This window comes from Streptomyces sp. NPDC006197, from assembly GCF_040613865.1.
Lineage (GTDB): Bacteria > Actinomycetota > Actinomycetes > Streptomycetales > Streptomycetaceae > Streptomyces.
Genome location: NZ_JBEXSZ010000044.1, coordinates 1 through 52,503, shown reverse-complemented (window position 1 = coordinate 52,503; position 52,503 = coordinate 1). Strand labels below are relative to the sequence as shown.

Genomic DNA, 52,503 nt, shown 5'->3' with positions numbered 1-52,503 from the left:
ACCTCAACGGCGTCTTCACGATGTTCAACAACATCAGCACCAGCAACAACATCAACAGCCCCGGCGCCAGCAACAACACCAACCAGAACTTCACGAACACCGTGGGCTGACACCGAGCACGCCCAGCCGGGCCTCCCACACGGGGCCCGGCCACACCCTGCTCCCCTCGCCCAGCCTCAGGGCCTGTCCGCCATGATCCGCCGGACAGGCCCTGACCGCGTCGTGCTCAGGCAACCGCTTGGGAGCGAGGGCGGCCCGCAGACCCGCAGGGCAGCGGGGGGGCTGCTCGGGGGGCGTGGCCCGTGCCGCCCGCGCGAACCTCACGCGCCGGGCGCCCGATGGCAGAGACACCCGCACACCAGATGACGCACCCCCGGTACGCCGCTGTCCCGGGGTACGTGGTCGCGGCAGCGATCATGGCGGCCGACGATGCAGCGCGGCGACCGGAACTCCGGTTCGGGCTCGGCCGTGAGCGTACGGGCCAGCAGGGACACGGTCACCGCGTCGGCGATCTCCGGCGTCACCCACCAGCCGTCGCCCGCGCGATCGCGGTGCGGGCCGTCGTGGCCCACGGCGAGCACACAAACCGATCCGCCCCACACCGGCCGCACCACCTCCGCAACGGCGAACACGGAGCGCCGTGCACCGCAGCGGCTCATCGGGCGGCCCCGGCGTGGATGTTCCGGCGGTCGAGGTCCACCCCGACCGTCGCCAGCCACAGCGCCCGGCGCCGCCTGCGCTGCGCGGCCCGGGTGGGCGGGCGGGGACGGTGCCGACCGGTGGGCGGGAGGGCCAGCATGAGCAGCCAGAGGAGGAGCGGGATCCAGGCCCGGCCCAGTACGCGCGCGATAGGGTTCAGCACGTCATCAACTCCGTTGTCAGTTGGTGGCCATGCCCCGGGAGGTCTAGCCACCTCGCCGGGGTCTTCGTGTCACACGACCCTATAAGGCATGTATAGCTCTGCATAGCTCACCAATGGTTCGCACAGGTCTTCGATGCTTACGTTGGTCGTGTGACCGACCACAGCCAGATCCCCGAGTTCAACCCGCAGGGCCCCCAGCTGGTCTACGTCGCGGTGGCCGACCACATCGCCGCCCGGATCGCGGCCGGAGAGCTGCCCGCAGGCGCCCGGCTGCCCGCCGAACGGGACCTCGCCAAGGAGTACGGCGTCGCCTACCTGACAGTCCGCCGCGCCGCCGGAGTCCTGCGTGAACGAGGCCTGATCCTCACCGTCCACGGCAAGGGCACGTTCGTCGTCGATCCGCTGCCGGAGGACAACCAGGTGTGACGGTCCGGTCCCGCCGGGGAAGGCTCCCCCCATGGATCAGGAACAAGCACGCCGGTGGCTCGCCACCGCCCTGGCCGAAGCCCGCGCCGGGCTCGCCGAGGGCGGGATTCCCATCGGCGCCGCCCTGTACGGCGCCGACGGGACGCTGCTCGGGCGCGGGCACAACCGGCGCGTGCAGGACGGGGACCCGTCGGCGCACGCCGAGACCGATGCCTTCCGGGCCGCCGGGCGGCAGCGCTCGTACCGGGGGACGACGATGGTGACGACCCTGTCCCCGTGCTGGTACTGCTCCGGGCTCGTGCGGCAGTTCGGGATCTCGCGGGTGGTCGTCGGGGAGGCGGAGACCTTCCACGGCGGGCACGACTGGCTCGCCGGGCACGGCGTCGAGGTCGTCGTGCTCGACGACGCCGAATGCGTCGACCTGATGCGGGGATTCATCACCCAGCACCCCGCCCTGTGGAACGAGGACATCGGTGACGAGTGAGGCCGCCCTTCCCACGATCGACCTGCGGCGCGACCCCGCCCCCCAGCTCCCCGCCGTCGACCGCGCCCTCCGCGAGGCCGGGTTCCTGCTGGTCGCCGGGCACGGGGTGGACCCCGGCCTGCGGGCCGCCATCCGCGAGACGGCCCGCGCCTTCTTCCACCTCCCGCCGGCCGCCAAGGAGCCGTACGCGGTGCGGGTCGGCGGGCGCGGGTGGCTCGGGCCGGGCGCGGAGGCCAACGGGTACGCGGAGGGCACGGCGACCCCGCCCGACCTGAAGGAGTCGCTCTCCTTCGCGGCGGAGGAGCCGACCGGGGACCCGGCGGTGGACGCCGAGTGGTTCCTGCCGAACACCTGGCCCGCCGAAGTGCCCGAGCTGCGGCCGCTGGTGGAGGCGTATCTGGCACAGATGAAGGAGCTGTCGGACCGGGTCCTCGACCTGCTCGGCATCGCGCTCGGCGAGGAGCGGGACTTCTTCACCCGGCACACCGGACACCCCACGTTCGGCTTCAACATCAACTGGTATCCGGGGCGGGAGCGGACCGGCGAACCGGAGCCGGGGCAGTTCCGGATCGGCCCGCACACGGACTTCGGCACGGTCACCCTCCTGGACCGGGAGGCGGGCAAGGGCGGGCTCCAGGTGTTCACCGACGCGGGCGGATGGCAGGACGCTCCGTACGATCCGGCCGCGTTCACCGTCAACATCGGCGATCTGATGGCCGGTTGGACCGGGGGCCGGTGGAGGTCGGGACGGCACCGCGTACTGCCGCCGCCGGCTGACGCGCCCGCCGAGGAACTGATGTCGCTGGTGTACTTCTACGAGTGCACGCCCGGTACCACGATCCACGGCATCGAGTCGCATTCCTACCTGCGGGCCCAGCTCGACGCCATCGCCACGGACTGAGAACAGGTCCACAACAGAGTCGAAAAGCCGACCGCTTTCCCAACACACCGTCGATATCCTTGAGTTGACTGTGACGGGGGTGGCGGGGGCGTGGACAGAGAGCTGTACGGCCGCGAGGCGGCCCTGGACGAGGGCGGGCTCGTCGCCCGGCTCGTCGGGCTCACCCGGCAGGGGGCCGCGCGCGTCGCGTACGAGCACGGGGACGACCCGCCCGTGACGGTCTTCACCGGCGGGCGCGGCATGGGGAAGACCGCCCTGCTCAAGGAGGTCCGCAACCGCTACAAGGGGTACACCCCGCTCGCTTTCCTGGACTGCGCCCACGTCGAACCGCCCGCTGACCACGGCCCCGGCTGGACCCCGGTCACCGGCGCCCTCGCCGAGCTGGCCGTGCAGCTGTCGCCGAAGGTGCTGGGCGCCCGGCCCGTGCGCTTCCCCCGGCTCTCGCTCGGCCTGGTCGCGGTCGCCTCGCTCGCCTGGTCCCAGGAGGACGACGAGCGGGCCCGGCGCGACCTCCAGCGCCTCGGGCCGCTCCTCGCGACCGTCGACGCGACCAGGGGCGCCGCCGCCAACTGGGTCGGCAAGGTCCTCGCCAAGCTCGCCGCCACCTTCGCCGAGGCCTCCGCCCCGCTCGCCGGGCTGCTCGCCGAGGCGACCGTGGAGACCGTCCTGGAGGAGGTGTTCGGCCGCCTCCAGCGCACCTCCGAGAGCTGGTACGGCACCTACCGCAACGCCGGCGGGCGCGCCAAGGCCGGCCTCCAGCAGCTCGCGATCGACTTCGAGCAGGGCGGCCGGCGCCGCGGCGAGGCCGAGGCCTTCCTCGTCGGCGCCCTCACCGAGGACCTGCGCCACGCCTACACCGGGCTCCAGCGCGGCGCCCGCATCGGCAGGCCCCTGCTCCTCCTCGACAACGCCCACGAGCCGCTCGGCCGGCAGCTCGTCGAGCCGGTCCTGCGCGCCCGCGCCGCCGAGGGCCGCCGCGACCGGGTCGTCGTCCTCGCCACCTCCCGGGTCCGCGATCACGAGGGCCTGCGGCAGGCCACCCGCACCCGACTGCCGGAGACCGCGCACCGGGCGCCCTGCCCGCGCGGGGCGAGCGTCGGCTCGGGCATCCTCGCCGTCGAGCTGACCCCGCTCTCCCCCGCCCAGACCCGCTCCGCCTTCGACCGCCACGACCCGGCGGGCCGCACCCCCGCCGAGCTCGCCCGTGCCGTCCACCGGCTGACCGGCGGCCGCCCGCTCGGCGTGGCCCTCCTCGGCCGGGCCGCCGGCGAGGCCCCCGCGGAGCTGCGGGCCGGTCTCACCCCGGGCCGGCTGCTCGACCTGACGGTGGAGCTGCGCGAGGACACCGCGCCGGTGCCCGTCGCCCCCACGCTCCTCGCCGAACTCCTGCCGGTGCGCAGACCGGGGCCGTACGCCGTGCTGGCCGCGACCCACGACGAGGAGTCCGCCCGGATGCTCGCCCACGCCCGGCTCCAGGCGGAGTCCCTGGACGGGGACGTGGCGCTGCGGGTCCGCGACCAGCTGCGCGCCGAGGACTGGGGCGAGGGCCCCGGCCACTTCGTCGCCGACCCGCTGCTGCGCGCCCTGCTCCTGTACCGGCTGCGCTTCGAGGACGACGACCATCCGCGGTACGCCGCCTGGCACGCCGTCCACGAGACGCTGTACCGGCACTACGGCCCGGAGCCCGGCCCGTACCGCCTCCACCACGGTCTCGCCCTCGGCCGTACCGAGGAGGCCGTCGCGCACCTGCGGGAGACCTTTCCCGGGCAGGACGTCCTCGGCTGGCTCGGCCGGCTCCGGTTCATCGCCGCCGCCCCGTACCCGCGCGAGCGGAACCGGCCGGGCCCCGACCCGCGCCGGGCGGTCGCCCTCGGCCAGGAACCGCCCGGCGCCCTCCCCGCCGGTCTCGACCCCGACGCCACCGAACTCCACCTGTCCGTACGGCGGCTGCTGCACGCCCTGTGGCTGCTCACCGATCCGCTCGCACTGCCCGACGACGAGGTCGCCGACCGGCTCGCGCACGAGCTGCGCCGGCTCTCCGGCCGCCATCTGACGGGCAGCGGTTCACTCTGGGACGCGGCGAGCCACTGGCCGCGCGACATCCGTGCCTGGCGGGAGCCGTCGCTGCCGCCGGGCCGTGAGAACGGAGTCTGACGCCATGCCCGACCGACTGGCCCTCCGGCTGCGCCGGCGCGTCCGCACCCCCCGCCAGAAGCTCGTCGCCTCGCTCGTCACCGCCGCCGTCGTCCTCGGTCTCGGCGGTTACGGCATCTCCCGGCTGACCACCCCGGAGGACCGTTCCTGCGCCGCCGGCGTGGCCCGCCCGGCCGGCAGCTCCGAGTGCGTCGGCGTCAACGGCGACGGCCACGCCTTCGGCGTGCCGGAACTCGGCGAGGTCGCCGGGGCCATCGGCCGCGAGAACGCCACGCTGAAGGCCGGCGAGTACGCGACCGTCGCCGTGCTCCTGCCGCTGACCTCCACCGACGGCGGCATGCGGGAGAAGGTCCTGCACGAGGTCCAGGGCGCGTACGCCTACCAGTACCGGGCCAACCACGAGTCCAACAGCGAGACTCCGAAGATCCGCCTGGTCCTCGCCAACACCGGCAAGGGCAACGCCCACTGGCGCGAGACCGTCGACCGGCTCGTCGCCATGACGGGCGCCCCCGACCGGCTGCGGGCCGTCTCCGGCGTCGCCACCTCCTCCACCGAGGTACGGGAGTCGGTGGCCGCCCTCACCGCCGCCGGGATCGCCGTCGTCGGCACCACCATCACCGCCGACGACATCGCCAACGGCCCCGGGGCCGGCCACAACCGCTACCCGGGACTCGCCCGCGTCTCCCCCACCAACACCGACGAGGCCAAGGCCCTCTCGCACTTCGGCCGGGTGGACGCCACCAAGGCCTTCCTCGTCCAGGACACCCGGACCGGCGACCACTACACCGACACCCTCAAGGCCGCCTTCACCGCCAACCTCGAGGGCGCCCCGCACGAGCCGGGGCTCTTCACCTCGCCCGCCGACCCCACCGAGGAGGGCACCACAGCCAACACCTTCCGCCAGATCACCCATCTGATCTGCGACACCCGCGCCGAGACCGTCTTCTTCGCGGGCCGCCACACCCAGCTCCGGCAGTTCATCAACGCGCTCGGTTCGCGCGGCTGCACCGACCGCGCCTTCACCGTCCTCACCGGCGACGAGGGCTCCTACCTGGGCGCGGACAAGAAGCTCGACCGCAAGGCGCTGAAGGCGAAGCTGACCGTGCGGTACGCCTCGCTCGCCCACCCGGACGCCTGGCAGCCGGCACCGGGGCGGCGGATTCCGGCGACGGGCGGTTCGGTGGCGGCGTACTCGACGTTCCTGACGGACATCGCCCGCGCCGCGAAGGGGCCGGTGGCGCTCGCGGACGGCCAGGCGATCATCGCGTACGACGCGATGGCGACGGCGGTCCACGCGATCCGCCAGGCCACCCCGGAGGGCGCGGTCTACCCGGCGAAGGAGGACGTGGGGACCCAGTGGCCGCAGGTCAAGGGCTCCCTGCGGGTGGAGGGCGCGAGCGGCTGGATCTGCCTGGACAACTACGGCAACCCGTACAACAAGGCGGTCCCGATCGTGGAACTGACCCAGGACGGCACCCAGCGCTTCGTCCAGACGGCCTGGCCGGAGGGCCACCCCCCGACGGACACGTGCCTGCCGCCGAAGAAGGGGTGAGCTGCCGCGCCCCCCGTGTGCCCAGCCGCGCCCAGGCCCGGTGCTCCTACGGCACCCACTTGGGCCAGGGTGCATCGTCCCGCTCGTACAGCTCCCGCAGATGCCGCCAGCGATCCGGCGACCAGTCCCGCCAGTCCGTAGGGCGACCGTCCAACGCCGCGACGAGCCGCTCGAAGTGGTCATGCCACCCGGCAAGACAGTCCAGCCGGTACTCCCGCGACCCCCGCACCTCGTTCGTGAAACGCAGCACGGTCGACCCGTCGCCCCCGGACCCCGGTTCCAGATGGAACCGGATCCGGCCGTGCGTCGGGCCGACCGTGTACTCGGCCACGTAGTCGGGGTCCCAGGCGGTCACCCGCCCCGAGACCTCGGTGTCGCTGTTGAGCCAGCGGAGGGTGACCCGCCCGCCGAGCCGCGGTTCCAGCGGGTCCGCCTCGCAGAGCCAGGCCGGCAGGCCCTCGGGCGAGGCGACGGCCGCCCAGACCGCCGGCATCGGCTGCGGGAGGTCCACGACGAAGTGCAGCAGATGCCGGTCGCCGTCGTGGGTCTCGCTCCTGCCCCGGGAGATCTCGCTCATGCCTCCAGCGTCACCCCGGGACAGGCCCCGTGCCAGCGCAGGAACGGCTCAGACGCCCGCGTAGGAGTGCTTGCTGCTCACGAAGATGTTGACGCCGTAGTAGTTGAAAAGGAAGCAGCCGAAGGCGATGAGCGCGATGTACGCGGCCTTCCGCCCCTTCCAGCCGGCCGTCGCGCGCGCGTGCAGGTACGCCGCATAACCGACCCAGGTGATGAAGGACCAGACCTCCTTGGCGTCCCAGCCCCAGTAGCGGCCCCACGCGTCACCGGCCCAGATCGCGCCGGCGATGATCGTGAAGGTCCACAGCGGGAAGACGGCCGCGTTGACCCGGTACGAGAACTTGTCGAGCGAGGCCGCGGAGGGCAGCCGCTCCATGACGGAGCGGGCGAAGGCACCCGGGTTCCCGCCGGTCGCGATCTTGTTCTCGTACGAGTCGCGGAAGAGGTACAGCAGGGTCCCGACCGCACCGATGTAGAAGACGGCGCCGCAGAAGATCGCGGTGGAGACGTGGATCCACAGCCAGTACGAGTCGAGCGCCGGGACCAGCTGGTCGCTGGGGGTCTTCAGCCAGGTGGTGGCCATGCCCAGGTCGAGCAGGACCGTGGTGACCAGCGGCAGGCCGATCCAGCGGATGTTCTTCTTGGCGAGGAGGAAGCCGAGGTACGCGCCGACCGCCACCGTGGAGAAGGTGGTGGAGAACTCGTACATGTTGCCCCAGGGGGCCCGCTGCACGGACAGCGCCCGGGCGACCACGCCCGCGGCCTCGACCGCGAAGGCGAGGACGGTGAGCGAGACGGCGATGCGGCCGTACAGGTCGCCCTTGACCGTGCCGCCGGCCGCGCCGGGGCCGTCCGGCACGTCACGGGTGCCGGACGCGGAGCGCGTGACGACCTTCGGCTTGTCGAGGACGGCGGTGCCGCCGGCCTGCTTGACCTGGACGGTCACGGCGGGGGTCGCCTGCTGTGTGAGGGCGGCGGCGGTGCGGCCGACCTTGCTGCGGCTGCCGAACACCCACTCGGCGATGTGGGCGAAGAAGGCCAGGGTGTAGACGGCCATCGAGGAGTAGACGAGCAGGTCGCTCATCTGCGCCAGGCCTTCGTCGGTCGTGGCGGCGAGGATCACTTGTCGGCCTCTCCAGAAGGGGCGGGGTCTTCTGCGGGTTCTTCCGCGGGTTCCGGTACGGGGGGCGCGTCCGTCGTGAGCGCGACCGCGAGGTCGCCCAGCTCCTCCGGCAGCTTGGCGGACTCGCTGCGGCCGAGTCCGGCCATCTCGACGACGGTGACGCCGTCCTCACCGCGCACGGCCCGGACCCAGACCCGGCGGCGCTGGATGAAGAGCGAGCCGGTCAGGCCGGCGATCGCGGCGATCGCGCCCGTGAGGGCGAGGCCGTTGCCGGGCTGCTGCGAGATCTGGAAGCTCGCCCACTCCTTGATGTCCTTCTCGAAGGTGATCGAGCCGGCGCCGTCGGGGAGCGTCATGGTCTCGCCGGGCAGCATGCGCTGGGCGACCCCGGTCCCCTTGTCGATCTTGAACTGCTTCATCTTGGTGGTGTCGAGCTGGTACACGTTCTGCGGCAGACCGGAGTTCACGCGCAGGTCACCGTGGAAGCCGGTGAGCGCCATGACCGGGAAGCCGAGCGCGGGGAACTGCGAGAACATCGTGCCCTTGCCCTCGCCCGCGAAGGTCGGCACGAAGAAGGCCTTGAAGCCGAGCTGCTCCTTCTTGCCGTTCCTGTCGCGGTAGCCGTCCATCACCTTGACGGCGCCGGTCGACGTGATGTTGTTGTCGATCGGCAGCAGCGGCACGGCGCCGTGGAAGACGGTCTTGCCGCGGCCGTCCTTGACGGTGACGACGGGCGCGTACCCGTGGGCGATCAGGTAGACCTTGGAGTCGCCCACCTTCAGCGGCTCGTTGACCCGGATGACCGCCTTCTTGTCCGCGCCGCCCGTCGAGTAGCTGACGGCCGCCTCGAAGGTGCGCGGGGTGCCGCGCTGGGGGCCGCTCTTCTCGTACGTGCCGGTGAAGGAGTCCAGGGTGAAGCTGAACGGCTCCAGCTCGTCGGTGCCGAACTGGGAGCCGGACTTGAAGTCGTCGTACTGGGTGAGCGTGTTGGAGAAGCCGTCGCCCTCGACGATCAGCTTGCCGCCCTCGGACTTGAAGAGCTGGCCCCAGGCGAAGGCGACGAGCATCACGATCAGGGCGACGTGGAAGGCCAGGTTCCCGGCCTCGCGCAGATAGCCCTTCTCGGCGGCGACCGCGTCCCCCGCCGTGTGGGCGCGGAAGCGGCGACCCTTGAGGACGGCGAGCGCGGCCGCGCGGACCTGCTCGGGCTCCGCCTCGGTGCGCCAGGTGGTGTACGCGGGGAGCCGGTCGAGGCGCCGGGGGGCGCCCGGCGGGCGGCTGCGGAGCTGACCGACGAACTGCCAGCTGCGCGGCACGATGCAGCCGATGAGGGAGACGAACAGCAGGATGTAGATCGCGGAGAACCACACCGAGCTGTAGACGTCGAAGAACTGCAGCTTCTCGTACAGCGGGGTGAGGGTGGTGTGGGCCGCCTTGAAGGCCTGCACCTTCAGCTCGTCCGCGCTGGTCTGCGGGATGAGAGAGCCGGGGACGGCGCCCAGGGAGAGCATGAAGAGGAGGATCAGCGCGACCCGCATGGAGGTCAGCTGCCGCCAGAACCAGCGGACCCAGCCGACGACCCCGAGGGTGGGGCCGCCGATGGCGGTGTCCTCCTGGGGGGCGGTCGACAGCTGCGCCCCGGCCGCCTCCTCGGTGGTGCGCCCGGTCTCGCTCGTATCGGTCTTGCTCATGGAACTCAGATCCCCACCGTGAAACCGCTGGACCAGCCCTGCATCGTGGCCACCATGCTGTCCCACGCGCCCGTCAGGAGCAGAACACCGGTGACGATCATCATGCCGCCGCCGATCCGCATGACCCACACATAGTGCTTCTTGACCCAGCCGAACGCGCCGAGCGCCTTGCGGAAGGCGATGGCGGCGAGCACGAACGGGACGCCGAGGCCGAGGCAGTACGCGAAGGCGAGCACCGCCCCGCGGCCGGCGCTGGCCTGCTCCAGGGCGAGGGCGTTGACCGAGGCGAGCGTCGGGCCGATGCACGGGGTCCAGCCGATGCCGAAGAGCGCCCCGAGGAGCGGGGCGCCGATCAGGCCGGCGACGGGCTTCTTGTGGAAGCGGAACTCGCGCTGCGTGAACCAGGGCATCAGGCCCATGAAGAACACGCCCATGAGGATCATGAGTACGCCGAGGACCGTGGTGAGCGTCTCGCGGTACTCCTGGAGCGTCGACCCGAAGTAGCCGAAGAGCGCGCCGCCGGAGACGAACACAGCGGTGAAGCCGAGGACGAAGAGGACGGCACCGGCGGTCATCCGGCCGCGGCGGCTCTCGGCGAGGTCGGTGCCGGTGACGCCGGTCACGTACGAGAGGTAGCCGGGGACGAGCGGCAGCACGCACGGCGAGAAGAAGGAGACGAGGCCGCCGAGGACCGCGAGGGGCAGGGCGAGCAGCAGGGCTCCGCTGGTGACCGTCTCGTTCACGGGCTCACTTCTCCTTGAGGAGGGGCTCGATCATCGACCGGAGCTTCTTCTCGTCGAGCGCCATGAGCGAGCGGGCGGCGATCTTGCCCTCCTTGTCGAGGACGACGGTGGAGGGGATGGACTGGGGGTTGAGCGTGCCCTTGGGGAAGCCGAAGAGGATCAGCTTGCCGTTGGGGTCGTAGAGGCTGGGGTAGGTCACCCCGTAGTCCTCTTCGAAGGTGAGCGCCTGCTGCTTGTTGAAGTCGCGGGTGTTGAGGCCGACGAACTCGACGCCCTGGCCCTTGAGGTCCTTGGCGGCCTTCACGAAGTGCGGGGCCTCGGCGCGGCACGGGCCGCACCAGGAGCCCCAGACGTTGAGGACGACGACCTTGCCCTTGAAGGCGGCGACGTCGAGCCGCTCGCCGTCGAGGGTCTCGCCGGCGATCTCCTTCGGTGCCGTGCGCTCGCCCTTGGCGACGGTGGAGATGCCACCCGTGTCGGTCACGAAGTTGGTGTTGCCACCGCCGCCGGACTTGCCGTTGTTCTCGCCGCCGCAGGCCGAGAGCGCGAGGGCGGCGGCGGACAGCATTCCGACGGCGGTCAGGGCGCGCCGGGTGCGTCGGGGGGCACGGCTAAGGCTCATGTGAAAAGTTTCGCATGGGCGTTTGGGGGATCTTGGGCACCCCCCTACGTGCCCGTAAAGCCCCTTGTCAAGATCGCCTAAGCGGTCGGGGTGGGAGGCGGGGTCGAAGGGGTCGGCCGGAGGAAGGCGTTCCAGCCGCCCGCGGGCTTCTGTCCGACTTCCAGCGAGCGCAGCTTCTCCAGGATCTTCGGGTCCTGGACGTCGAGCCAGTCCACGAACTGCTTGAAGGAGACGAGCCGCACGTCCTTCTTTCCGGCCATTCCCTTGAGCGCCTCTTCGACGGCGTCCATGTAGATGCCGCCGTTCCACTGCTCGAAGTGGTTGCCGATGAAGAAAGGCGCGCGATTCGACTCGTACGCGCGCGTGAAGCCGGAGAGGTACGCCTCGGCCGCCTGCTTGCGCCAGCCCGGATAGCGCGAGGGCATGCCCTTGGTCGTGTTCTTCGACTGGTTGGCGAGCATGTTGTAGTCCATGGAGAGGACCTCGAAGGAGTGCCCGGGGAAGGGCACGGCCTGGAGGGGGAGGTCCCAGATCCCCTGGCGCTTCGTCGGCCACATCTGCCGGCCGCCGGGCGAGCTGGCGTCGTAGCGCCAGCCCAGGCGCTTGGCGGTGGGGAGCAGGTTGTCCTGGCCGAGGAGGCAGGGGGTGCGGCCGCCGACGAGCTCCTTGGAGTAGTCGAAGGGCAGCGGGTCGAGGTCGGTCCAGCCGCTGTTGGTCTTCCACTCGGTGACGAACTTCATCGCCTGGTCGATCTCGCTCTGCCACTGGGCCGGGGTCCAGTTGCCGACGGAGCCGGAGCCGCCGCAGAAGTGCCCGTTGAAGTGGGTGCCGATCTCGTGGCCGTCGAGCCAGGCCTGCCGGACGTACTTCAGGGTCTCCTTGATGTGCCCGTCGGTGAGGTAGCCGATGTCGGAGGCGCCGACGCGGTTGTTCGGCGGGCGGTAGAGGTCCTTCTTCGACTCGGGGAGGAGGTAGATCCCGGAGAGGAAGAAGGTCATCGCCGCGTCGTTGTTCTTCGCGAGTTCGAGGAAGCGCGGGAAGAGGCCGTTGCCGACCTCGCCGGCGCCGTCCCAGGAGAAGATCACGAACTGGGGCGGGGTCTGGCCGGGTTCGAGCGGGACGGGGGCGTCGGGCTGGTGCGGTTGCTTGCCGGTGTCGGCGGTGGAACCGTCGCCGATGAGCCGGGCGTCCTCCTTGGTCGGGGTGGGCGTGCCCGGGTCCGCCGAGACGTCACCCCCCTTACCCGGTCCCGAATGTCCGGGCTTGTCTTGATTTCCGGTGCTACATGCGGCGAGCCCCACCGCCGCAGCGGCCCCAACGCCCGCTCCGAGCAGCCCCCTTCGACTGATCCCGCTGATCCCGCGCATGACATCCCCATTCGCGCTGACGTATGACCTGAACGTCATCCAAACCGACAATGAGTGAGATGCCGGGAGGAACACGGAGGTTCCGGAAAATCGCACAAAAATTTTAGGGCGGTCGGATGACATGAACATCATCCGACCGCCCTGACTGTGACCCTTCGGCACCCCCCTGTCCAGGGGATGCCCGCTTTCCGGGTACGGCGCCGGGTACTACGCCCCGAAGGCCTTCGACTTCCCCTTGACCGGCTTCGCGCCCGCCAGGAGGTGCGCCGGAACGAGGTCGCGGGCCGGCTCGCTGTACCCGACCGAGACGATCTTGTCGCCGCGGTACGTGAACGAGGTCAGCGAGGCAAGCGTGCACTGACGGCGGCGCGGGTCGTGCCAGAGCCGCCGCTTCTCCACGAAGCTGCGGACGATCCAGATCGGCAGCTGATGGCTGACGCAGACCGCCTCGTGCCCCCGGGCCGCGTCCTTCGCCGCGTCGAGCGCACCCATCATGCGCACGACCTGCTCGACGTACGGCTCGCCCCAGGACGGCTGGAACGGGTTGGTGAGGTGCTTCCAGTTCCCCGGCTTGCGCAGCGCCCCGTCACCGACGCCGAAGGTCTTGCCCTCGAAGACGTTCGCCGCCTCGATCAGCCGCTCGTCGGTGGCCAGATCCAGACCGTGCGTCTTGGCGATCGGCGTCGCCGTCTCCTGCGCCCGCTCCAGCGGGGAGGAGACGACGTACGTGATGTCCCGGCCGGCCAGCGACTCGGCCACCCGGTCCGCCATCTGCCGGCCCAGCTCGGACAGGTGGTAGCCGGCCCGGCGGCCGTACAGCACGCCGTCGGGGTTGTGGACCTCGCCGTGGCGCATCAGGTGGACGACGGTGACGTCCTGGTCGTTCTTCTTGTCGGCGGGGAGGCTCATGCCGTGGCCTCCGCGGCGGCGCGGGCCGCGGCCGGGAGTGCGGCGGCGATCCGCTCGATCGCCCGCTCGTCGTGCGCGGTCGACACGAACCAGGACTCGAACGCGGACGGCGGCAGGTACACGCCGTCGGCCAGCATCGAGTGGAAGAAGGCGTTGAAGCGGAACGCCTCCTGCTTCTTCGCGTCGTCGTAGTCCCGCACCTCGTCGGCGGTGAAGAACACCGAGAACATGTTGGACGCGGTCTGCAGCCGGTGCGCCACGCCCTCCTTCGCGAGCGCGCCGGTGACGAGCCCCTGGATCTCCGCCGACACCGCGTCGACCTTCTCGTACGCGGCCTCGTCGAGCAGCCGCAGCTGCGCGAGCCCGGCGGCCGTCGCGACCGGGTTGCCGGAGAGGGTGCCCGCCTGGTAGACCGGCCCGGCCGGCGCCAGGTGCCCCATGACGTCCGCGCGGCCGCCGAACGCGGCCGCCGGGAAGCCGCCGCCCATGACCTTGCCGAAGGTCATCAGGTCGGGCTTCACGCCGTCGACGCCGTACCAGCCGGCCCGCGAGGTACGGAAACCGGTCATGACCTCGTCGGAGATGTACAGCGCGCCGTTCTCCCGGCACAGGTCCGCGAGGCCCTGGTTGAAGCCCGCCACCGGCGGCACGACGCCCATGTTGCCGGGCGAGGCCTCCGTGATCACACAGGCGATCTCGCCCGGGTGCGCGGCGAACGCCTCCCGCACGGCCTCCAGGTCGTTGTACGGCAGCACGATCGTGTCGCCGGCCTGCGCGCCGGTCACGCCGGGCGTGTCCGGCAGGGCGAAGGTGGCCAGACCGGAACCGGCCGCGGCGAGCAGCGCGTCCACGTGGCCGTGGTAGCAGCCCGCGAACTTGACGACCTTGGCGCGCCCGGTGAACCCGCGGGCGAGCCGGATGGCCGACATGGTCGCCTCCGTACCGCTGGAAACCAGCCGCACCTGCTCGACCGGCTCGATCCGCGCGACGATCTCCTCGCCGAGCGCGACCTCGCCCTCGCCGGGCGTACCGAAGGAGGTGCCGCGGGCCACGGCGGCCTGCACGGCGGCCGTCACCTCGGGGTGCGCGTGGCCGAGGATCATCGGTCCCCACGAGCAGACGAGGTCGACGTACTCACGACCGTCCGCGTCGGTGAGGTACGGACCGGAACCGGACACCATGAACCGGGGCGTTCCGCCCACGGCCCGGAAGGCACGCACCGGTGAGTTCACGCCGCCGGGCGTCACGAGGGAAGCGCGGTCGAAAAGCGTCTGTGAGACTGGGGCTTCGTATGAATACGGCACTGTGATCCTGACCTGCGAGAACGACTTCGGGCACGACATCGGGAACGGAGGGACGGCGGTGAGCATCCTGTCTGTTACGCCGAGGCGCTCCCCGTCCGCGTCTGCGAAACTGGGGCGTCATAGGGATGACTCACGGAATCCATGGTGTCAGAGGCCACGGCGTTCTTGCGGACAGGTGTTTCACCGTACGAACGCGGGGGAGGTCACTGACACGATGATCGGGTTGCGCGGCGGGGTCGTGTTGCCGAGAAAAAGCAGTCGGGTGGAGATATGCATCGCGGTGGCGGACCGGGCGAGGGGACGGGCGACCTGGGTCCGGAGTCTGCCCGGCGGGGGAGGCACCGGCGCAGGCGATCCGAGGAGCCGACCGCTTCGGAGCACCGGCCGAAGCCGGAGCCCGTCGCGGATTCGGCCCCTACGACCGGGGGCCGGAGCTTGGGGGTGACGTACAAGTACTTCGGCGCGCCGAACAGCGCCACCGCGGCCCAGGTCCCGATCTCGATGCGCCCCGAGGAGCTCGGCGGGGACGAGCTCGGCATGGGCGGCATGTTCACCAAGATCAAGCCCGAGACGATAGCGGCCATGGTCCTGACCGGCATCCAGGGGATGCCCCTGCACAAGGTGCCGCCGCTGGAGCTGGTGGTGCTGCACCCGGACTACGCGGTGGTGAAGCTGCCGATGACCGTGGTCGACCCGCTGCGGGGGATCGGCGAGGAGTCGGTCGGCGCCGCCGCCTTCATCTGGTCGACGGTCCCGGACCGCGGCGGCCCGCGCGACGCCTTCGACGTCTACCGGCTCCTCCACGAATGGCAGGACTTCTCGGTCCGCCTCCACGAGGCGGGGCACCAGCCGTACTGCCTGGTCTGGCCGTGAGCCGACCGGTGCGCAGGCGTTTCGCCGCACTTCCACCCCTCATAGGTGCTGAAATTAGGACGAATGCTATGGAATGCGCGGAAGTCGCGCCCTGAGGGGAGCCCGTACGCCCTGGGGCTCCCCGTACGAGGAAGGAGCCAGACGCGTGAGCGCAGTACGCATGACCGGCCGGCCCATGCAGATCGGCGAGGTCGCCGCACGGACCGAACTGTCGCTGCGGACCATCCGGCAGTACGAGGACAGCGGCCTGGTCGCCCCGTCCGCGTCCTCGCCGGGCGGCTTCCCCCTCTACACGGACGCGGACGTCTCCCGGCTGATGGTGGTCCGTCGGATGGGACCGCTCGGCTTCACCCTCGACGAGACCCGCGAGCTCCTCGGCGCCGTGGACCGGCTGTCCGCCGACCGCCCGGGCACGGACGGTGAACTCGAACCGGCCGAGCGGGCCGCCCTGGTGACCCGCGTCCGCCGCTACGAGGAGGCCGCGGCGGAGCGCGTCGCCGAACTACGGGCCCAGCTCGCCCGCGCGGAGGAGTTCGCCGCCTCCCTCCGCGCGCGCCTCGCGTAGCCGGCCCTTACGCGGCCAGGGCCTCGGCGAGGTCGCGGAAGAAGCGGGCGTACGCGGCGGGGCTGGGCGGGGTCTCGGGGTTCCAGGGGACGAGACGGACCCCGGAGGGGAGCTCGTACGGCGGGGTCGCGTGCTCCCGTTCGTCGAAGAGGACCAGGTCGGGACGGAGTTCGGCGACCCTGGCCCAGTCGCCGGTGAGCCAGTTGGCGCCCGGCCCGGGGCCGGGATCGAGCAGCCGGACGCCCAGCCCGGCGAGGTGCGCCAGCTCGGGCCAGGCCTGCGGCCGAGCGAGGTGCACCTGCTCGACCCCCGCCCCGGAGAGCGCGAGCACGGCACCCCCGGCCCTGCCGACGACGCCCCGAAGAAGAGCCTCGGCGGCGGCGAGGGCGGGGGCGGGGACGAGGGGCACGGACTGGGCGGCGGGCATGGACTGGGCGGCGGGCACGGACTGGGCGGCGGGGTCCGCGCTGGGGGCGGTGGGGGCCGCGCCGGAGACGGCAGGATCCACGCCGGGAGCAGCGGGGGCCGCGCCGGAGACGGCAGGGGCCGCACCGGAGACATCAGGGGCCGCGCCGGAGACGGCAGGGATCACGCCGGGAGCGGCAGGCGCGGGCCCGGCGGCAGGCGCGGGCCCGGCGGCGGACTCGGCGCCGGAGGCGGACAGCACCGACCCGGCGGCGGACTCGGCGGCGGAAGCGGGCCGCGTCGGCCCGGCGGCGGACCGCGCCGGCCCGGCGCCGAGACTCGCGGCCAGGGCGGCGAAGCGGTCGAGGATCGCCGGCAGGGTGAGTTCGTTGCCGACGGAGAGCGCGACGAGCGGGACCCCGAGCCGCTCGGCGACCGCCTCGTCGAGCGCGTACGGGCTCTTGCCGTCGTAGGTCACGTCGACGATCACGTCCGGCCGCAGCCCGCTCAGCGCCTCCTCGCCCAGGGCCCGGCCCGGTCCGAGGTACGGCACTCCGGCCGCCCGGAGACCACCGGCCTTGGCCGGATCGAGCGCCTCGCCGTCGTGCCCGGAGCCGTACACGGCGACCGGCGTCACCCCGAGGTCGAGCAGCGCCGCACCGGCCCGTACATAGGCGGCGACGCGCAGCGGCACACGGGCCGCCCCCAGCTCCGTACCCCTGTCGTCCGTGAATCCCCATCCCTCTGTTCCGGACATGCGGCTGCTCCTCCCCGGCCGGAATCTCCCTCGTCCGTCACCTTGGAGGGGTTCCCCGGACCGCACAAGAGGGCCTGTCGCCCGCCGCCGACGGGCCGGGCCGGGACTTCGGCCCCCGGTCCCCCTGCCGAAAGTCCCCCAGGGTGGTGTTAACTGAACGAGTCGGGAGGAAGCAGTAGGAATCACCAGCGCCGTCGCGCACGCGCGCGCCACCCAGCCGGGGCGCGTCGGATACGGGCGGCCCTCACGCCCTGGAGTGAGCCATGTCCTTGCCCGGCCCGTTCTCGGACCCCCGCGTGATCACGCTCTTCGGCCTGCTCGCCGTCTCGACGGCGACGTGGTTGACGCTGAGCCTGCGAGCCCGGGCCCGCGCCCGCCGCGAGCCGGCGGGCACCCCGCTGGAGCGGGTCTGGCACCCGCAGGAGTCGGTGCCCCTGACGCCCGAGGAGGAGCACGCCTTCGGCCAGGTCGTCTCCCGGCTCGCCCCGGGCCCGGCGGACCGCCCGCACTGACCGGCCCGGACCCCTGGCCTAGCATGCGGACCGTGTCCGCCTCCGCTCCCCGCCCCCGCCGGGACACCCGGGGCATCGTCGACCCCGCCGAGCTGCTCTCCCGGGTCCGCTTCCGCCGCCATGTCCCGGCGCCGGAACTGCGGCCGTACCTGGAGCACTACTGGCTGATGGACTGGGAGCTGCCGGAACCGTACGCGAGCCGTCTCGTCCCGCACCCGTCGGTGAACGTCGTCTTCCAGCGGTACGGGCGGCCGGGTGCCCCGGCGGCAGCGGCGAGCGCGTCGGCCGAGGTGTCGGGGGTGGGCCTGGGGCTGTTCACGCAGAAGCTGACGGGGGTGGGCCGGGTCTGCGGGGTGCAGTTCCGCCCGGGCGGTTTCCGGCCCTTCGCGCCCGCGTGGCCGGTGTCGGCCTGGACGGGCCGGCGGGTACCGCTGGAGGACGTGTTCCCGAACGGGGGCGGGGACGGGAGCGCCGGCACTCCGGCGGCCGTGCTGTCTCCGGACGACGACCACGCGCGCGTGGCGGCGCTCGACGCCTTCCTCCTGGCGCACGGGCCGGAGCCCGACCCGGCCGCCGGGCAGGCGATGGAGCTGGTGGACCTGATCCGCTCGGACCGGACGGTCCTCAGGGTGTCCCGGCTGGCCGCCGCGAGCGGCCTGTCGGCGCGCTCGCTCCAGCGCCTTTTCGCCGGCCATGTCGGCGTCGGCCCAAAGTGGGTGATCCTGCGCTACCGGTTCCACGAGGCCCTGGAGCGGGCGGAGTCGGCGGCCGACGCCGACTGGGCCGCGCTCGCCGCCGAGTTGGGCTACAGCGATCAGGCCCATCTCGTAAGGGACTTCACGGCGACGATCGGGGTGCCGCCCACCGCGTACGCCCGCGCGGTGTCAGTGCTCTGACCTACCGTACGGGCATGGACGACGACACCTCATCCGTACGCCTGGAAGCCTGGTCCGAGGGGGACGCCGAACTGCTGCGCGCCCTGAACGCGCCGGAGTTGATGGACCATCTCGGCGGTCCGGAGACCGAGGAGCAGCTCGTCCGAAGACACCGGCGGTACGTGGGGCTGAGCGCCGACGGGACGGGCGCGGGGCGCATGTTCCGGATCGTGCTGCTGCCGGAGGAGGTCGTGGTGGGCAGCATCGGCTTCTGGGCGCAGACCTGGGACGGCGAGCCCGTGTACGAGACGGGTTGGGCGGTGCTGCCGGGCTTCCAGGGCCGGGGCCTGGCGACGGCCGCCACGCGCGCGGTGGTCGCCGAGGCCCGGGCCGCGGGGCTGCACCGCCATCTGCACGCGTTCCCGTCCGCGGACAACGCCGCGTCGAACGCGGTGTGCCGCAAGGCGGGGTTCGAGCTGCTCGGCGAGCGGGACTTCGAGTATCCGCCGGGGAACCCGATGCGCTGCAACGACTGGCGGTTCGACCTCGGTTAACCGGCGTCCGGGGCGGTGAGCGGCCGGGTGAAGTGGAAGGCCACGATGTCGAAGCGCTCGCGCAGGTAGAAGCGGTGGGCGCCGGTGCGGTGGGTGCCGGAGTCGAGGTTGAGCTCGTGGCACCCGGCCGCGCGGGCGTGGTCCTCCAGGTGGGCGATGAGCGCGTGCCCGACGCCGGTGGAGCGGTCGGCGGCGGCGGTCACCAGGTCGTCGACGTAGAGCTTGCGCAGGGAGCTGGTGTTGTTGACGATCCGCCAGCCGGCCGCGCCGACGCAGCGGCCGCCGTCCGTGTAGGCGGCGCTGAACCGCAGCCCCTGGGGGTGCCCGGCCTCGTGGACCTCGCGGAAGAGCTCCGGGGTGAGGTGGGGGCGGAGCTCGCGGAGGACCGGCAGGAGATCGCTCTCCAGTCGAGGGTCGCCGGGGGCGAGGTCGATGATCTTCATGTCGGGGACGGTACCCCAGGTTTTTTCAGGGTTGACGGGCAAGGCGTGATCGCGGATATTTATCTGCGTAGCGCAGAGAATGCACAGCACAGGAAATATGCATCACAGAGAAACTCGGAGGCCCTTCATGACCGTCCTCGTCACCGGAAGCCGCGGCCGCGTCGCCGCCACCCTGCTCGGCCTGCTGGACGCCGCGGGCGTCAAGGCCAGGGCCGGATCCAAGAACCCCGCGGACCTCGCCCCACCACCGGGCGTGGACACCGTGCGCTGCGATCTCACCGATCCGGCCACCTTCGACGCCGCCCTGCAAGGCGTCGACTCCGTCTTCCTGTACGCCGAGGCAGCACACGTCGGCACCTTCGCCGACCGGGCCCGCGCCGCCGGCGTCGAGCACGTCGTCCTGCTCTCCTCCAGCTCCGTCCTCGCGCCGGACGCCGCGGAGAACGCCATCGCGGCCTCGCACCTCGCGGCCGAGCGCGCCCTGTCGGCCGCCGCGGAGTCCGGGGCCTTCGAGGCCACCCACCTCCAGCCGGGCGCCTTCGCCACCAACGCCCTGCAGTGGGCACGGGCGCTCAAGGACGGCCACGGTCCGGCGCTGCCGTACCCGCACGCGTACGGCGACCCGATCCACGAGCGGGATGTCGCCGAAGCCGCCTTCGCGGTGCTCACCGAGCCCCGGCTGCGCGGCTCCTCGTACGTGCTGACCGGCCCCGAGTCGCTGGACTTCACCGATCAGCTGGCGATCCTGGCGGAGGTGACGGGCCGCCCGGCGCCGTACACGACGGTCACGCCCGAGGAGTGGAAGAACTCGGTGGCGGCCTTCGTCCCGGAGCCGTTCGCGGACGCCCTGCTCTCCTACTGGGCTTCCCACGACGGCCGCCCGACCCCCCTGACCAGAACGACGGAAAACCTGACGGGCCACCCCGCCCGCACCTTCACCACCTGGGCCACGGACCACGCAGAGACCTTCCGCCCATGACCCCCGTCGTGGGCAGTCGCTTCCGCCGGGGCGGTGCCCACCCCCCCCGTTGTGGGCAATCGTTCCGCCGGGGCGGTGCCCACCCACCCCGTTGTGGGCAATCGTTCCGCTGGGGCGGAACGGGTGGGCACAACGGAACGGCGCCCTTGCCGGCGCCAGAGGCTCCCGAGCCTGAACCCGCACCACATTGCGCGCCGCACTGGTGGTGCGGGCCAGGCGCGGAACGCGGAGGCACTCGGCCCCACCCCCGGAACCGAATTCCCTGGCCACCCCCAAACCCCCGATGCCATCCTGTCCCCGTGAACGGACCGCAGATCCAGATCAGCTTCGCCCCCGCCCTCCACCTCTTCGTCCCGGCAGACCGCCGCTCCGGCCCCACCCCCCTGACCACCGACGGCACCTCGTCGCTCGGCCACGTCGTGGAGTCGCTGGGCGTGCCGCTCACCGAGGCCGGCCGGCTCCTGGTGGACGGGCAGCCCGTCGACGCCTCGCACATCCCCGGCGCGGGCGAGACCGTCGAGGTGGAGGACGTGCCCCGCCCGCAGCCGGTGCCGGGCGCGCCGCTCCGGTTCCTGCTGGACGTGCACCTCGGCACGCTGGCCCGGCGCCTGCGCCTGCTCGGCGTGGACGCGGCGTACGAGAGCGAGGACATCGGCGACCCCGCCCTCGCCGCGCTCTCCGCGCGCGAGCGGCGCGTGATGCTCTCGCGGGACCGGGGTCTGCTGCGCCGCCGCGAACTGTGGGCGGGAGCCTACGTCTACAGCGACCGGCCGGACGACCAACTCCGCGACGTGCTGGAGCGGTTCGCCCCGCCGCTGGCGCCCTGGACCCGCTGCACGGCGTGCAACGGGGAGCTGAGCGATGCCGACAAGGACAGGGTGCGCGAGCGTCTGGAGCAGGGCACCGAGAAGACGTACGACGTGTTCGCGGAGTGCGTGGAGTGCGGCAGGGTGTACTGGCGCGGCGCGCACCACGCGCGCCTGGAGGCGATCGTCTCCGACGCGGTGAGGGAGTTCGGCGGGGCGGCGACCCACTAGAAGACGCCGGCCGGAAGGCCGGAAGGCACCGGCCGGAAGAGGCCCGCCGGAAGGCCCCGGCCCCGCCCGCGGTCAGCCGAGGTCGCCCCCGCGCAACCGCTCGACCTGCGTGGCGCTGACCTCGACGGTGCGCCGCATGTGGGCGATGAGCAGCGCGAGCTCGGCGTCGCTGTAGACGTCGAACATCGTGCCCCAGGTGCTGTTGAGCTTCCGCCAGAGGTCGCCGAGCTCCGCCATCCGCTCGGGGACGAGCGCCACCAGGACCCGGCGCCGGTCCTCGGTGTCGCGCTCGCGGGTCACGTAGCCGGAGCGTTCGAGCCGGTCGACGAGGCGGGTGGCGGAGCCGGTGGTGAGTCCGGTGAGCTCGGCGACGCGGCCGGTGGTCACCGGCCCTTCCTCCAGGCTGAGCAGGTTCAGGCACTGCACGTCGGTCGGGTGGAGCCCCAGGTGGTCGGCGACGGCCTGGTTGAACAGGGCGTAGGCGGCCATGTAGCGGCGGGCCTCCCCGTACAGCTCGCTCATGAGCGCCTGGCGCCGGACGGAACTCTTCTGCGTCATGCAGAGATTGTACGAGCCGGGTACCCCCGGGTCACGGAGCGGGCCGGCCCCGGCGGGGCCGCTCAGGGCGCCTCGGCGGTGAGGTAACGCTGCACGGTGGGCCCCAGCCAGGCCACGATCTCCTCGGCGGACATCTCGACGGCCGGCGGCAGGCGCAGCACGTACCGGGTGAGGGCCATGCCGAGGATCTGGGACGCGACGAGCGCCGCCCGGCGCGGGGCGTCCGCCGGGTCGGGGCAGACGCCCCGGGTGACCGGACCGAGCTGCTGGGCGAAGATCGCCTGCATGCGCGCGGCCCCGGCCTCGTTGGTGACCCCCACCCGCAGCATCGCGGTGAGGACCTCGTCGCTCTCCCAGCGCTCCAGGAAGTGCGTGACCAGGACGGCCCCGATGTGCTGCGCGGGCAGGGCGCCCAGCTCGGGGAGGCCGATGTCGACCTCGGAGGCGGCGGCGAACAGCCCCTCCTTGTTGCCGTAGTAGCGCATCACCATCGACGGGTCGATCCCGGCGTCGCGGGCGATGGCCCGGATGGTGGCGCGCTCGTATCCGTCGGAGGCGAAGCGCTCGCGGGCGGCCTCCAGGATGGCGGCCCGGGTGGCGTCGGAGCGGCGGACGGTCGTCATGTCAACAACTGTAGGCCAACGGGTGTTGACACGCCATTCGAGCGGTCCTAACGTTGCCAACAAGCGTTGACCAACAGTTGTTGGCAAACGATCGTGGGCACCCTGGAGGCAGCCATGAGCACCACGGACACGGACGTACTCGTCATCGGCGCGGGCCCCACCGGGCTCCTGCTCGCCGGAGACCTCGCCACCGCCGGCATCGACGTCACCCTCGTCGAGCGCCGCCCCCACGGCCTGGGCAACATGACCCGCGCCTTCGGCGTCCACGCCCGCACCCTGGAGCAGCTCGACGCCCGCGGCCTCGCGGACGAACTCCTCACCACCGGCACCACCCTGACCACCGCACGGCTCTTCGGCCGCCTCGACCTGGACCTGACCCGGCTGCCCACCCGCTTCAACCACCTGCTCGTCACCCCGCAGTACGAGGTCGAGCGCCTCCTGGAGCGCCGGGCGGTCGCCGCGGGGGTCACCTTCCGGTACGGGACGGAGCTGCGCGGACTGCGCCAGGACGCCGACGGCGCCACCGCCGAGCTCACCGACCCCGACGGCACCCCGCTCGCCCTCCGCGCCCGCTACCTGGTCGGCACGGACGGCGTCCGGAGCTCCGTCCGCACCGCCCTCGGCCTGCCCTTCCCCGGCCGGTCCGTGATCCGCTCCATCGTCCTCGCCGACGTGCGCCTGGCCGAGGAGCCCGCCGACTCGTTCAGCGTCGCCGGTTCCGGAGACACCTTCGCCTTCCTCGCCCCCTTCGGCGACGGCTGGTACCGGGTGATGGGCTGGACCCGCACCCGCCAGGTCGCCGACAGCGAGCCCGTCGACCTCGACGAGGTCCGCGAGATCGCCCGCAAGGCCCTCGGCACGGACTACGGCATGCACGACGCCCGCTGGATCTCCCGCTTCCACAGCGACGAGCGCCAGGCCCCCGCCTACCGCGTCGGCCGCGCTTTCCTCGCCGGAGACGCCGCCCACGTCCACTCCCCCGCCGGCGGCCAGGGCATGAACACCGGCCTCCAGGACGCCGCCAACCTCTCCTGGAAGCTCACCGCCGCGCTCCGCGGCGAGACACCCGACCCCGAGGCCCTCCTCGACAGCTACCAGTCCGAGCGCCACCCCGTCGGCGCCATGGTCCTCCGCAGCAGCGGCGCGATCGTCCGCCTCGCGATGGCCCACACCCCGCTCACCCGCGCCGCCCGCTCCCTCGCCGCCCGCTTCCTGAACGCGGTCCCGCCCGCCTCGGCCCGCGCCATGGACATGGTCAGCGGCATCGGCATCTCCTACGCCCCCGCGCCGGGCGCCCACCGCCCCTCGGGCCGCCGCGCACCCGACGCCCACCTGCGCGAAGGCCGGCTCTACGAGCTGCTCCGCCGGGGCGAGTTCGTCCTGATCGCCCCGGAGGGAGCGGCCCCGGCGCTGCCGGCGACCGCCCCCGTCACCCCGAAGCACCTCGTGCGGGCCACCTGGACGGGCCCGGCGAAGAAGGCCGCGGTACTGGTCCGCCCGGACGGATACGTCCACTGGGCGAGCCACTGACCGGCACCGGCGACTCAGAAGACGTAGGGATCCCCGGTGGCGAGCACCAGGACACGGTGCCGGTCGTTCCGGGGATTCCGGTCGGCCACCCCGTCCCGCCAGGCCGTGGTGATCTCGACCGTCATCTCCTCCGGAAGGGCCGCGGTCCGCAGGTCGAGCGCCAGCTCACCCACGCCCCCCGCGGCCCGGAGCGCGCCCGTCCGACAGGACACCACCCGCTCACTGCTCCACAGACAGGCCGGCGGCAGCTCCTGGCCGCCCGCCATCGGCGCGGAGAAGGCCAGCCGGACCGTCGCCTGGGAGACGTCGGAGGGCCCGTGGTTCTCGCTCACCAGCCAGACCCCGACCCTCCCGTCCCAGAGGGAGACGTGCCCGTGATGAGACAGATCCGCCTCGGCCCCGCCCGCCACCGGCCCCACAGCGCCGGCACCGCTACCCACACCCACCACGACAGCCGCGAGAGCGACCCCGAGCACACCCTTCCGCAATCCACGCATACACCCAAAATACCCAGCAATCATCACATATTCTGACAACCCATCAGTCCGCGTGTCCCATGACACCCTGCCCCCATGCCGATCGCCCGCTCCATCGCCCTGTTCGTCCTCGCCGCCCTCTTCGAGATCGGCGGCGCCTGGCTCGTCTGGCAGGGCGTACGGGAGCACCGCGGCTGGATCTGGATCGGCGCGGGAATCATCGCCCTCGGCGCCTACGGCGTCGTCGCCACCCTCCAACCCGACGCCGAGTTCGGCCGCGTCCTCGCCGCCTACGGCGGAGTGTTCGTCGCCGGCTCCCTCGCCTGGGGCATGGCCGCCGACGGCTACCGACCCGACCGCTGGGACGTCACCGGCGCCCTGATCTGCCTCGCCGGCATGGCCGTGATCATGTACGCCCCACGAGGCCGCTGACCCACGCCCCCACCTATCCTGACCGGGCGACCGACGACACCGACCACCCGCGCGAGGAGCACCCCATGTCCGCCCCCGGTACCCCCATCGCCGTCATCACCGGAGCAAGCAGCGGAATCGGCGCCGCCACCGCCCGACAGCTGGCCGCCGCCGGCTACCGCGTGGTCCTCACCGCCCGCCGCAAGGACCGCATCGAGGCCCTCGCCGCCGAGATCAACGAAGCCGGCCACCAAGCCACCGCCTACGCCCTCGACGTCACCGACCGCACCGCCGTCGACGACTTCGCCACCGCCTTCCGCACCCTCGCCGTCCTCGTCAACAACGCCGGCGGCGCCCTCGGCGCCGACCCCGTCGCCACCGGCGACCCCGAGGACTGGCGCCGGATGTACGAGGTCAACGTCCTCGGCACCCTGAACATGACCCAGGCCCTGCTCCCCGCCCTCACCGCGAGCGGCGACGGCACGGTGGTCGTCCTCTCCTCCACCGCCGGCCACTCCACCTACGAGGGCGGCGCCGGCTACGTCGCCGCCAAGAACGGCGCCCGCGTCCTCGCCGAGACCCTCCGCCTGGAGATCGTCGGCACCCCGGTCCGCGTCATCGAGATCGCCCCCGGCATGGTCAAGACCGAGGAGTTCGCCACCACCCGCTTCGGCGGCGACACCGAGAAGGCCGCCAAGGTCTACGCCGGCGTCGCCGAACCCCTCACCGCCGACGACGTGGCCGACACCATCACCTGGGCCTGCACCCGCCCCCCGCACGTCAACATCGACCTCCTGGTGGTCCGCCCCCGAGCCCAGGCCTCCAACACCAAGGTCCACCGCGAGCTGTAGGACCACGAGAAGGGGGCCGGTGCGGTGCACCGGCCCCCTTCTCGTCCCCGTGGAAGAGCCTCAGCCCTTCACGCAAATGACCTGCTTCAGCTTGGCGACGACCTCCACCAGGTCCCGCTGCTGCTCGATCACCTTCTCGATCGGCTTGTACGCCCCCGGGATCTCGTCCACGACGCCGGAGTCCTTGCGGCACTCCACGCCCCGCGTCTGCTCCTCCAGGTCCCGCGTCGAGAAGCGCCGCTTCGCCGCGCTCCGGCTCATCTTCCGGCCGGCGCCGTGCGAGGCCGAGTTGAAAGACGCCGCGTTCCCGAGGCCCTTGACGATGTAGGAACCCGTCCCCATCGAGCCCGGGATGATCCCGAACTCCCCGGAGCCGGCCCGGATCGCGCCCTTCCGCGTGACCAGCAGGTCCATGCCCTCGTACCGCTCCTCCGCCACGTAGTTGTGGTGGCAGGAAATCACCGGCTCGAAGGTCACCCTGGCCTTGCGGAACTCCCTCCGGATGACCTCCTGGAAGAGCGCCATCATGATCGCGCGGTTGTACTTCGCGTACTCCTGCGCCCAGAAGAGGTCGTGCCGGTAGGCCGCCATCTGCGGGGTGTCCGCGACGAAGACCGCGAGGTCACGGTCGACGAGCCCCTGGTTGTGCGGCAGCTTCTGCGCCTCGCCGATGTGGTACTCGGCGAGCTCCTTGCCGATGTTCCGGGACCCGGAGTGCAGCATGAGCCACACCGAACCGACCGAGTCGATACAAAATTCAACGAAATGGTTTCCGGATCCGAGCGTTCCCATCTGCAGTCGCGCCCGTTCCTGGCGGAATTTGACCGCATCCGCGACCCCGTCGAACCGCGACCAGAAGTCGCCCCAGCCCGACGTCGGGAACTGGTACAGCCGTCCCGGATCCACCTCCGTCCGGTGCAGACCCCGCCCCACCGGAATCGCCTGCTCGATCTTCGACCGCAGTCGCGACAGGTCACCCGGCAGGTCGTTCGCGGTCAGGGAGGTCTTGACCGCCGACATCCCGCAGCCGATGTCCACACCGACCGCCGCCGGACAGACCGCGCCCTGCATCGCGATCACGGACCCGACCGTCGCACCCTTGCCGTAGTGCACGTCCGGCATCACGGCGAGGCCCTTGATCCACGGCAGCGTCGCCACGTTCTGCAGCTGTTGCATGGCGCCGCCCTCGACCGACGCGGGGTCGGCCCACATCCTGATCGGTACTTTCGCGCCCGGCACCTCTACGTACGACATACTCCCTCGATTCCCCCGAAAAGACCGATAACGCAAAAACCGGAGCCAAAGCCCGTACAGGTGACAGGGGAGCGACATCAACGGCTGCGTGTGCGATAGACATTGTGTCCACCGGCCGGGTTCGCGCGGCAAACAGTTTTCGGGAAAGACTTCGGGTGAAGGGAGCCTGGGACCGTGCAGCGAAAGAGGTACGCACCCGGCCGCACCGGGCCCACGGCTCGCACCGCCGTCGTCCTCGCACTCGGCCTGGGCCTGGGGGCCGGCCTCACCGCGTGCTCCGCCGGCGCCCCCGCCGACGACATCGCCGTCGACGCCAAGGCCGGCCAGGCCGCCGCCCCCGTCGCGCCCCCCGGCCGCTACCGCACCCTCTTCGAGCCCTGCGGCGCCGTCCCGCAGGCCACCCTCAAGGATTTGCTCCCGGGCGCCGCCGCGCTGCCCGACGCCGAGCGCGCCAAGGCGTACCGGGGCGTCGCAGCCGTCACGTACGACACCGACCGGCGCGTCGGCTGCACGTGGAAGGCCGACACCCCGGACACCTCGCACCGGCTCTCCCTGGACATCGAGCGGGTGGTGTCGTACGACGCGGCCGTCAGCGACGACGACCGGGCGCAGGAGGTGTACGTCCGCAAGCAGCTCGCGGCGGGCATCCCGGTGCCCACGGCGCCGCCCACCACCACGGGATCCCCGACGGGTCCGGCGACGGGCGCCCCTTCCGCCACGGACAAGCCGGCCGCGGACGCCGCCGCCCTGGCGGGCAAGGCGCCGTCGACGGGCGCCACTCCCACGGGCGCCCCCACCGGCACTCCCAGCGGTGCCCCCACGAGCTCCGCGGCCCCGGGCGCCGGCCCGGCCGCGACCGGTCTGGAGCCCCGCGTCCTCGACGGCCTGGGGGACGTCGCGTACCTCGACGACGTCCTCAGCACGGGCGGTGCGAACAGTCACCAGCGTGCCGTCAGCGTGGTCTTCCGCACATCGAACGTGATCGTGACGGTCTGGTACCAGGAGCAGACCACGGGTTCCGCCGAGGCCCCCGACAGCGCGGAACTGCAGGAAAAGGCCCGGAATCTGGCCCGGCAGCTCGCCGAGCGGCTTGAGGAGTAGCCGTTCGCATCCGCTCCGTGAGCGGACGGCGACCACGTAACGTGTCGGCGTACCCGTGGCCGCCGGCCGGACCGTACGACAAGTGACTGAAGGAACCATGCAGCGATCAGCTCCGCGAACGCGACTCACCCGCATACTCGCCTGCGCCGCCGTCCCGGTGATGCTCGTGGTCGCGGGATGCTCCTCGGACTCCGGCGACTCCGGTGGCTCCGGCACGACGCAGGGGCAGGGGCAGGGGCAGGACAAGACGTCCGCTTCGGCGTCGGCGACTCCGTCGCCCTCGCAGTCGACGAAGACGGTGGAGCCGGCGAGGTTCGCGAAGCTGCCCGAGGTCTGCAAGTCGATCTCCGCGAAGACGACGGCGTCCCTGGTGCCCAAGGCGAAGACGAAGAACGGCACGCCCGCCGTCTCCAGTGACCTGACCAGCCGTGGCGGCTGCTCGTGGAACGGGCTCGACGACAAGGGTGTGAAGGGCTCGCAGTACCGCTGGCTGGACGTGTCCTTCTACCGGTACGAGTCGGATGCCGCGCTCGGCAGCGGTCAGGAGCGGGCGAAGGAGAACCTCGCGAAGGAGCTCGCGAAGGTCCAGGAGACGCCGGGCGCGAAGAAGCTCAAGACGGTCACGGCCACGGGCATCGGGGACGAGGCGAAGACGGTCACGTACCAGCTGCGCAAGACGGACGAGGACTTCGTGTACACGTCGATCCTGGTGCGTACGGGCAATGTGCTGGTGCTGCTGTCGTACAACGGTGCCGGTTACGCGGGTGCCGAGACCCCGTCGGAGAAGACGATCACGAACGGTGCGGGATCGGCGGTCAAGGAGGCCGTCGCGGCGGTCGCCGCAGCCAACAAGTAGTCACAAACCAGCGCAGAGTCCCCTGTACGCGCGGAGCCCGTCCCTCCCCCGGGGGCCGGGCTTCGTTCACATGTGCCACTCTGTGCGCGCCGGATGTCGAATGACGGGAGGGGATCGCGGGTGGCCGCGATGCAGCTGACACGCACACACCGAATACTCATCGGCCTCGTCATCGGCGGTGCGCTGATCATCGCGGGGATCGGTTTCGCGGGTTCGTACGCCGCCGTGCGCGAGCTCGCCCTGCAGAAGGGCTTCGGCACCTTCTCGTACTTCTTCCCGATCGGCATCGACGCGGGCATCTGTGTGCTGCTCGCTCTGGATCTGCTGCTGACCTGGTTGCGGATCCCGTTTCCGCTGCTGCGTCAGACGGCCTGGGTGCTGACGGCCGCGACGATCGCCTTCAACGGCGCGGCCGCGTGGCCGGACCCGCTGGGTGTGGGCATGCACGCGGTGATCCCGGTGCTGTTCGTGGTGGCCGTGGAGGCGGCGCGGCACGCGGTGGGCCGGATCGCGGACATCACGGCCGACAAGCACATGGAGGGCGTGCGGATCACCCGCTGGCTGCTCTCGCCGGTGCCGACGTTCCGGTTGTGGCGCCGGATGAAGCTGTGGGAGCTCCGCTCGTACGAGCAGGTTATCAAGTTGGAGCAGGAGCGGCTGATCTATCAGGCCCGGCTGCAGGCGCGGTTCGGGCGGGGTTGGCGGCGCAAGGCTCCGGTGGAGGCGCTGATGCCGCTGCGGCTGGCCCGGTACGGGGTGCCGTTGGCGGAGACGGCTCCGGCGGGTCTGGCGGCGGCGGGCATCGAGCCGGCGGTGCTTCCGCCGGGGTCTTCCCAGTCGGTCCCGGCGCAGTCGGTGCCGCTCGCGCAGGCGCAGCAGCCGGCGGCGTTGCAGGCTCAGCTTCCGGCGCAGGCGCAGGGGCAGGGTCCGGCCCAGGTGCCGGGTCAGGTGCAGGTGCCGGGTGGGCCGGTGAATCACGAGAGTCCGTGGTTCGATGCCCCGCAGGTCTCTCCGGAGGCGTACGAGGGGACGTACAACCCGCAGATCGTGGAGGGTCTCGAGCCCATGCCGGTCCCGGTGCCGCAGGGGCCGGAGGACGTGCCTCCGCCGGGTCCGGAGGAGTTCGTGCCGTACCCCGAGTACGTGGAGCAGCCGGAGCAGCCGGTCAACGAGTTCGAGGACGTGGTCTACAAGGTCATGGGCTCGTACGTGCTGGAGCACGAGCGGTTCCCGGCCGAGGACGAGCTGGCGCGGCTGGTGGCCGAGCAGTACGGGCTTCCGGAGTTCCCGGCGTCCGACATCGATCTGCTGCGGCAGGCGGTGCCGGGTGCGCAGGAGCGGGTCCAGCAGGCGAGGGCCGACGTGGACGCCCCGTAGGGGTACGAGGAGCGCATGTGAAAGGGCCGCCACCCGGATCTCTCCGGGCGGCGGCCCTTTCACGTGCTCAGGTCAGGCGCTCACGCGCCGAGCAGCTTGCGCACCCGCTCGGCGCCCACCGCGAGCAGCAGCGTGGGCAGGCGGGGGCCGGTCTCGCGGCTGACGAGGAGCTTGTAGAGCAGGGCGAAGAAGGCGCGCTGGGCGAGCTTCAGCTCCGGGGTCGGCTTGGCCTCGGGGTCGAGTCCGGCCATGACCTTCGGGACGCCGTAGACGAGGGTGGTGAGTCCGTCGAGCGACCAGTGGGTGTCGAGGCCCTCCAGGAGGAGGCGGAGCGATTCGCGGCCCTCGTCGTCCAGGGAGCCGAGGAGCTCGGTGTCGGGCTCCTCGCGGACGATGGTGCGCTGGTCGGCCGGGACCTGGTTGGTGATCCAGTTCTCGGCGCGGTCGAGGCGCGGGCGGACCTCGTCGAGGGAGGTGACGGGGTTCTCGGGGTCGAGTTCGGTGAGGATCCGCAGGGTCTGCTCGTCGTGGCCGGCGGTGATGTCCATGACGGAGGCGAGGGTGCGGTACGGGAGCGGGCGCGGGGTGCGCGGCAGCTCGCCGGCGGCCGTGCGGGTGGCCCGGGAGTGGGCGGCGGCGTCGGCGGGCAGGACGGAGCCGTCGGCGACCTTGGCCTCCAGCTTGTCCCACTCGTCGTAGAGCCGCTGGATCTCCTGGTCGAAGGCGATCTTGAAGGACTGGTTGGGCCTGCGGCGGGCGTAGAGCCAGCGCAGGATCTGGGGCTCCATGATCTTCAGGGCGTCGGCCGCGGTGGGCACGCCGCCCTTGGAGGAGGACATCTTGGCCATGCCGCTGATGCCGACGAAGGCGTACATGGGGCCGATGGGCTGGACGCCGTCGAAGATGCGGACGATCTGGCCGCCGACCTGGAAGGACGAGCCGGGCGAGGAGTGGTCGACACCGGAGGGCTCGAAGATGACGCCCTCGTAGGCCCAGCGCATGGGCCAGTCGACCTTCCAGACCAGCTTGCCGCGGTTGAACTCGCTGAGCTTGACGGTCTCGGTGAAGCCGCAGCTCGTGCAGGTGTAGGCGAGCTCGGTGGTGTCGTCGTCGTACGAGGTGACGGTGGTGAGGTCCTTCTCGCACCGCCCGCAGTAGGGCTTGTACGGGAAGTAGCCGGAGGCGCCGCCGGAGCCGTCGTCCTCGGCGGCGGCGCCGGAGCCCTCCTCGGCCTCCAGCTCGGCCTCGTCGAGGGGCTTCTGGGACTGCTTCTTCGGGGCCTTCTTCGTCCGGTACTGGTCGAGGATGGCGTCGATGTCGCCGCGGTGCTTCATCGCGTGCAGGATCTGCTCGCGGTAGGTGCCGGCGGTGTACTGCTCGGTCTGGCTGATCGGGTCGTACTCGACGCCCAGCTCGGCGAGGGATTCGACCATGGCGGCCTTGAAGTGCTCGGCCCAGTTGGGGTGGGGCGAGCCGGCCGGGGCCGGGACGGAGGTCAGCGGCTTGCCGATGTGCTCGGCCCAGGAGGCGTCGATGCCCTCGATGCCGCCCGGCACCTTGCGGTAGCGGTCGTAGTCGTCCCAGGAGATGAGGTGCCGGACCTCGTACCCGCGGCGGCGGATCTCGTCGGCGACCAGGTGCGGGGTCATGACCTCGCGGAGGTTGCCGAGGTGGATCGGGCCGGACGGGGAGAGGCCGGAGGCGACGACGACCGGTTTGCCAGGCGCACGTCGCTCCGACTCGGCGATGACCTCGTCCGCGAAACGGGAGACCCAGTCGGTCTCGGTGCTGCTCTGAGCCACGGTCGTACGTCCTTCTTTCTTGAAGCCTCAAAGCCTTACAGCTCTACGTCTGTCATTGTCCCAGACGGAACGACGCGCTCGGAGGTTGTCCACAGCGTGGGGTTGTCCACAGGCGGAGAAAACACGTTGCTCTCCCATGGGACACTTGACAAGCGAAATAGACCACTGGACTCCTCTGGACCCTCCACTGGACTCCTCACAACGGAACGGAAGCTCATGGCCTCGGTCCCTTCCCTCGCTTCGACCGTGCAGCAGCGCCTCGCGGACGGCCTCTCGGCGGCTCTGCCGGACGCCGCGTCCGCCGACCCGCTGCTGCGACGAAGCGACCGGGCCGATTTCCAGGCCAACGGCATCCTGGCGCTGGCCAAGCAGCTGAAGGGCAACCCGCGCGAGCTGGCGACGAAGGTCGTCGAGGCGATCCCGGCGAATGACGTCCTGAAGGAGATCGAGGTCTCGGGCCCCGGCTTCCTGAACATCACGGTGACGGACGCGGCGATCATCGACACCCTCGCGGCCCGTGCGGCGGACGCGCGTCTCGGCGTGCCGTTCAACGAGTCGGCGGGCACGACGGTCATCGACTACGCCCAGCCGAACGTGGCCAAGGAGATGCACGTCGGCCACCTGCGGTCCGCCGTGATCGGCGCGGCGATGGTCGAGATCCTGGAGTTCACCGGCGAGACGGTGGTCCGGCGCCACCACATCGGCGACTGGGGCACCCAGTTCGGCATGCTCATCCAGTACCTGATCGAGCACCCGCACGAGCTGGACCACTCGTCGGAGGCCGAGGTCTCCGGTGAGGAGGCCATGTCGAACCTGAACCGGCTGTACAAGGCCTCGCGCGCCCTGTTCGACTCGGACGAGGAGTTCAAGACGCGGGCCCGCGCGCGCGTGGTGGACCTGCAGGCGGGTGACGAGGAGACCCTGGCTCTGTGGCAGCGGTTCGTCGACGAGTCGAAGATCTACTTCTACTCGGTCTTCGACAAGCTGGACATGGACATCCGGGACGGTGACGTCGTCGGCGAGTCCGGGTACAACGACATGCTGGTGGAGACCTGCCGCCTCCTGGAGGAGTCGGGCGTCGCGGTCCGCTCCGAGGGCGCGCTGTGCGTGTTCTTCGACGACGTGAAGGGCCCGGACGGCAACCCGACGCCGCTGATCGTGCAGAAGTCCGACGGCGGCTTCGGCTACGCGGCGACGGACCTGTCGGCGATCCGGGACCGGGTGCAGAACCTGAAGGCGACCTCCCTGCTGTACGTGGTGGACGCCCGTCAGTCGCTGCACTTCAAGATGGTCTTCGAGACGGCCCGCCGGGCCGGCTGGCTGAACGACGAGGTGAAGGCCGTCCAGCTGGCCTTCGGCACGGTCCTGGGCAAGGACGGCAAGCCGTTCAAGACCCGTGAGGGCGAGACGGTCCGGCTGGTGGATCTGCTGGACGAGGCGGTGGACCGGGCCTCGGCCGTGGTCCGCGAGAAGGCCCAGGACCTCACGGAGGCGGAGATCGCCGAGCGTGGTGCGCAGGTGGGCATCGGCGCGGTGAAGTACGCCGACCTGTCGACGTCCGCGGCGCGTGACTACAAGTTCGACCTGGACCAGATGGTCTCGCTGAACGGCGACACCTCGGTGTACCTGCAGTACGCGTACGCCCGTATCCAGTCGATCCTGCGGAAGGCGGGCGACGCGAAGCCGGCCGCGCACCGGGAGCTGTCCCTCGCGGCCTCGGAGCGGGCGCTGGGTCTGCACCTGGACGGTTTCGGCGAGCTGATCGCCGAGGCGGCCGCGGAGTACGCGCCGCACAAGCTGGCGGCGTACCTGTACCAGCTGGCCTCGCACTACACGACGTTCTACTCGGAGTGCCCGGTCCTGAAGGCGGACACCGCGGAGCAGGTCGAGAACCGCCTCTTCCTCTGTGACCTGACGGCCCGCACGCTCCACCAGGGCATGGCCCTTTTGGGCATCCGGACGCCCGAGCGCCTCTGACGCGCCTGGTACGAAGCCCCCGGTACGGGAATGACCGCACCGGGGGCTTCGTCGTCAGCGGATCTCGTGCGAGGTCCGGCCGGAGACCTCGTCGATCTCCTTGTGGGCCTTCTGGAGGAGCTGTGAGGCGAGGTCCATGAGGGCGCGTGCGCCGGCGATCTCCTCGCCCACCCGCAGCTGGTCCGGGTCGGAAGGGTGCCGGTTCGCGGTGCCATGGGCCCGGAACTCGGTGCCGTCGCCGAGCCGGACCATGGCTGCGGCCCGTGTCCGGTCACCTTCTTCCTGGAACTCCATCTCCACGTGCCATCCGACAAGCGTGTGCATCATGAGGACCACCTCCACCGAGGTACCTGTCGGCTACCACTCCAGGGTGCGCTGCCCGGTGCCGCCCCACCACTCGCCCCGTCGTCAGTGGCTCGCCCTGCCTTGCCCCGGACCGTGGAGGAGGCGGTGGCGGCGGAGCACTTCGCGTTCTGCCCGGACGACGTCACGCAGGGGGAGCACGACACCCTGCGCGAGTACGCCCGGGAGGCGCTGTCGGACAGCCCGGCGTGGAGCTTCTGGTGGGGCTACCGGTCCCCGGCTGACAGCCTCCGGGCGGCCTCGGTGGCCCAGTAGGTGAGGATCATCTGGGCGCCAGCGCGGCGGATGCCGGTGAGGGTCTCCATGATCGCCTTGTCGCGGTCGATCCAGCCCTTCTCGGCGGCGGCCTCGACCATCGCGTACTCGCCGCTGATCTGGTAGGCGGCGACGGGCACGTCGACGGAGGCGGCGACCTTGGCGAGCACGTCCAGGTAGGGGCCGGCGGGCTTGACCATGACCATGTCGGCGCCCTCCTCCAGGTCGAGCGCGAGCTCGCGCATGGACTCGCGGAGGTTGGCGGGGTCCTGCTGGTAGGTCTTGCGGTCGCCCTTGAGGGAGGAGCCGACGGCCTCGCGGAAGGGCCCGTAGAAGGCGGACGAGTACTTCGCGGTGTACGCGAGGATCGACACGTCCTCCTTGCCGATGGTGTCCAGGGCGTCGCGGACGACGCCGACCTGGCCGTCCATCATCCCGGAGGGGCCGACGACGTGGACGCCGGCGTCGGCCTGGACCTGGGCCATCTCGGCGTAACGTTCCAGCGTGGCGTCGTTGTCGACGCGGCCCTCGGCGTCCAGGACGCCGCAGTGGCCGTGGTCGGTGAACTCGTCGAGGCACAGGTCCGACATGATGACGAGGTCGTCGCCGACCTCGGCCTTCACGTCACGAATGGCGACCTGGAGGATCCCGTCGGGGTCCGTGCCGGCCGTCCCGGCGCCGTCCTTCTTCGCGTCCTCGGGCACGCCGAAGAGCATGATTCCGGAGACCCCGGCCTCCAGCGCCTCCACGGCGGCCTTCCGCAGGGTGTCCCGGGTGTGCTGCACGACCCCGGGCATGGCCCGGATCGGCACGGGCTGGGTGATCCCCTCGCGCACGAACGCGGGCAGGATCAGGTCGGCGGGATGCAGCCGCGTCTCGGCCACCATCCGGCGCATCGCAGGCGTCGTCCGCAGCCGCCGCGGCCGCGCCCCGGGAAAGGATCCGTACGAGTTCATGAATCCGAGGCTACGCCCGCGCGCCCCGTGCCCTTACAGACACGTTGTGGGCATACCCGCGCCCGCGCCCGTGTGGCAGTCGTCCCGCCGGGGCGACGGGGGCGCAGTCCGGGGGAGGAACGACCGCCCGCAACGGGCGGGGTGCGGGCCCGTGAACCGGACCCGCACCCCGTGAAACCGCTACGCCTGAGACCGCTACGTCGTCCGACGCCTCCGCGCCCCCGGCCTCCGCTCCGACGGCCGCGTCACCGGGTCCCCCGCCTCCAGCGCGGACTCCCGGCGCCGGAGGCCGAAGTCCGCGAGGGCTTCGGCGAGCTTGTGGACGGACGGCTCGGGCGAGAGCACGTCGACCCGCAGCCCGTGCTCCTCGGCCGTCTTGGCCGTCGCGGGCCCGATGCACGCGATCACGGTCACGTTGTGCGGCTTGCCGGCGATGCCGACGAGGTTGCGCACGGTCGAGGAGGACGTGAAGAGCACGGCGTCGAAGCCGCCGCCCTTGATCGCCTCCCGCGTGTCCGCCGGCGGCGGCGAGGCCCGGACGGTCCGGTAGGCGGTGACGTCGTCGACCTCCCACCCGAGCTCGATGAGCCCCGCGACCAGCGTCTCGGTCGCGATGTCGGCGCGCGGCAGGAAGACGCGGTCGATCGGGTCGAAGACGGGGTCGTACGGCGGCCAGTCCTCAAGGAGACCGGCGGCCGACTGCTCCCCGCTCGGCACGAGGTCCGGCTTCACGCCGAAGTCCACCAGAGCCGCCGCGGTCTGCTCGCCCACCGCTGCGACCTTGATGCCGGCGAAGGCGCGGGCGTCGAGCCCGTACTCCTCGAACTTCTCCCGTACGGCCTTGACGGCGTTGACGGAGGTGAAGGCGATCCACTCGTACCGGCCGGTGACGAGCCCCTTGACCGCCCGCTCCATCTGCTGCGGGGTGCGCGGCGGCTCGACGGCGATCGTCGGCACCTCGTGCGGCACGGCGCCGTACGAGCGCAGCTGGTCGGAGAGCGACGCGGCCTGCTCCTTGGTGCGCGGCACGAGGACCCGCCACCCGAAGAGCGGCTTCGACTCGAACCACGACAGCTGGTCCCGCTGCGCCGGGGCGCTGCGCTCGCCGACCACGGCTATGACGGGCCGGTGTCCCTCGGGCGAGGGGAGGACCTTGCCCTGCTTGAAGACCTGGGCGATGGTCCCGAGGGTCGCGTTCCAGGTCCGCTGGCGGGTGGTCGTGCCGGCGATGGTGACGGTGAGCGGGGTGTCCGGCTTACGGCCAGCCGCCACCAGCTCTCCGGCAGCCGCGGCGACCGAGTCCAGGGAGGTGGACACGACGACGGTCCCGTCGGAGGCACCGACCTCGGCCCAGCACCGCTCGTCGGCGGTGCGGGCGTCGACGAAGCGCACGTCGGTGCCCTGCCCGTCGCGCAGCGGCACACCGGCGTACGCGGGCACGCCGACGGCCGTGGCGACGCCGGGCACGACCTCGAAGGGGATGCCCTCGGCGGCGCAGGCGAGCATCTCGGCGCCCGCGTTCCCGTCGAGGCCGGGGTCGCCGGTCACCGCACGGACGACCCGCCTGCCGCCCCGCGCGGCCTCCATGACAAGATTGGCGGCGTCCCTCAACACGGGGACACCGGCGGTTGTTGACGCCTCGTCAACGACCGTCAGCTCAGGCGTGCTCACCCCCGCGCGCGCATGGCCGCGAACGACCTCGAGCACCTCCGGCTCGGCGATCAGGACATCCGCTCCGGCGAGGGCCTCCACGGCCCTGAGGGTCAGGAGGCCGGGGTCACCGGGGCCTGCGCCGAGGAATGTGACGTGTCCATGGCCCGCGAAGGCCGGGGACAGCGGGCTGGTGGTCGGGCTGGTGGGGTTCAAAGTGCTCGCTCCCCCATAAGACCGGCCGCACCCTTGGCGAGCATCTCGTCCGCGAGTTCGCGTCCGAGCGCCAGGGCCTCGTCGTGCGAGGTGGGTACGGGTCCGGTGGTGGACAGCTGCACCAGCGTCGAGCCGTCGGTGGTGCCGACGACGCCGCGCAGGCGCATTTCGGTGACAACCTGCCCGTGACCGGGGTCGTCGGCCAGCAGGTCGGCCAGCGCACCCACGGGTGCGGAGCAGCCGGCCTCCAGGGCGGCGAGCAGGGATCGCTCGGCGGTCACGGCGGCCCGCGTGTGCGGGTCGTCGAGCGGCGCGAGCGCGGCGACGAGTTCGGTGTTCGACGCCAGGCATTCGACTGCCAGGGCCCCCTGGCCGGGGGCGGGCAGGACGGTGTCGACGGCCAGCGGCTCGGCGGTCAGGCCGTCGAGGAGTTCGTCGGTTCCGCCGATGCGGTTGAGTCCGGCCGCGGCCAGGACGACCGCGTCCAGTTCGCCCTTGCGGACGTAGCCGACGCGGGTGTCGACGTTGCCGCGGATGGGGACGCAGGTGATGTCCAGCCCGTGGCCCCGCGCGTAGGCGTGGAGCTGTGCCATCCGCCGCGGGGAGCCGGTGCCGACCCGGGCGCCCGCGGGCAGCCGGTCCAGCGTCAGGCCCTCGCGGGCGATCAGCACGTCGCGCGGGTCCTCGCGGCGGGGGATCGCGGCCAGCACCAGGTCGGGGTGCTGGGTGGTCGGCAGGTCCTTCAGGGAGTGCACGGCGAAGTCCACCTCGTCGGCGAGCAGCGCGTCGCGCAGGGCGGCGACGAAGACGCCGGTGCCGCCGATCTGCGCGAGGTGCTCCCGGGAGGTGTCCCCGTACGTCGTGATCTCCACGAGCTCGACGGGCCGGCCGGTCAGCTGCCGGACGGCGTCGGCCACGTGCCCGGACTGGGCCATGGCGAGCTTGCTGCGCCTGGTCCCGAGCCTCAGTGCCCTCTCGGTCATACTCGCCCTCGGTTCTTGACGTCGGCGTCATTCAGGTCGGCCCGGCTGACAGAAGCCACCGTCTCCGGGTCGAGGTCGAAGAGTGTCCGCAGCGCGTCCGCGTACCCGGCGCCGCCGGGCTCGCTGGCCAGCTGCTTGACCCGCACGGTCGGCGCGTGCAGGAGCTTGTCGACGACGCGGCGCACGGTCTGGGTGATCTCGGCGCGCTGCTTGTCGTCGAGGCCGGGGAGGCGGCCTTCCAGACGGGCGACCTCGTTGGCCACCACGTCGGCGGCCATGGTGCGCAGGGCGACCACGGTCGGGGTGATGTGGGCGGCGCGCTGGGCGGCGCCGAAGGCGGCGACCTCGTCGGAGACGATGCCGCGCACCTGGTCGACGTCGGCGGCCATGGGCGCGTCCGCGGAGGCCTCGGCGAGCGACTCGATGTCGACGAGCCGGACGCCGGGGACGCGGTGGGCGGCGGCGTCGATGTCGCGGGGCATGGCGAGGTCGAGCAGGAAGAGCGGAGCCGTGCGTTCCCGCGCCGCGTCCTCGACGGCCTCGCCGGTGAGGACGAGTCCAGTGGCGCCGGTGCAGGAGACGACGACGTCGGCACGTGTCAGTTCGTCGCCGACGGCAACCATCTCGACCGCGTGTGCGGCGACCCCCGTGCTTCCGGGCTCGGTCAGGATCTGTGCGAGGCGCTCGGCGCGGGCCAGGGTGCGGTTGGCGATGACGATCTCGGAGACGCCGGAGCGCGCGAGCGTCGCGGCGGCGAGCGAGGACATCGAGCCGGCGCCGATGACGAGGGCCTTCTTGCCCTCGGCCCAGGTCTCGACGGCGGTGTCCTGGGCGAGCTGCTCCAGGCCGAAGGTGACGAGCGACTGCCCGGCCCGGTCGATCCCGGTCTCGCTGTGGGCGCGCTTGCCGACCCTCAGGGCCTGCTGGAACAGGTCGTTGAGGAGCCGGCCGGCGGTGTGGAGGTCCTGGCCGAGGGCGAGGGCGTCCTTGATCTGGCCGAGGATCTGGCCCTCGCCGACGACCATGGAGTCGAGCCCGCAGGCCACCGAGAAGAGGTGGTGGACGGCCCGGTCCTCGTAGTGCACATAGAGATAAGGAGTGAGCTCGTCCAGGCCGACGCCGCTGTGCTGCGCGAGGAGCGTGGACAGCTCGGCGACACCGGCGTGGAACTTGTCCACGTCGGCGTAGAGCTCGATGCGGTTGCAGGTGGCCAGGACGGCGCCCTCGGTGGCCGGTTCGGCGGCGAGGGTGTCCTGGAGCAGCTTGATCCGGGTGTCCGCCGACAGCGAGGCCCGCTCCAGGATGGAGACGGGGGCGCTGCGGTGGCTCAGCCCGACGACGAGGAGGCTCATGCCGGCATCACCGCGGGGACGTCCCCGTCGGGTCCCTTGCGGCCGGTGTCGCCCGTGGCGCCGCGGGGGGCCGGCGGCGCGACGGCCGCGGCGGCCTCGGCGCCCGCATCGGGGCCCTCCTCGGCGCTCGTGTCCTCGCCGGCCTTGCGCTGCTCGTGGAAGGCGAGGATCTGCAGCTCGATGGAGAGGTCGACCTTGCGCACGTCCACGCCGTCGGGCACGGAGAGCACGGTCGGGGCGAAGTTCAGGATGGAGGTGACTCCGGCGGCCACGAGCCGGTCGCAGACCTGCTGGGCGACGCCGGCCGGGGTCGCGATGACGCCGATGGAGACGCCGTCCTCGCTGATGATCTTCTCGAGGTCGTCGCTGTGCTGGACGGGGATCCCGGCGACCGGCTTGCCGGTCATGGCGGGGTCGGCGTCGATGAGCGCGGCGACGCGGAAGCCTCGGGAGGCGAAGCCCCCGTAGCCGGCGAGGGCGGCGCCGAGGTTACCGATGCCGACGATCACGACGGGCCAGTCCTGGGTCAGGCCGAGCTCGCGGGAGATCTGGTAGACGAGGTACTCGACGTCGTAGCCGACACCGCGGGTGCCGTACGAGCCGAGGTAGCTGAAGTCCTTGCGCAGCTTCGCGGAGTTGACCCCCGCCGCCGCCGCGAGCTCTTCGGAGGAGACCGTGGGTACGGAACGCTCCGAGAGCGCGGTCAGTGCGCGCAGATACAGCGGAAGCCGGGCGACGGTGGCCTCGGGAATTCCTCGGCTACGGGTCGCCGGTCGGTGAGTTCGGCCAGTTGCCACGGTGCTCCTGCGGGATGAGCGGGGCTGCAGGCGGCCATATGTCCCAAGACCGCCCCGTCGAATGCAGGCTATGTCTTTGTGAACGCGTGCACAAAGATGGTGTCCGTTTTGTCCGCCCAAAGTGACCGGGGTCACGCGGCCGGTTCGTATCGTCGCGGAACCGTGGAGCGCGTCAGAGCGTTGAGATCCCGAAGGGGGCAAAGCCGCACACTCTCCTCACGATGCCGCCCCCGAAACCCAACAAAACGTCCACGATGGTAACCGCCTTCCGGTCACGCACCCAGTTCGCGCCGGAGCCGTCCGGCGTCCACGCGCCAGAAGGTGTGCTGCTCGCCGTCGATCAGGACGACGGGGATCTGCTCCCAGTACGCCCGGTGGAGCTCCTCGTCCCGGGTGATGTCCTTCTCCTCCCAGGAGGCTCCGGTCTCCGCGCAGACGGCCTCGATCACCGCGCGGGCGTCGTCGCACAGATGACATCCCGGCTTGCCGATCAGGGTCACCACGCGCGAGGCGGCGTCCTTCCCCGACCCGGCGTCCTTCTTCTTCGCACGTCCGAACATGACGTCCATTCTGCGGGGCCCGCGGGCCCCGGTAACACGGTCGGCGCCGACTGTTCACGCCATGGCATCCTCACAAGCCGGGAAGCACCGAACAGACTGGCTATGCTCAACGGCATGGCCGCTCTGGGATGGCTCACCCCCCGTAGGCGCTCCGCCACCGCGCGCAGCGTCCTGGCAGGCGAGGCCGCCGCCGAGGCGGCGCGCAAGTCCTCGCTCCAGCTGGAACAGGAGCGCGAGGAGGCCGCCGCCGAAACCGCGGCCGCCGAGCCCGAGTTCCCGGTCGTCGGCGATGTCCGCGCCGCGGCCTTCTTCGACCTCGACAACACCGTGATGCAGGGCGCCGCGATCTTCCACTTCGGCCGCGGCCTGTACAAGCGGAAGTTCTTCCAGCGCCGCGAACTCGCGCGCTTCGCCTGGCAGCAGGCCTGGTTCCGGCTCGCCGGCGTCGAGGACCCCGAGCACATGCAGGACGCCCGCGACAGCGCCCTGTCCATCGTCAAGGGCCACCGCGTCTCCGAACTGATGTCGATCGGCGAGGAGATCTACGACGAGTACATGGCCGACCGCATCTGGCCCGGCACCCGCTCCCTCGCCCAGGCGCACCTGGACGCGGGCCAGAAGGTCTGGCTGGTGACGGCCGCCCCGGTCGAGACGGCCACGATCATCGCCCGTCGGCTCGGCCTGACCGGCGCGCTGGGCACGGTCGCCGAGTCGATCGACGGCGTCTACACGGGCAAGCTGGTCGGCGAGCCCCTGCACGGACCGGCCAAGGCCGAGGCGGTACGGGCTCTCGCCGCGGCCGAGGGCCTCGATCTGGGCCGCTGCGCCGCGTACAGCGACTCGCACAACGACATCCCGATGCTGTCACTGGTGGGGCACCCGTACGCGATCAACCCGGACGCCAAGCTCCGCAAGCACGCGAAGGACCGCGACTGGCGGCTGCGCGACTACCGGACCGGCCGGAAGGCCGCGAAGGTCGGCATCCCCGCCGCCGCGGGCCTGGGCGCGCTGGCCGGCGGCACCGCCGCCGCGGTCGCCCTGCACCGCCGCCGCCACTGACGCTCCCGCGAGACCGCGCTCCCGGCGCGCCCGGCCGAACTGCCGATACGTTTCGGCTGCGATCATCTGCGACAACCCCGGACCAGGGGCACTCACCCGTCCGTGGTCGAACAGCACCGCACAGGTCGACTCCCGGGCATTCCCGCCCCCTTACCCCGCAGCGGCCCCGTTCACTCACGCGTCCCGGACTTGAGCACAACGCATCGCCCGCGCAGTCACACTCGAAAGCAAACCGATCAACAAACGGTCACGAACTGTGGCTTGATGCGACTACAAGCAGTAACAGATACGACGGAACCGGTGATTTGAGCAACTGGGTGTAGCGCTGCCTGTACGAAGCGTTATTCTCCTCAGACGCACAAAGGACCCCTCACGTCGCCACGACGGGTGAACGGTCCCGCACTGCACGTGATGGAAGCTCTGCCTCTGGGAGTCCCGTGTACCCACACGTCGGGGTTGACACCTCGGGCCTGGCTACGCTGCGCGCAACGGTCCTCGACCACTTGCGCGGCTTCGTCCCCACCGCGTACGCCGGCCCTGTCCCCGCCTTCGCCTTCGCCGCACCGGCACCCGCCGGACCTTGCTACGCCCTGGCCGACGGCGGCGCCGCCGTGGGCAGACGGGGCACCCGCTCCGGAACCTCGACCCCCGCCCGCCGCCCCACCGCGGACAGCGACAGCGCCCGCATGATGGACCTGGTCGAGCGCGCCCAGGCCGGCGAGGCCGAGGCCTTCGGCCGCCTGTACGACCAGTACAGCGACACGGTCTACCGCTACATCTACTACCGCGTCGGCGGGAAGGCGACGGCGGAGGACCTCACCAGCGAGACCTTCCTGCGCGCCCTGCGCCGGATCTCCACCTTCACCTGGCAGGGCCGCGACTTCGGCGCCTGGCTCGTCACCATCGCCCGGAACCTGGTCGCCGACCACTTCAAGTCCAGCCGCTTCCGCCTGGAAGTCACCACCGGCGAGATGCTCGACGCCAACGAGGTCGAGCGCAGCCCCGAGGACTCCGTCCTGGAGTCCCTGTCGAACGCCGCCCTGCTCGACGCGGTCCGCCGCCTCAACCCCCAGCAGCAGGAGTGCGTGACGCTCCGCTTCCTGCAGGGCCTCTCGGTCGCCGAGACCGCCCGCGTCATGGGCAAGAACGAGGGCGCGATCAAGACCCTCCAGTACCGGGCCGTCCGCACCCTGGCCCGCCTCCTTCCGGACGACGCCCGCTGACCGCTCCGCGCCCCCCACACGCACCCCCCTGTCCCGGTCCGCGTCCCCGCACCTCCCCCCACATCCCCACTACCCCTGCCCAACTCACAGTCGGTGACGCCTCGATGACGCACTGGTCCGATCATCTTTCGCGCGTAACCCAAGTGCCGCGCCGCTCGTTGTGCGGGATGCAGACTCCCTGTGGTCACGCCATGTCCACAGCCACTCACTCTTTCGTGTGGATGTGCTCAAGGTGTGCAACCTTCCGGACACCCCGGAGAGTCGACCGTCATGACGAGAGGAGGTGCCGCCAGTGATCGCGAACGTATCGGCGCACCGGCGGGCGAACGCCTTCGCCCAGGCCCTGGAGGACCGGGCGTCCGAGGACGCGGCGGCCGAGCAGCCCGAGGCCCCGGCGGAGCCGGCCGAACCCGCCGAACAGGGGCGGCTGTTGGCCTTGGCGAACGGCCTCGGCGAGCTGCCCAAGCCACAGCTCGACCCCGAGGTCAAGGTGGTGCAGCGAGCCCAGCTGGTCGCCGCCATGGAAGCGATGCTCATGGGAGGGAGCGCCGCCGCGGGCCCTACGGTGCCGGAGCAGCGGACATCCACCGGCAAGGGATCCCACCGGGCGTCCCCCCTGAGGAAACTGCGCCCCCGGTCCCGATGGACCAAGGGCCTCGCCGCCGGCGGCCTCACGGTCGGTGTGGCGGCCGGCGCCTTCGGCGGAGTCGCCGCCGCCAGCTCCGACGCCCTCCCCGGTGACTCGCTCTACGGACTCAAGCGGGGCATGGAGGACATCAAGCTGGGCATGGCGGACGACGACGCGGACCGCGGCGGCATCTACCTCGACCAGGCCTCCACCCGCCTCAGCGAGGCCCGCCGCCTCATGGAGCGCGGCCGCAGCGGGGAGCTCGACCACGAGTCCCTCGCCGAGATCCGCCGCGTCCTGGGCGGCATGAAGCACGACGCCTCCGAGGGCCGCCGGCTGCTCCGCGAGGCGTACGAGCGGGACGGCGAGATCGGCCCGATGGCCCGGCTCAACTCCTTCGCCCAGGCCCACCGGAGCACCTGGAACGGCCTCCGCGACCGGCTCCCCGTCCAGCTGGCGGACGTCGGCAGCGAGGTGACGGACGTCTTCGACGCCATAGACGAAGACGTCGAGCCGCTCCAGTCGGTGCTGCCCCGCACCCCCGAGAAGGGCGCGATCGGCTCCGAGGGACCGCGCAGCAGCCCCGCCGCCCCGACGGGCTCCCAGGGCACGGACAGCCACCAGCCGCCGGCCGGCCAGGAGGCGTCCCCCTCGGGCAGGCACTCCGCCTCGCCCCACCCGTCCGGGTCCAGTACGGGAGCCACCCCGAGCACGGGCAGCAGCACCGGCTCGACCGAGGACGACGGCCTCCTCGGCGGCAGCGCCGGCGGACTGCTCAAGCCCTCCCCGACGGGCACGCCGACGGCCCCCGCGGAGGACCAGGTGGCCCCGGACGTGCCGGACGTGACCCTCCCACCCCTCCTCCCGGGCCTCCTTCCGGGCCTTGGCATCGACAGCGAGGACGCTCGCTAGCAGGAAGAAGGGGCGCCCCCACGAACGGGGGCGCCCCTTCTTCCATGCCCGGGCTCAGAAGAACACCGACCGCCGCTGCACCAGCAACTTGTACAGCGTGTGCTGGATCTGCTCCCGCACCTGGTCCGTCAGGTTGAACATCAGCATCGGGTCCTCCGCCGCCTCCGGCGCGTACGAGTCCGTCTCGATCGGCTCGCCGAACTGGATCGTCCACTTCGTCGGCAGCGGCAGCGCCCCGAGCGGCCCCAGCCACGGGAAGGTCGGGGTGAGCGGGAAGTACGGGAAACCGAGCACCCGCGCCAGGGTCTTGGCGTTCCCGAGCATCGGGTATATCTCCTCCGCCCCCACGATCGAGCAGGGCACGATCGGCACCCCGGCCCGCAGCGCCGTCGAGACGAAGCCGCCCCGCCCGAACCGCTGGAGCTTGTACCGCTCCCCGAAGGGCTTCCCGATCCCCTTGAAGCCCTCCGGCATCACCCCGACGATCTCGCCGGCGCGCAGCAGCCGCTCCGCGTCCTCCGCACAGGCCAGCGTGTGCCCCGCCTTGCGGGCCAGCTCGTTGACGACGGGCAGGACGAAGACCAGGTCCGCCGCCAGCAGCCGCAGGTGCCGCCCGGCCGGATGGTGATCGTGGACGGCGACCTGCATCATCAGGCCGTCCAGCGGCAGCGTCCCGGAGTGGTTGGCGACGATCAGCGCCCCGCCCTTGGCCGGGATGTTCTCGACGCCCTTCACCTCCACCCGGAAGTACTTCTCGTACAGCGGGCGCAGCAGCGACATCAGGACCTGGTCGGTGAGCTCCTCGTCGTAGCCGAACTCGTCGACCTCGTACTCGCCGGTGACCCGCCGCCGCAGGAACGCGAGCCCGCTCGCGAGCCGCCGCTCCCAGCCGCTCCCGCCGGCCGCGGCCCGTCCCGGCCCCGCCGCGGCCTCCGGGCCGGGAGCACCGGACGCCCCGGGGGTCCTGGAAGCCTCAGAGGCCCCGGGGGCCCGTTCGGACTCCCGGGGCTGCCCGGGCTCCCCCGGGGCCTGCTGCGGCCCGGGGAGGGCCCGCACGGCCGCCGCCTCGCCCTCGGCCCTGGCGGGCCTCCTGCGGGCCCGTGAGCGGTCGTCGTCGAACGGAATGACCTTGGCGTCCGCCATCGCAGTCGGGTCTCCTCAGGCGCCGTGGTGAAGGGGGGAGGCTTCGGTGGGGTGAGCGGCCGGCGGAGCCAGCCGCGCGGCGAGCCGGTCGACCGCCCCGGCGAGCAGCTCGGGCGGCAGCAGCCCCGGCCCCCGGCTCCGCGCGAAGTCGTCGAGCGCCTCCGCCGTCGAGTAGCGCGGCGAGAAGCCGAGGACCTCGCGCGTCTGGGCCGTCGAGACGACCCTGCCGTGGGTGAGCAGCCGGATCTGCTCGGGCGCGAAGTCGGTGATGCCGACCGTGCGCAGTGCGGTGCCCACCCAGGTGACCGCGGGCAGCAGCACCGGCACCGTCGGCCGCCCGAGCCGCCGCGCGCACTGGGAGAGCAGCAGCACCCCGTCCCCGGCCACGTTGAACGTGCCGCTGTTCTGGGTCGCCCTGCGGGGCTCGTGCGCCCCCAGGCGCAGGACGTCGATCACGTCGTCCTCGTGGACGAACTGCAGCCGCGGGTCGTAGCCGAGGACGGTGGGCAGCACCGGCAGCGCCAGGTACTCGGCGAGCGGGGAGTCGATCCGGGGCCCGAGGATGTTCGCGAACCGCAGCACGCACACCGCCACGTCCGGCCGGCGCCGGGCGAAGCCCCGCACGTACCCCTCGACCTCGACGGCGTCCTTCGCGAAGCCGCCGCTCGGCAGGGACTTGGCGGGCGTCGTCTCGGTGAAGACGGCCGGGTCCCGGGGCGCGGAGCCGTAGACGCTCGTACTGGACTTGATCACAAGGCGTCGGATCCGGGGCGACTTCTGGCAGGCGCCGAGGAGCTGCATGGTGCCGATGACGTTGGTCTCCTTGACCGACGTCCGGCCGCCGCCGCCGAGCGCCGTGCCGGTGACGTCGAGGTGGACCACCGTGTCGACGTCGTGCTCGGCGAGGACTTTGGCGATCTCGGGCCGACGGATGTCCGCCCGTACGAACTCGGCGGCACCGAGCTGGTGCGCGGGGTCGACCGCGTCCACGGCGATCACCCGCTCCACTTCCGGGTCCCGCTGGATCCGCCGCACGAAGCGGCCGCCCAGATGCCGGGCGGCACCGGTGACGAGCACGACCTTGCCCAAGATCAGCGCCTTCCGTCCGTCTTCCGTTGGACGCCACCGTAGCGCCTGGAGATTTCCACGGGATAAAAGCGTGGCCCTCCACCGCGAACGGTGAAGGGCCACGCCTGACGCGAAACGCTGCGAAGCAGCTGTCGCCTTACTTCTTGTTGCGACGCTGAACGCGCGTGCGCTTAAGCAGCTTGCGGTGCTTCTTCTTCGCCATCCGCTTACGCCGCTTCTTGATAACAGAGCCCACGACTACCCTCGCTCACTTCTCGGAACATCCCCGCCTCCCGGCGGGAATCGGTGCGGGGCGTCTGGGCCCACACGACCTACGTCGGCCTAGCCTACCGTCCCGAGCACCGCGCAAGTAATCCGAGGGCCGGACTCTGCTCACCGACTGTTCGGCCGCGCGCTCGCTACGCGGTCCCCACCCCCACGAAGGACTCCCTCAGGTACTCGTGAACGGCCTGTTCCGGCACCCGGAAGGACCTGCCCACCCGGATCGCCGGCAGATGACCGCTGTGCACCAAGCGGTACACGGTCATCTTCGACACGCGCATCACCGAGGCGACTTCCGCCACGGTCAGAAACTTGACCTCGTTGAGAGGTCGATCGCCAGCAGCCATGACCCACCTGTACCTTCCGCCGCGACGCCCACCGGCTTCCCCTCCGGTGACTCTTCGTCGCCGAGCGCTCACTCTCCAGACTAGGGGCGGGTGGTACGAGTGGGGAAGAGGAGCTGCCATCGACCGTTTACCGTGACAGACACGCTCGATTGAGTACATAGCGCGTCAGCGGGAGGTACGAGGCGGAGCGCACGCCGTCATCAAGCGGAACGACCACCGACACCTGCCCCTCGGCCTCCCCGACGAACAGCGCCGGATCATCCGTATCGGCGAGACCGATGGCCTCGATACCCAGCTGACCTGCCCCGCAGACCCATCCGTGGTCCCCCACCACGAGCTCCGGCAGCGGCCCGCCGCTCTCGGCCGCGCTCTCCAGAGCGGCCCTAACCGGCAGCGGCGAGTGGGAATGCGCCCCCGGCACACGCCCGTCCACGGGCGGCCCGGGTTCCCGTACCAGCGCGACCCCGCGTACGTAGTCGAGGAGGTACGTGCGTACGCCGAACCGGGTCGTTATGTCGACACATCGCCCCTGCGCCGGTGTGAGGACAAGACATCCCGCCGCCGACAAAGCGTCTGCGAGAGCGACGTAGAAACCGAGCAGACGGTGCGGATGCCCCGTCCCGAGGAGCACCGGGACCCGCCGCGCGGCCGCCACGCCCAAGCGCGCGGCGAAGGCGTCGAGCCCCCGCACCGTACGCTCCGGATCGATGGCGTCCGGCCCCGCCCGGTGCAGCGGATCCCCCGACACCCCGCACTTGTCGGCCATCAACCGCAGCAGATTGGCCTCGTCCCACCCCCAGTCGGGGTCGAGCCCGAGCAGCACCCGCGGATCACGCGCGGCGAAGAGCCGATAGCTCCGCAGGTTCTCCTCCCGCGAGGTCGCCACCGTGCCGGCCAACCCCGACGCCAACAGATGCGCCCGCAGCGCCCCGGTACTCAACACCCGTCCGATGCTGCCGGAACACCACGGCCCGGGGCTCCGATCCTCCCGGACACCCCACCGTCGGCGTAACACCCAGGAGAACGTTCTAGGCCGCCTAGGCGAGCAGCCCCCGCAGCGGGAAGGCCGCCCTCCGCGTCGCCAGCACCGCCTGGTCGAGCCGGTCCGCCGGGTCGTACCCCTCGGCCCAGTCCCGGAAGCCCACCGGCCACCGCCCGTCCGTCATCCGCAGCGGCCCCGGCTGCCGGGTCCGCGCGTACGCCTCGTCCCGCCAGGACGCCGGGATCGCCGACTCCGGATCCACCGGAGCGTGCGCCGCGATCCCCACCAGATGCGTCCACGACCGCGGTACGACGTCCACCACCGCGTACCCGCCGCCGCCCAGCGCCAGCCAGCGCCCCTCCGCGTGCGCGTGCGCGAGCTCGTGACAGGCCTCCTGCACCGCCCGCTGCGCGTCCAGCGACACCGCCAGGTGCGCCAGCGGATCCTCGAAGTGCGTGTCCGCCCCGTGCTGCGTCACGAGCACCTGCGGCCGGAAGTCCGCGAGCAGCTCCGGCACGACCGCGTGGAAGGCCCGCAGCCACCCCGCGTCCCCCGTCCCGGCCGGCAGCGCCACGTTCACGGCCCCGCCCTCACCGGCCCCCGCCGCACCCGTCTCCTCCGGCCAGCCCGTCTGCGGGAACAGCGTCCGCGGATGCTCGTGCAGCGAGACCGTCAGGACCCGCGGATCGTCCCAGAACGCCGCCTGCACCCCGTCCCCGTGGTGCACGTCCACGTCCACGTAGGCGACCCGCTCGGCGCCCAGCTCAAGGAGCCGGGCGATGGCCAGCGAGGCGTCGTTGTAGATGCAGAACCCCGAAGCGGACCCCGGCATCGCGTGGTGCAACCCGCCCGCGAAGTTCACCGCGTGCGCGGCCTCCCCGCGCCAGACCGCCTCCGCCGCCCCCACCGACTGCCCGGCGATCAGCGCCGACACCTCGTGCATCCCGGCGAACGCCGGATCGTCGACCGTGCCGAGCCCGTACGCCTGGTCGGCACGGCGCGGGTCCGCCGACGCCGCCCGCACCGCCGCCACGTAGTCCTCGCGGTGCACGAGCCGCAGCGTCGAGTCCCCGGCCGGCTTCGCCGCCACCACGTCCACCGCCCGGTCGAGCCCGTAGGCCCGCACCAGCGACATCGTCAGCGCGAGCCGTACCGGATCCATCGGATGCTCGGACCCGAAGTCGTACTGCGTGACAGCTTCATCCCACATCAACAGTGCGCGGCCGCTCATGCCCGCCACCGTATCGGGCCTCTCGCGAACCGAACGACGTGGCGTACACCACCGTCACCAGGACCAGCACCATCGGCACCGCCATGGCCCCGCGATAGCTCCACGCGTCCCCGAGCGCCCCCACCAGAGGGGACCCGACGAGGAAACCGACGTAGTTGAAGACGTTGAGCCGCGCGACCGCCGCGTCACTGGCTCCCGGGAACAGCCTCCCCGCCGCGGCGAAGGTCTGCGGCACGATGACGCTCAGCCCGAGCCCGAGCACCGTGAACGCGGCGATGCCCACCCAGGCGCCCGGAGCCACCGCGACCAGCGCGAACCCGAGACCCGCGAGCACCGCCCCCGCCCGGACGACCGCCACGGCCCCGAGCCGCCGCACCCCGAAGTCCCCGACCGCCCGCCCGAGCAGCGTCGTCACCATGTACGCGTTGTACGGCACCGTCGCCAGCTCCTCGGAGCTGCCGAGCACGTCCTGGAGGTACTTGGCGCTCCAGTTGGAGACGGTCGAGTCCCCGATGTACGCGAAGGTCATCACGAGACAGAGCGGCAGCAGCACCTTGAAGACGACACCGCTCCCCTTGCCCTCCCCCGCCTCATCCGGCACGGGCCCCTCGCCGGCCACGTACCACCGGCTGCCGACGAACGCGACGGGCAGCAGCACGGCCACCACCGGCAGGTAGGACGCGAACAACGACAGGTGCCAGTGCGCCCCCACCCAGGCCAGCGAAGCCCCCGCGATCCCGCCGAGGCTGTACGCGGCGTGGAAGCCGAGCATGATGCTCCGGCCGTACGCCCGCTGGAGGCTCACCCCCAGCATGTTCATGGACGCGTCGAGCGCACCGACCGCGATCCCGAAGAGCCCCAGCGCGACCGCCGCGTGCCAGAGCTCGGAGCCCAGCCCCACGGCGAGGAGGGCCAGCAGCACGAAGGGCTGCGCCCACCGGAGGACCACCGCGGGGCCCACCCGGGCGACGACCTTCTCGGTCGCCACGCTCGCCACCCCGGCCAGGATCGGCACGGCGGCGAGGAAGGCCGGCAACAGGCCGTCCGAGATCCCGTACTGGTCCTGGATCGCCGGTATTCGGGTCACGAGCAGGGCGAAGGTGACCCCCTGCACGAAGAAACTGACCGCCAGGGATCCCCGCCCACGCCGCAACCGCGCATCTGTCATGGCGGCACAGCGTACGGCCGGAACCTACCGCTGGGTAGATGGATCACGTCCCCAAAATCGCGGGAAGCTCGTCCATCCTCCGGAAGAAGCCCTTGGCCCCCGTGAGCTTCTCCTCGGGCGTCATCGCGGTGAACCCGTACACGTCCATCCCGGCGGCCAGAGCGGCCCGCACACCGGGCCCGCTGTCCTCGACGACCACGCACCGCTCGGGAGCGACCCCCATCCGCTCGGCGGCGTGCAGGAACAGGTCGGGCCAGGGCTTGCCCCGGCCGACGTCCTCGGCACTGAAGATCGTCTCGTCCCGGAACCAGGCGTCGAGCCCGGTCTTCCGGTGACCGACCCGGATCCGCTCATGGCTCCCGGAGGAGGCCACACAGTACGGAACGCCGGCGGCGACCAGCCCCTTGAGCACGTCGGCGGCCCCGACCACGGCCTCCAACTCGGCCTGGAAAGCGGCGAAGACCCGCGTGTGGAACGTCTCGTCGAAGTCCGCCGGCAGCCGCTGCCCGCTCCGCTCCTCGACCAGCTCGTGGATGCGGTGCATGGCGGACCCCATGTAGTCCCGCACCGACTCCTCGTACGTCGTGGGGTGCCCGAGCTCCGTCAGGTAGCCGGCCAGCAGCGTGTTGGAGATCGGCTCGCTGTCCACGAGCACACCGTCGTTGTCGAAGATGACCAAGTCGTATCGCATGACCACAGCCTAGAACGCAAAAATGCCTCAACCCCCGGACCAGGTCCGGGGGTTGAGGCTAAAAATTGTTCGGCGGTGTCCTACTCTCCCACAGGGTCCCCCCTGCA

At 71.8% G+C, this 52,503-nt stretch carries 55 protein-coding genes; 23 read left to right on the top strand and 32 right to left on the bottom strand.

Features of this window, described 5'->3' with window-relative positions:
- Positions 1–320: 320 nt before the first annotated feature.
- On the bottom strand, positions 321–632 hold the full coding sequence (locus tag ABZ318_RS16505) for a hypothetical protein (RefSeq protein ID WP_356903149.1): 312 nt from the start codon (positions 630–632) through the stop codon (positions 321–323).
- A 23-nt stretch (positions 633–655) separates the two neighbouring features.
- The gene (locus ABZ318_RS16500; RefSeq protein WP_356903148.1) at positions 656–862 is read right to left on the bottom strand and encodes a hypothetical protein; all 207 of its coding nucleotides are present in this window, start codon (positions 860–862) and stop codon (positions 656–658) included.
- A gap of 150 nt (positions 863–1,012) precedes the next feature.
- On the opposite strand from ABZ318_RS16500, the gene ABZ318_RS16495 reads away from it, so the two are divergent.
- From ABZ318_RS16495 to ABZ318_RS16475, 5 genes are all read left to right on the top strand, one after another.
- Positions 1,013–1,288 carry a GntR family transcriptional regulator gene (locus tag ABZ318_RS16495; protein WP_356903147.1) on the top strand — a complete coding sequence of 92 codons (276 nt, stop codon included), beginning with the start codon at positions 1,013–1,015 and terminating at the stop codon, positions 1,286–1,288.
- 31 nt (positions 1,289–1,319) lie between these two features.
- Positions 1,320–1,772, top strand: coding sequence for a nucleoside deaminase (locus ABZ318_RS16490; protein ID WP_356903146.1), 453 nt, complete (start codon positions 1,320–1,322; stop codon positions 1,770–1,772).
- A 16-nt stretch (positions 1,773–1,788) separates the two neighbouring features.
- The gene (locus tag ABZ318_RS16485; RefSeq protein WP_356903152.1) at positions 1,789–2,673 is read left to right on the top strand and encodes a 2-oxoglutarate and iron-dependent oxygenase domain-containing protein; all 885 of its coding nucleotides are present in this window, start codon (positions 1,789–1,791) and stop codon (positions 2,671–2,673) included.
- A 90-nt stretch (positions 2,674–2,763) separates the two neighbouring features.
- A complete protein-coding gene (locus tag ABZ318_RS16480; RefSeq protein ID WP_356903145.1) occupies positions 2,764–4,827 on the top strand; it encodes a hypothetical protein in 2,064 nt (687 codons plus the stop codon).
- A 4-nt stretch (positions 4,828–4,831) separates the two neighbouring features.
- Positions 4,832–6,379, top strand: a complete 1,548-nt coding sequence (locus tag ABZ318_RS16475; RefSeq protein WP_356903144.1) for a hypothetical protein — start codon at positions 4,832–4,834, stop codon at positions 6,377–6,379.
- Positions 6,380–6,425: 46 nt separating this feature from the next.
- Here ABZ318_RS16475 and ABZ318_RS16470 read toward each other — a convergent pair whose 3' ends face one another.
- The 8 genes from ABZ318_RS16470 to hemL all read right to left on the bottom strand — a co-directional run bounded on the left by ABZ318_RS16470 (position 6,426) and on the right by hemL (position 14,753).
- A complete protein-coding gene (locus tag ABZ318_RS16470; protein WP_356903143.1) occupies positions 6,426–6,956 on the bottom strand; it encodes an SRPBCC domain-containing protein in 531 nt (176 codons plus the stop codon).
- A gap of 48 nt (positions 6,957–7,004) precedes the next feature.
- A complete protein-coding gene (gene ccsB / locus ABZ318_RS16465) occupies positions 7,005–8,078 on the bottom strand; it encodes a c-type cytochrome biogenesis protein CcsB (protein ID WP_356903142.1) in 1,074 nt (357 codons plus the stop codon).
- Complete coding sequence (locus ABZ318_RS16460; protein WP_356903141.1) at positions 8,075–9,769, bottom strand: cytochrome c biogenesis protein ResB; 1,695 nt, start codon at positions 9,767–9,769, stop codon at positions 8,075–8,077. Before ABZ318_RS16460 ends, ccsB begins: the two co-directional genes overlap by 4 nt.
- A gap of 5 nt (positions 9,770–9,774) precedes the next feature.
- A complete protein-coding gene (locus ABZ318_RS16455) occupies positions 9,775–10,512 on the bottom strand; it encodes a cytochrome c biogenesis protein CcdA (RefSeq protein ID WP_351189010.1) in 738 nt (245 codons plus the stop codon).
- A 4-nt stretch (positions 10,513–10,516) separates the two neighbouring features.
- A complete protein-coding gene (locus ABZ318_RS16450) occupies positions 10,517–11,134 on the bottom strand; it encodes a TlpA disulfide reductase family protein (protein WP_356903140.1) in 618 nt (205 codons plus the stop codon).
- Positions 11,135–11,211: 77 nt separating this feature from the next.
- Positions 11,212–12,492: a hypothetical protein gene (locus tag ABZ318_RS16445; RefSeq protein ID WP_356903151.1), complete on the bottom strand. Its 1,281-nt coding sequence runs from the start codon at positions 12,490–12,492 to the stop codon at positions 11,212–11,214.
- Positions 12,493–12,708: 216 nt separating this feature from the next.
- Positions 12,709–13,410: a histidine phosphatase family protein gene (locus ABZ318_RS16440; protein WP_356903139.1), complete on the bottom strand. Its 702-nt coding sequence runs from the start codon at positions 13,408–13,410 to the stop codon at positions 12,709–12,711.
- Positions 13,407–14,753 carry a glutamate-1-semialdehyde 2,1-aminomutase gene (gene hemL / locus ABZ318_RS16435; RefSeq protein ID WP_356903138.1) on the bottom strand — a complete coding sequence of 449 codons (1,347 nt, stop codon included), beginning with the start codon at positions 14,751–14,753 and terminating at the stop codon, positions 13,407–13,409. Before hemL ends, ABZ318_RS16440 begins: the two co-directional genes overlap by 4 nt.
- A gap of 231 nt (positions 14,754–14,984) precedes the next feature.
- Between hemL and ABZ318_RS16430 the strand changes: the two genes are divergently transcribed.
- Together ABZ318_RS16430 and ABZ318_RS16425 are read left to right on the top strand one after the other, a co-directional pair.
- Positions 14,985–15,587: a hypothetical protein gene (locus tag ABZ318_RS16430; protein WP_356903137.1), complete on the top strand. Its 603-nt coding sequence runs from the start codon at positions 14,985–14,987 to the stop codon at positions 15,585–15,587.
- Between the two features lie 160 nt (positions 15,588–15,747).
- Entirely contained in the window at positions 15,748–16,152 is a 405-nt protein-coding gene (locus tag ABZ318_RS16425; protein ID WP_356903150.1) for a MerR family transcriptional regulator, read from the top strand.
- A gap of 7 nt (positions 16,153–16,159) precedes the next feature.
- Here ABZ318_RS16425 and ABZ318_RS16420 read toward each other — a convergent pair whose 3' ends face one another.
- Complete coding sequence (locus tag ABZ318_RS16420; RefSeq protein ID WP_356903136.1) at positions 16,160–17,314, bottom strand: ABC transporter substrate-binding protein; 1,155 nt, start codon at positions 17,312–17,314, stop codon at positions 16,160–16,162.
- 263 nt (positions 17,315–17,577) lie between these two features.
- On the opposite strand from ABZ318_RS16420, the gene ABZ318_RS16415 reads away from it, so the two are divergent.
- From ABZ318_RS16415 to ABZ318_RS16405, 3 genes are read left to right on the top strand one after another with little or no spacing between them, the layout of a single operon-like run.
- The gene (locus tag ABZ318_RS16415; protein WP_356903135.1) at positions 17,578–17,826 is read left to right on the top strand and encodes a hypothetical protein; all 249 of its coding nucleotides are present in this window, start codon (positions 17,578–17,580) and stop codon (positions 17,824–17,826) included.
- A gap of 32 nt (positions 17,827–17,858) precedes the next feature.
- Complete coding sequence (locus ABZ318_RS16410; RefSeq protein WP_356903134.1) at positions 17,859–18,722, top strand: helix-turn-helix domain-containing protein; 864 nt, start codon at positions 17,859–17,861, stop codon at positions 18,720–18,722.
- Positions 18,723–18,736: 14 nt separating this feature from the next.
- Positions 18,737–19,255, top strand: coding sequence for a GNAT family N-acetyltransferase (locus ABZ318_RS16405; RefSeq protein WP_356903133.1), 519 nt, complete (start codon positions 18,737–18,739; stop codon positions 19,253–19,255).
- Here ABZ318_RS16405 and ABZ318_RS16400 read toward each other — a convergent pair.
- Entirely contained in the window at positions 19,252–19,698 is a 447-nt protein-coding gene (locus tag ABZ318_RS16400; protein WP_356903132.1) for a GNAT family N-acetyltransferase, read from the bottom strand. The two genes, ABZ318_RS16405 and ABZ318_RS16400, sit on opposite strands and share 4 nt — an antisense overlap.
- A 127-nt stretch (positions 19,699–19,825) precedes the next feature.
- Here ABZ318_RS16400 and ABZ318_RS16395 point away from each other — a divergent pair, with 127 nt between their 5' ends.
- Both ABZ318_RS16395 and ABZ318_RS16390 read left to right on the top strand, forming a co-directional pair.
- Positions 19,826–20,677 (top strand): NAD(P)H-binding protein, encoded by an 852-nt coding sequence (locus tag ABZ318_RS16395; RefSeq protein ID WP_356903131.1) that lies wholly within the window; start codon positions 19,826–19,828, stop codon positions 20,675–20,677.
- Between the two features lie 299 nt (positions 20,678–20,976).
- The gene (locus ABZ318_RS16390) at positions 20,977–21,714 is read left to right on the top strand and encodes a Mut7-C RNAse domain-containing protein (protein WP_356903130.1); all 738 of its coding nucleotides are present in this window, start codon (positions 20,977–20,979) and stop codon (positions 21,712–21,714) included.
- Between the two features lie 72 nt (positions 21,715–21,786).
- Here the strand turns inward: ABZ318_RS16390 and ABZ318_RS16385 are convergent, their stop codons facing one another.
- Together ABZ318_RS16385 and ABZ318_RS16380 are read right to left on the bottom strand one after the other, a co-directional pair.
- Entirely contained in the window at positions 21,787–22,272 is a 486-nt protein-coding gene (locus ABZ318_RS16385) for a MarR family winged helix-turn-helix transcriptional regulator (protein WP_356903129.1), read from the bottom strand.
- Positions 22,273–22,334: 62 nt separating this feature from the next.
- Entirely contained in the window at positions 22,335–22,895 is a 561-nt protein-coding gene (locus tag ABZ318_RS16380; RefSeq protein ID WP_356903128.1) for a TetR family transcriptional regulator, read from the bottom strand.
- A 114-nt stretch (positions 22,896–23,009) separates the two neighbouring features.
- Between ABZ318_RS16380 and ABZ318_RS16375 the strand changes: the two genes are divergently transcribed.
- Positions 23,010–24,425, top strand: coding sequence for an FAD-dependent oxidoreductase (locus tag ABZ318_RS16375; RefSeq protein WP_356903127.1), 1,416 nt, complete (start codon positions 23,010–23,012; stop codon positions 24,423–24,425).
- Positions 24,426–24,439: 14 nt separating this feature from the next.
- Here ABZ318_RS16375 and ABZ318_RS16370 read toward each other — a convergent pair whose 3' ends face one another.
- Entirely contained in the window at positions 24,440–24,757 is a 318-nt protein-coding gene (locus ABZ318_RS16370; protein WP_356903126.1) for a hypothetical protein, read from the bottom strand.
- Between the two features lie 240 nt (positions 24,758–24,997).
- Between ABZ318_RS16370 and ABZ318_RS16365 the strand changes: the two genes are divergently transcribed.
- Complete coding sequence (locus ABZ318_RS16365; RefSeq protein WP_356903125.1) at positions 24,998–25,333, top strand: YnfA family protein; 336 nt, start codon at positions 24,998–25,000, stop codon at positions 25,331–25,333.
- Positions 25,334–25,398: 65 nt separating this feature from the next.
- Complete coding sequence (locus tag ABZ318_RS16360) at positions 25,399–26,163, top strand: SDR family NAD(P)-dependent oxidoreductase (RefSeq protein WP_356903124.1); 765 nt, start codon at positions 25,399–25,401, stop codon at positions 26,161–26,163.
- 60 nt (positions 26,164–26,223) lie between these two features.
- Here ABZ318_RS16360 and ABZ318_RS16355 read toward each other — a convergent pair whose 3' ends face one another.
- Positions 26,224–27,417 (bottom strand): RtcB family protein, encoded by a 1,194-nt coding sequence (locus ABZ318_RS16355; RefSeq protein ID WP_356903123.1) that lies wholly within the window; start codon positions 27,415–27,417, stop codon positions 26,224–26,226.
- 174 nt (positions 27,418–27,591) lie between these two features.
- Between ABZ318_RS16355 and ABZ318_RS16350 the strand changes: the two genes are divergently transcribed.
- The 3 genes from ABZ318_RS16350 to ABZ318_RS16340 all read left to right on the top strand — a co-directional run bounded on the left by ABZ318_RS16350 (position 27,592) and on the right by ABZ318_RS16340 (position 30,751).
- Positions 27,592–28,518 carry a DUF3558 domain-containing protein gene (locus ABZ318_RS16350; protein WP_356903122.1) on the top strand — a complete coding sequence of 309 codons (927 nt, stop codon included), beginning with the start codon at positions 27,592–27,594 and terminating at the stop codon, positions 28,516–28,518.
- A gap of 97 nt (positions 28,519–28,615) precedes the next feature.
- A complete protein-coding gene (locus ABZ318_RS16345) occupies positions 28,616–29,374 on the top strand; it encodes a DUF3558 domain-containing protein (protein WP_356903121.1) in 759 nt (252 codons plus the stop codon).
- 129 nt (positions 29,375–29,503) lie between these two features.
- The gene (locus ABZ318_RS16340; protein ID WP_356903120.1) at positions 29,504–30,751 is read left to right on the top strand and encodes a DUF2637 domain-containing protein; all 1,248 of its coding nucleotides are present in this window, start codon (positions 29,504–29,506) and stop codon (positions 30,749–30,751) included.
- Between the two features lie 80 nt (positions 30,752–30,831).
- On the opposite strand, the gene lysS is transcribed toward ABZ318_RS16340, so the two are convergent.
- Positions 30,832–32,553: a lysine--tRNA ligase gene (lysS, locus tag ABZ318_RS16335; protein WP_356903119.1), complete on the bottom strand. Its 1,722-nt coding sequence runs from the start codon at positions 32,551–32,553 to the stop codon at positions 30,832–30,834.
- A gap of 216 nt (positions 32,554–32,769) precedes the next feature.
- Between lysS and argS the strand changes: the two genes are divergently transcribed.
- On the top strand, positions 32,770–34,530 hold the full coding sequence (gene argS / locus ABZ318_RS16330; protein ID WP_356903118.1) for an arginine--tRNA ligase: 1,761 nt from the start codon (positions 32,770–32,772) through the stop codon (positions 34,528–34,530).
- A 54-nt stretch (positions 34,531–34,584) separates the two neighbouring features.
- Here argS and ABZ318_RS16325 read toward each other — a convergent pair whose 3' ends face one another.
- Positions 34,585–34,854: a DUF1876 domain-containing protein gene (locus ABZ318_RS16325; RefSeq protein WP_093878787.1), complete on the bottom strand. Its 270-nt coding sequence runs from the start codon at positions 34,852–34,854 to the stop codon at positions 34,585–34,587.
- Positions 34,855–34,956: 102 nt separating this feature from the next.
- Between ABZ318_RS16325 and ABZ318_RS16320 the strand changes: the two genes are divergently transcribed.
- Positions 34,957–35,148 (top strand): DUF4253 domain-containing protein, encoded by a 192-nt coding sequence (locus tag ABZ318_RS16320; RefSeq protein WP_356903117.1) that lies wholly within the window; start codon positions 34,957–34,959, stop codon positions 35,146–35,148.
- On the opposite strand, the gene hemB is transcribed toward ABZ318_RS16320, so the two are convergent.
- From hemB to ABZ318_RS16290, 6 genes are all read right to left on the bottom strand, one after another.
- Positions 35,100–36,104: a porphobilinogen synthase gene (hemB, locus tag ABZ318_RS16315; protein WP_356903116.1), complete on the bottom strand. Its 1,005-nt coding sequence runs from the start codon at positions 36,102–36,104 to the stop codon at positions 35,100–35,102. The genes ABZ318_RS16320 and hemB overlap by 49 nt on opposite strands.
- A 195-nt stretch (positions 36,105–36,299) precedes the next feature.
- Positions 36,300–37,970, bottom strand: coding sequence for a uroporphyrinogen-III synthase (locus ABZ318_RS16310; RefSeq protein ID WP_356903115.1), 1,671 nt, complete (start codon positions 37,968–37,970; stop codon positions 36,300–36,302).
- Positions 37,967–38,953 (bottom strand): hydroxymethylbilane synthase, encoded by a 987-nt coding sequence (hemC, locus tag ABZ318_RS16305; RefSeq protein WP_356903114.1) that lies wholly within the window; start codon positions 38,951–38,953, stop codon positions 37,967–37,969. Before hemC ends, ABZ318_RS16310 begins: the two co-directional genes overlap by 4 nt.
- Positions 38,950–40,305: a glutamyl-tRNA reductase gene (locus tag ABZ318_RS16300; protein WP_356903113.1), complete on the bottom strand. Its 1,356-nt coding sequence runs from the start codon at positions 40,303–40,305 to the stop codon at positions 38,950–38,952. Before ABZ318_RS16300 ends, hemC begins: the two co-directional genes overlap by 4 nt.
- A complete protein-coding gene (locus ABZ318_RS16295) occupies positions 40,302–41,102 on the bottom strand; it encodes a redox-sensing transcriptional repressor Rex (protein WP_356903112.1) in 801 nt (266 codons plus the stop codon). Before ABZ318_RS16295 ends, ABZ318_RS16300 begins: the two co-directional genes overlap by 4 nt.
- 272 nt (positions 41,103–41,374) lie before the next feature.
- Entirely contained in the window at positions 41,375–41,662 is a 288-nt protein-coding gene (locus ABZ318_RS16290; RefSeq protein ID WP_107058271.1) for a glutaredoxin family protein, read from the bottom strand.
- Positions 41,663–41,776: 114 nt separating this feature from the next.
- Between ABZ318_RS16290 and ABZ318_RS16285 the strand changes: the two genes are divergently transcribed.
- The 3 genes from ABZ318_RS16285 to ABZ318_RS16275 all read left to right on the top strand — a co-directional run bounded on the left by ABZ318_RS16285 (position 41,777) and on the right by ABZ318_RS16275 (position 45,484).
- Positions 41,777–42,721, top strand: a complete 945-nt coding sequence (locus tag ABZ318_RS16285; protein WP_356903111.1) for an HAD-IB family hydrolase — start codon at positions 41,777–41,779, stop codon at positions 42,719–42,721.
- Positions 42,722–43,158: 437 nt separating this feature from the next.
- Positions 43,159–43,944 (top strand): ECF subfamily RNA polymerase sigma factor, BldN family, encoded by a 786-nt coding sequence (locus ABZ318_RS16280; protein WP_093875499.1) that lies wholly within the window; start codon positions 43,159–43,161, stop codon positions 43,942–43,944.
- 292 nt (positions 43,945–44,236) lie between these two features.
- A complete protein-coding gene (locus ABZ318_RS16275) occupies positions 44,237–45,484 on the top strand; it encodes a DUF5667 domain-containing protein (RefSeq protein ID WP_356903110.1) in 1,248 nt (415 codons plus the stop codon).
- Positions 45,485–45,538: 54 nt separating this feature from the next.
- Here the strand turns inward: ABZ318_RS16275 and ABZ318_RS16270 are convergent, their stop codons facing one another.
- From ABZ318_RS16270 to ABZ318_RS16235, 8 genes are all read right to left on the bottom strand, one after another.
- Complete coding sequence (locus ABZ318_RS16270; RefSeq protein ID WP_356903109.1) at positions 45,539–46,627, bottom strand: lysophospholipid acyltransferase family protein; 1,089 nt, start codon at positions 46,625–46,627, stop codon at positions 45,539–45,541.
- A gap of 15 nt (positions 46,628–46,642) precedes the next feature.
- Positions 46,643–47,716, bottom strand: coding sequence for an NAD-dependent epimerase/dehydratase family protein (locus ABZ318_RS16265; protein ID WP_356903108.1), 1,074 nt, complete (start codon positions 47,714–47,716; stop codon positions 46,643–46,645).
- 136 nt (positions 47,717–47,852) lie between these two features.
- A complete protein-coding gene (locus ABZ318_RS16260; RefSeq protein WP_003948845.1) occupies positions 47,853–47,951 on the bottom strand; it encodes an AURKAIP1/COX24 domain-containing protein in 99 nt (32 codons plus the stop codon).
- Between the two features lie 163 nt (positions 47,952–48,114).
- The gene (locus ABZ318_RS16255) at positions 48,115–48,324 is read right to left on the bottom strand and encodes a helix-turn-helix domain-containing protein (protein WP_030223786.1); all 210 of its coding nucleotides are present in this window, start codon (positions 48,322–48,324) and stop codon (positions 48,115–48,117) included.
- Between the two features lie 127 nt (positions 48,325–48,451).
- Positions 48,452–49,267: a phosphatase gene (locus tag ABZ318_RS16250; protein ID WP_356903107.1), complete on the bottom strand. Its 816-nt coding sequence runs from the start codon at positions 49,265–49,267 to the stop codon at positions 48,452–48,454.
- 94 nt (positions 49,268–49,361) lie between these two features.
- Positions 49,362–50,537 (bottom strand): acetoin utilization protein AcuC, encoded by a 1,176-nt coding sequence (locus tag ABZ318_RS16245; protein WP_356903106.1) that lies wholly within the window; start codon positions 50,535–50,537, stop codon positions 49,362–49,364.
- Positions 50,506–51,705, bottom strand: coding sequence for an MFS transporter (locus tag ABZ318_RS16240; protein ID WP_356903105.1), 1,200 nt, complete (start codon positions 51,703–51,705; stop codon positions 50,506–50,508). The genes ABZ318_RS16245 and ABZ318_RS16240 overlap by 32 nt, the downstream gene beginning before the upstream one ends.
- Positions 51,706–51,748: 43 nt before the next feature.
- Positions 51,749–52,396, bottom strand: a complete 648-nt coding sequence (locus ABZ318_RS16235) for an HAD family hydrolase (RefSeq protein WP_356903104.1) — start codon at positions 52,394–52,396, stop codon at positions 51,749–51,751.
- Positions 52,397–52,503 lie beyond the last annotated feature (107 nt).

Coding starts and splice junctions, on each gene's coding strand:
- ABZ318_RS16430 (WP_356903137.1), top strand. CDS start 14,985: ATGCATCGCGGTGGCGGACCGGGCGAGGGGACGGGCGACCTGGGTCCG.
- ABZ318_RS16425 (WP_356903150.1), top strand. CDS start 15,748: ATGACCGGCCGGCCCATGCAGATCGGCGAGGTCGCCGCACGGACCGAA.
- ABZ318_RS16380 (WP_356903128.1), bottom strand. CDS start 22,895: ATGACGACCGTCCGCCGCTCCGACGCCACCCGGGCCGCCATCCTGGAG.
- ABZ318_RS16285 (WP_356903111.1), top strand. CDS start 41,777: ATGGCCGCTCTGGGATGGCTCACCCCCCGTAGGCGCTCCGCCACCGCG.
- ABZ318_RS16340 (WP_356903120.1), top strand. CDS start 29,504: ATGCAGCTGACACGCACACACCGAATACTCATCGGCCTCGTCATCGGC.
- ABZ318_RS16345 (WP_356903121.1), top strand. CDS start 28,616: ATGCAGCGATCAGCTCCGCGAACGCGACTCACCCGCATACTCGCCTGC.
- ABZ318_RS16405 (WP_356903133.1), top strand. CDS start 18,737: ATGGACGACGACACCTCATCCGTACGCCTGGAAGCCTGGTCCGAGGGG.
- ABZ318_RS16270 (WP_356903109.1), bottom strand. CDS start 46,627: ATGGCGGACGCCAAGGTCATTCCGTTCGACGACGACCGCTCACGGGCC.
- ABZ318_RS16420 (WP_356903136.1), bottom strand. CDS start 17,314: ATGTCCGGAACAGAGGGATGGGGATTCACGGACGACAGGGGTACGGAG.
- ABZ318_RS16240 (WP_356903105.1), bottom strand. CDS start 51,705: ATGACAGATGCGCGGTTGCGGCGTGGGCGGGGATCCCTGGCGGTCAGT.
- ABZ318_RS16400 (WP_356903132.1), bottom strand. CDS start 19,698: ATGAAGATCATCGACCTCGCCCCCGGCGACCCTCGACTGGAGAGCGAT.
- ABZ318_RS16355 (WP_356903123.1), bottom strand. CDS start 27,417: ATGTCGTACGTAGAGGTGCCGGGCGCGAAAGTACCGATCAGGATGTGG.
- hemB (WP_356903116.1), bottom strand. CDS start 36,104: ATGAACTCGTACGGATCCTTTCCCGGGGCGCGGCCGCGGCGGCTGCGG.
- ABZ318_RS16255 (WP_030223786.1), bottom strand. CDS start 48,324: ATGGCTGCTGGCGATCGACCTCTCAACGAGGTCAAGTTTCTGACCGTG.
- hemL (WP_356903138.1), bottom strand. CDS start 14,753: ATGTCGTGCCCGAAGTCGTTCTCGCAGGTCAGGATCACAGTGCCGTAT.
- ABZ318_RS16490 (WP_356903146.1), top strand. CDS start 1,320: ATGGATCAGGAACAAGCACGCCGGTGGCTCGCCACCGCCCTGGCCGAA.
- ABZ318_RS16395 (WP_356903131.1), top strand. CDS start 19,826: ATGACCGTCCTCGTCACCGGAAGCCGCGGCCGCGTCGCCGCCACCCTG.
- ABZ318_RS16235 (WP_356903104.1), bottom strand. CDS start 52,396: ATGCGATACGACTTGGTCATCTTCGACAACGACGGTGTGCTCGTGGAC.
- ABZ318_RS16440 (WP_356903139.1), bottom strand. CDS start 13,410: ATGAGCCTCCCCGCCGACAAGAAGAACGACCAGGACGTCACCGTCGTC.
- ABZ318_RS16245 (WP_356903106.1), bottom strand. CDS start 50,537: ATGAGCGGCCGCGCACTGTTGATGTGGGATGAAGCTGTCACGCAGTAC.
- ABZ318_RS16290 (WP_107058271.1), bottom strand. CDS start 41,662: ATGTTCGGACGTGCGAAGAAGAAGGACGCCGGGTCGGGGAAGGACGCC.
- ABZ318_RS16470 (WP_356903143.1), bottom strand. CDS start 6,956: ATGAGCGAGATCTCCCGGGGCAGGAGCGAGACCCACGACGGCGACCGG.
- ABZ318_RS16365 (WP_356903125.1), top strand. CDS start 24,998: ATGCCGATCGCCCGCTCCATCGCCCTGTTCGTCCTCGCCGCCCTCTTC.
- ABZ318_RS16360 (WP_356903124.1), top strand. CDS start 25,399: ATGTCCGCCCCCGGTACCCCCATCGCCGTCATCACCGGAGCAAGCAGC.
- ABZ318_RS16475 (WP_356903144.1), top strand. CDS start 4,832: ATGCCCGACCGACTGGCCCTCCGGCTGCGCCGGCGCGTCCGCACCCCC.
- ABZ318_RS16325 (WP_093878787.1), bottom strand. CDS start 34,854: ATGCACACGCTTGTCGGATGGCACGTGGAGATGGAGTTCCAGGAAGAA.
- argS (WP_356903118.1), top strand. CDS start 32,770: ATGGCCTCGGTCCCTTCCCTCGCTTCGACCGTGCAGCAGCGCCTCGCG.
- hemC (WP_356903114.1), bottom strand. CDS start 38,953: ATGACCGAGAGGGCACTGAGGCTCGGGACCAGGCGCAGCAAGCTCGCC.
- ABZ318_RS16450 (WP_356903140.1), bottom strand. CDS start 11,134: ATGAGCCTTAGCCGTGCCCCCCGACGCACCCGGCGCGCCCTGACCGCC.
- ABZ318_RS16375 (WP_356903127.1), top strand. CDS start 23,010: ATGAGCACCACGGACACGGACGTACTCGTCATCGGCGCGGGCCCCACC.
- ABZ318_RS16460 (WP_356903141.1), bottom strand. CDS start 9,769: ATGAGCAAGACCGATACGAGCGAGACCGGGCGCACCACCGAGGAGGCG.
- ABZ318_RS16385 (WP_356903129.1), bottom strand. CDS start 22,272: ATGACGCAGAAGAGTTCCGTCCGGCGCCAGGCGCTCATGAGCGAGCTG.
- ABZ318_RS16300 (WP_356903113.1), bottom strand. CDS start 40,305: ATGAGCCTCCTCGTCGTCGGGCTGAGCCACCGCAGCGCCCCCGTCTCC.
- ABZ318_RS16415 (WP_356903135.1), top strand. CDS start 17,578: ATGTCCTTGCCCGGCCCGTTCTCGGACCCCCGCGTGATCACGCTCTTC.